43 protein-coding genes, 2 tRNA genes, 3 rRNA genes and 1 pseudogene (1 of these 49 only partly in view) are annotated in these 57,671 nt (G+C 41.2%); 21 read left to right on the top strand and 28 right to left on the bottom strand.

Going from position 1 to position 57,671, the window contains the following annotated elements; genetic code table 11:
- Window positions 1-39: 39 nt before the first annotated feature.
- The gene (locus ACSQ6I_RS11095) at window positions 40-3,159 is read left to right on the top strand and encodes a Calx-beta domain-containing protein (protein ID WP_438890401.1); all 3,120 of its coding nucleotides are present in this window, start codon (window positions 40-42) and stop codon (window positions 3,157-3,159) included.
- Between the two features lie 319 nt (window positions 3,160-3,478).
- Here the strand turns inward: ACSQ6I_RS11095 and ACSQ6I_RS11090 are convergent, their stop codons facing one another.
- The 5 genes from ACSQ6I_RS11090 to leuS all read right to left on the bottom strand — a co-directional run bounded on the left by ACSQ6I_RS11090 (window position 3,479) and on the right by leuS (window position 8,879).
- Window positions 3,479-3,688, bottom strand: coding sequence for an HNH endonuclease (locus ACSQ6I_RS11090; RefSeq protein WP_438890400.1), 210 nt, complete (start codon window positions 3,686-3,688; stop codon window positions 3,479-3,481).
- Window positions 3,685-4,047, bottom strand: coding sequence for a hypothetical protein (locus tag ACSQ6I_RS11085; protein WP_438890399.1), 363 nt, complete (start codon window positions 4,045-4,047; stop codon window positions 3,685-3,687). Before ACSQ6I_RS11085 ends, ACSQ6I_RS11090 begins: the two co-directional genes overlap by 4 nt.
- Window positions 4,048-4,183: 136 nt before the next feature.
- A complete protein-coding gene (locus tag ACSQ6I_RS11080) occupies window positions 4,184-5,470 on the bottom strand; it encodes a Swt1 family HEPN domain-containing protein (RefSeq protein WP_438890398.1) in 1,287 nt (428 codons plus the stop codon).
- 224 nt (window positions 5,471-5,694) lie between these two features.
- The gene (locus tag ACSQ6I_RS11075; RefSeq protein WP_438890397.1) at window positions 5,695-6,030 is read right to left on the bottom strand and encodes a hypothetical protein; all 336 of its coding nucleotides are present in this window, start codon (window positions 6,028-6,030) and stop codon (window positions 5,695-5,697) included.
- 269 nt (window positions 6,031-6,299) lie between these two features.
- Window positions 6,300-8,879 (bottom strand): leucine--tRNA ligase, encoded by a 2,580-nt coding sequence (gene leuS / locus ACSQ6I_RS11070; protein ID WP_438890396.1) that lies wholly within the window; start codon window positions 8,877-8,879, stop codon window positions 6,300-6,302.
- 75 nt (window positions 8,880-8,954) lie between these two features.
- Here leuS and ACSQ6I_RS11065 point away from each other — a divergent pair.
- Window positions 8,955-9,418, top strand: a pseudogene (locus ACSQ6I_RS11065) (gamma-glutamylcyclotransferase family protein).
- Here ACSQ6I_RS11065 and ACSQ6I_RS11060 read toward each other — a convergent pair.
- Window positions 9,419-10,054 (bottom strand): anti-sigma factor family protein, encoded by a 636-nt coding sequence (locus ACSQ6I_RS11060; protein ID WP_438890395.1) that lies wholly within the window; start codon window positions 10,052-10,054, stop codon window positions 9,419-9,421.
- 157 nt (window positions 10,055-10,211) lie between these two features.
- Window positions 10,212-10,868, bottom strand: a complete 657-nt coding sequence (locus tag ACSQ6I_RS11055) for a sigma-70 family RNA polymerase sigma factor (protein WP_438890394.1) — start codon at window positions 10,866-10,868, stop codon at window positions 10,212-10,214.
- A 497-nt stretch (window positions 10,869-11,365) separates the two neighbouring features.
- On the opposite strand from ACSQ6I_RS11055, the gene ACSQ6I_RS11050 reads away from it, so the two are divergent.
- Window positions 11,366-12,166, top strand: coding sequence for a L,D-transpeptidase (locus tag ACSQ6I_RS11050; protein WP_438890393.1), 801 nt, complete (start codon window positions 11,366-11,368; stop codon window positions 12,164-12,166).
- Between the two features lie 62 nt (window positions 12,167-12,228).
- On the opposite strand, the gene ACSQ6I_RS11045 is transcribed toward ACSQ6I_RS11050, so the two are convergent.
- Together ACSQ6I_RS11045 and ACSQ6I_RS11040 are read right to left on the bottom strand one after the other, a co-directional pair.
- The gene (locus tag ACSQ6I_RS11045) at window positions 12,229-12,765 is read right to left on the bottom strand and encodes a late competence development ComFB family protein (RefSeq protein ID WP_015215431.1); all 537 of its coding nucleotides are present in this window, start codon (window positions 12,763-12,765) and stop codon (window positions 12,229-12,231) included.
- A gap of 191 nt (window positions 12,766-12,956) precedes the next feature.
- Window positions 12,957-13,880 (bottom strand): M23 family metallopeptidase, encoded by a 924-nt coding sequence (locus ACSQ6I_RS11040; protein ID WP_438890392.1) that lies wholly within the window; start codon window positions 13,878-13,880, stop codon window positions 12,957-12,959.
- Between the two features lie 425 nt (window positions 13,881-14,305).
- On the opposite strand from ACSQ6I_RS11040, the gene ACSQ6I_RS11035 reads away from it, so the two are divergent.
- Window positions 14,306-15,505 (top strand): caspase family protein, encoded by a 1,200-nt coding sequence (locus ACSQ6I_RS11035; protein ID WP_438890391.1) that lies wholly within the window; start codon window positions 14,306-14,308, stop codon window positions 15,503-15,505.
- Here ACSQ6I_RS11035 and ACSQ6I_RS11030 read toward each other — a convergent pair.
- Both ACSQ6I_RS11030 and psaK read right to left on the bottom strand, forming a co-directional pair.
- Window positions 15,490-16,722 carry a site-2 protease family protein gene (locus ACSQ6I_RS11030; RefSeq protein WP_438890390.1) on the bottom strand — a complete coding sequence of 411 codons (1,233 nt, stop codon included), beginning with the start codon at window positions 16,720-16,722 and terminating at the stop codon, window positions 15,490-15,492. The genes ACSQ6I_RS11035 and ACSQ6I_RS11030 overlap by 16 nt on opposite strands.
- Window positions 16,723-17,106: 384 nt before the next feature.
- Window positions 17,107-17,361 (bottom strand): photosystem I reaction center subunit PsaK, encoded by a 255-nt coding sequence (gene psaK, locus ACSQ6I_RS11025; RefSeq protein WP_323313193.1) that lies wholly within the window; start codon window positions 17,359-17,361, stop codon window positions 17,107-17,109.
- Between the two features lie 128 nt (window positions 17,362-17,489).
- Here psaK and ACSQ6I_RS11020 point away from each other — a divergent pair, with 128 nt between their 5' ends.
- On the top strand, window positions 17,490-18,116 hold the full coding sequence (locus ACSQ6I_RS11020; protein ID WP_438890389.1) for a phosphoribosylanthranilate isomerase: 627 nt from the start codon (window positions 17,490-17,492) through the stop codon (window positions 18,114-18,116).
- Window positions 18,117-18,188: 72 nt separating this feature from the next.
- Here the strand turns inward: ACSQ6I_RS11020 and folE are convergent, their stop codons facing one another.
- The 5 genes from folE to ACSQ6I_RS10995 form a co-directional block, all read right to left on the bottom strand.
- Entirely contained in the window at window positions 18,189-18,896 is a 708-nt protein-coding gene (folE, locus tag ACSQ6I_RS11015; protein ID WP_438890476.1) for a GTP cyclohydrolase I FolE, read from the bottom strand.
- Between the two features lie 72 nt (window positions 18,897-18,968).
- A complete protein-coding gene (locus ACSQ6I_RS11010; protein WP_438890475.1) occupies window positions 18,969-19,694 on the bottom strand; it encodes an SDR family oxidoreductase in 726 nt (241 codons plus the stop codon).
- A gap of 347 nt (window positions 19,695-20,041) precedes the next feature.
- Window positions 20,042-21,022 (bottom strand): acetyl-CoA carboxylase carboxyltransferase subunit alpha, encoded by a 981-nt coding sequence (locus ACSQ6I_RS11005; RefSeq protein ID WP_438890388.1) that lies wholly within the window; start codon window positions 21,020-21,022, stop codon window positions 20,042-20,044.
- Between the two features lie 132 nt (window positions 21,023-21,154).
- Window positions 21,155-22,174, bottom strand: coding sequence for a long-chain acyl-[acyl-carrier-protein] reductase (locus tag ACSQ6I_RS11000; protein ID WP_438890387.1), 1,020 nt, complete (start codon window positions 22,172-22,174; stop codon window positions 21,155-21,157).
- Window positions 22,175-22,583: 409 nt separating this feature from the next.
- Window positions 22,584-23,282 carry an aldehyde oxygenase (deformylating) gene (locus ACSQ6I_RS10995; protein ID WP_438890386.1) on the bottom strand — a complete coding sequence of 233 codons (699 nt, stop codon included), beginning with the start codon at window positions 23,280-23,282 and terminating at the stop codon, window positions 22,584-22,586.
- Between the two features lie 178 nt (window positions 23,283-23,460).
- On the opposite strand from ACSQ6I_RS10995, the gene ACSQ6I_RS10990 reads away from it, so the two are divergent.
- The 4 genes from ACSQ6I_RS10990 to ACSQ6I_RS10975 all read left to right on the top strand — a co-directional run bounded on the left by ACSQ6I_RS10990 (window position 23,461) and on the right by ACSQ6I_RS10975 (window position 25,982).
- Window positions 23,461-24,288 carry a carbohydrate ABC transporter permease gene (locus ACSQ6I_RS10990; protein ID WP_438890385.1) on the top strand — a complete coding sequence of 276 codons (828 nt, stop codon included), beginning with the start codon at window positions 23,461-23,463 and terminating at the stop codon, window positions 24,286-24,288.
- A gap of 113 nt (window positions 24,289-24,401) precedes the next feature.
- A complete protein-coding gene (locus tag ACSQ6I_RS10985) occupies window positions 24,402-24,722 on the top strand; it encodes a hypothetical protein (protein ID WP_438890384.1) in 321 nt (106 codons plus the stop codon).
- Window positions 24,719-25,177, top strand: a complete 459-nt coding sequence (locus ACSQ6I_RS10980; protein ID WP_438890383.1) for a hypothetical protein — start codon at window positions 24,719-24,721, stop codon at window positions 25,175-25,177. The genes ACSQ6I_RS10985 and ACSQ6I_RS10980 overlap by 4 nt, the downstream gene beginning before the upstream one ends.
- 541 nt (window positions 25,178-25,718) lie before the next feature.
- Window positions 25,719-25,982, top strand: coding sequence for a transporter suffix domain-containing protein (locus tag ACSQ6I_RS10975; protein ID WP_438890382.1), 264 nt, complete (start codon window positions 25,719-25,721; stop codon window positions 25,980-25,982).
- A 26-nt stretch (window positions 25,983-26,008) separates the two neighbouring features.
- On the opposite strand, the gene ACSQ6I_RS10970 is transcribed toward ACSQ6I_RS10975, so the two are convergent.
- Complete coding sequence (locus ACSQ6I_RS10970; RefSeq protein ID WP_438890381.1) at window positions 26,009-30,235, bottom strand: chemotaxis protein CheB; 4,227 nt, start codon at window positions 30,233-30,235, stop codon at window positions 26,009-26,011.
- A gap of 692 nt (window positions 30,236-30,927) precedes the next feature.
- Between ACSQ6I_RS10970 and ACSQ6I_RS10965 the strand changes: the two genes are divergently transcribed.
- Complete coding sequence (locus ACSQ6I_RS10965) at window positions 30,928-31,221, top strand: 4a-hydroxytetrahydrobiopterin dehydratase (protein WP_438890380.1); 294 nt, start codon at window positions 30,928-30,930, stop codon at window positions 31,219-31,221.
- 83 nt (window positions 31,222-31,304) lie between these two features.
- On the opposite strand, the gene ACSQ6I_RS10960 is transcribed toward ACSQ6I_RS10965, so the two are convergent.
- Together ACSQ6I_RS10960 and ACSQ6I_RS10955 are read right to left on the bottom strand one after the other, a co-directional pair.
- A complete protein-coding gene (locus tag ACSQ6I_RS10960; protein ID WP_015215533.1) occupies window positions 31,305-32,318 on the bottom strand; it encodes a hypothetical protein in 1,014 nt (337 codons plus the stop codon).
- A gap of 202 nt (window positions 32,319-32,520) precedes the next feature.
- A complete protein-coding gene (locus tag ACSQ6I_RS10955; protein ID WP_438890379.1) occupies window positions 32,521-33,351 on the bottom strand; it encodes a FecR family protein in 831 nt (276 codons plus the stop codon).
- Window positions 33,352-33,691: 340 nt separating this feature from the next.
- Between ACSQ6I_RS10955 and ACSQ6I_RS10950 the strand changes: the two genes are divergently transcribed.
- Window positions 33,692-33,973, top strand: a complete 282-nt coding sequence (locus ACSQ6I_RS10950) for a WGxxGxxG family protein (protein ID WP_438890378.1) — start codon at window positions 33,692-33,694, stop codon at window positions 33,971-33,973.
- A 322-nt stretch (window positions 33,974-34,295) separates the two neighbouring features.
- On the opposite strand, the gene ACSQ6I_RS10945 is transcribed toward ACSQ6I_RS10950, so the two are convergent.
- Window positions 34,296-35,702, bottom strand: a complete 1,407-nt coding sequence (locus ACSQ6I_RS10945) for an IctB family putative bicarbonate transporter (protein ID WP_438890376.1) — start codon at window positions 35,700-35,702, stop codon at window positions 34,296-34,298.
- 115 nt (window positions 35,703-35,817) lie between these two features.
- Complete coding sequence (locus ACSQ6I_RS10940; protein ID WP_438890374.1) at window positions 35,818-37,365, bottom strand: GAF domain-containing sensor histidine kinase; 1,548 nt, start codon at window positions 37,363-37,365, stop codon at window positions 35,818-35,820.
- Window positions 37,366-37,677: 312 nt separating this feature from the next.
- On the opposite strand from ACSQ6I_RS10940, the gene ACSQ6I_RS10935 reads away from it, so the two are divergent.
- The 5 genes from ACSQ6I_RS10935 (at window position 37,678) to ACSQ6I_RS10915 (ending at window position 44,281) form a co-directional block, all read left to right on the top strand.
- Window positions 37,678-38,820, top strand: a complete 1,143-nt coding sequence (locus tag ACSQ6I_RS10935) for a DegT/DnrJ/EryC1/StrS family aminotransferase (protein WP_438890372.1) — start codon at window positions 37,678-37,680, stop codon at window positions 38,818-38,820.
- A gap of 128 nt (window positions 38,821-38,948) precedes the next feature.
- Complete coding sequence (gene crtB, locus ACSQ6I_RS10930) at window positions 38,949-39,842, top strand: cyanoexosortase B (RefSeq protein ID WP_438890370.1); 894 nt, start codon at window positions 38,949-38,951, stop codon at window positions 39,840-39,842.
- A gap of 69 nt (window positions 39,843-39,911) precedes the next feature.
- Complete coding sequence (locus ACSQ6I_RS10925) at window positions 39,912-40,634, top strand: cyanoexosortase B system-associated protein (RefSeq protein ID WP_438890368.1); 723 nt, start codon at window positions 39,912-39,914, stop codon at window positions 40,632-40,634.
- A gap of 27 nt (window positions 40,635-40,661) precedes the next feature.
- Window positions 40,662-42,032: a polysaccharide biosynthesis/export family protein gene (locus ACSQ6I_RS10920; RefSeq protein ID WP_438890367.1), complete on the top strand. Its 1,371-nt coding sequence runs from the start codon at window positions 40,662-40,664 to the stop codon at window positions 42,030-42,032.
- Between the two features lie 62 nt (window positions 42,033-42,094).
- On the top strand, window positions 42,095-44,281 hold the full coding sequence (locus ACSQ6I_RS10915; protein WP_438890365.1) for a GumC family protein: 2,187 nt from the start codon (window positions 42,095-42,097) through the stop codon (window positions 44,279-44,281).
- A gap of 537 nt (window positions 44,282-44,818) precedes the next feature.
- Here the strand turns inward: ACSQ6I_RS10915 and ACSQ6I_RS10910 are convergent.
- Window positions 44,819-45,535 carry a response regulator transcription factor gene (locus tag ACSQ6I_RS10910; RefSeq protein WP_438890363.1) on the bottom strand — a complete coding sequence of 239 codons (717 nt, stop codon included), beginning with the start codon at window positions 45,533-45,535 and terminating at the stop codon, window positions 44,819-44,821.
- 607 nt (window positions 45,536-46,142) lie between these two features.
- On the opposite strand from ACSQ6I_RS10910, the gene ACSQ6I_RS10905 reads away from it, so the two are divergent.
- Complete coding sequence (locus ACSQ6I_RS10905; protein WP_438890362.1) at window positions 46,143-46,769, top strand: CPP1-like family protein; 627 nt, start codon at window positions 46,143-46,145, stop codon at window positions 46,767-46,769.
- 272 nt (window positions 46,770-47,041) lie between these two features.
- Here ACSQ6I_RS10905 and menD read toward each other — a convergent pair whose 3' ends face one another.
- Entirely contained in the window at window positions 47,042-48,763 is a 1,722-nt protein-coding gene (gene menD, locus ACSQ6I_RS10900; protein WP_438890360.1) for a 2-succinyl-5-enolpyruvyl-6-hydroxy-3-cyclohexene-1-carboxylic-acid synthase, read from the bottom strand.
- Between the two features lie 107 nt (window positions 48,764-48,870).
- Between menD and folB the strand changes: the two genes are divergently transcribed.
- Window positions 48,871-49,266, top strand: a complete 396-nt coding sequence (gene folB / locus ACSQ6I_RS10895) for a dihydroneopterin aldolase (RefSeq protein ID WP_438890359.1) — start codon at window positions 48,871-48,873, stop codon at window positions 49,264-49,266.
- Between the two features lie 90 nt (window positions 49,267-49,356).
- Here folB and rrf read toward each other — a convergent pair.
- The 5 genes from rrf to ACSQ6I_RS10870 all read right to left on the bottom strand — a co-directional run bounded on the left by rrf (window position 49,357) and on the right by ACSQ6I_RS10870 (window position 54,410).
- A 5S ribosomal RNA gene (rrf, locus tag ACSQ6I_RS10890) occupies window positions 49,357-49,474 on the bottom strand.
- A 61-nt stretch (window positions 49,475-49,535) separates the two neighbouring features.
- Window positions 49,536-52,362 (bottom strand): 23S ribosomal RNA (locus ACSQ6I_RS10885).
- 210 nt (window positions 52,363-52,572) lie between these two features.
- Window positions 52,573-52,645: transfer RNA gene (locus ACSQ6I_RS10880), tRNA-Ala, on the bottom strand.
- A gap of 82 nt (window positions 52,646-52,727) precedes the next feature.
- A tRNA-Ile gene (locus ACSQ6I_RS10875) sits at window positions 52,728-52,801 on the bottom strand.
- A gap of 121 nt (window positions 52,802-52,922) precedes the next feature.
- Window positions 52,923-54,410, bottom strand: a 16S ribosomal RNA gene (locus tag ACSQ6I_RS10870).
- Together the 16S, 23S and 5S rRNA genes with 2 tRNA genes alongside form the textbook arrangement of a ribosomal RNA operon.
- Before the next feature lie 307 nt (window positions 54,411-54,717).
- Here ACSQ6I_RS10870 and glyQ point away from each other — a divergent pair.
- The 3 genes from glyQ to ACSQ6I_RS10855 form a co-directional block, all read left to right on the top strand.
- Entirely contained in the window at window positions 54,718-55,596 is an 879-nt protein-coding gene (gene glyQ, locus ACSQ6I_RS10865; protein WP_015215550.1) for a glycine--tRNA ligase subunit alpha, read from the top strand.
- Between the two features lie 267 nt (window positions 55,597-55,863).
- On the top strand, window positions 55,864-56,343 hold the full coding sequence (locus ACSQ6I_RS10860) for a DUF4079 domain-containing protein (RefSeq protein WP_438890357.1): 480 nt from the start codon (window positions 55,864-55,866) through the stop codon (window positions 56,341-56,343).
- Window positions 56,344-56,500: 157 nt separating this feature from the next.
- Window positions 56,501-57,671, top strand: the 5' portion of a protein-coding gene (locus tag ACSQ6I_RS10855; RefSeq protein ID WP_438890356.1) for a ComEC/Rec2 family competence protein. It continues 1,190 nt past the right edge of the window; 1,171 of the gene's 2,361 nt are visible here — the first part of the coding sequence; it begins with the start codon at window positions 56,501-56,503; the stop codon falls past the right edge of the window.

Raw genomic sequence — 57,671 nt, 5'->3', positions numbered from 1 at the left:
TGTACTTATTGAAATACCTACTTAGGTAAAAATGTAATCATGATTATTAACGGTACTGCCAATAACGATGAATTATATGCTCAACAGGGTGATGAAGTCTTTGGCTTTGAAGGTGAGGACACCCTATATGCTGAAGGTATTTTGGGCAATAATACACTTAATGGAGGAGAAGATAATGATTTTATTAGTGTAGTAGAGGGTAACAATAACACGCTTAATGGTGGTAATGGCAACGATCGCTTATTTGTAGTAGAAGGAAACAATAACACACTTAATGGTGATGCTGGAGATGATGAGCTTCATATCATAGAAGGCAGCTTTAATACCCTCAAAGGTGGGATTGGAAATGATTTTCTTCAGACATCTAGCCCAACCGGCAACAACACTCTAGAGGGTGGTGAAGGTCATGATATTCTGATTGGGACATTGGCGAGCGATCGCTTATTTGGCGATGCTGGAGATGATTCTCTATACGCCGGTAAACAAGGAACTCAAATGACTGGCGGTGCTGGATTAGACCGCTTTTATTTTGGTAATGGTTCAGTTCCTGATGTACCAGCAGAAGTATTAGATTTTACAACAAGTGTAGATAAAGTTGTCATTGCTGGCATCCCTCAAGTCCAGACTTTTGAAGACATCATCTTAGAGCAGGATGGGAATGACACAATTGTCAAAGCTCTGATCGATGGTTCTGAAAGAGAGTTTGGCATTTTAAGAAATGTCAATAAAGATACTCTCACATCAGATGACTTCGACTTTATAGTTAACGTTTTCTCAATTACTGAAACTTCAGCAGTTGAAGGTAATTCTATTACTTTCACCATCACTCGTACAAATGATATACTGACAGCCCAAAGTGTGACTGTATCTACATCCCTGACTACAGGGGATACAGCCAGCAATAGTGATTTCACTGCTAAAGCTGCAACTCTCTCCTTTGCTCAAGGAGAAACCACCAAAACCTTTACTGTTGACACAATTCAAGATGCCTTATTTGAGGGCGATGAAACTTTCACCGTCACTTTAAGTAATTCTACTAACGGTTCGGTTATTAGTTCTACCAATGCTACAGCCCAGGGAACTATTACCAATGATGATCCAGCCCCTATATTTGCGATCGCATCAGCTTCAGCATTAGAAGGAAATGCGATCTCCTTCACCATCACTCGCACAGGAGATGCCCAAGCTCATCAAAGTGTGACTGTATCGACATCTATAGCCACAGGAGATACAGCCAGCACTTCTGACTTCACCACTAATACTCAAACTCTAACTTTTGCTCAGGGTGAGACTCAGAAAACCTTTACCGTTCAAACCGATGAGGATGAATTGTTTGAGGGTGATGAAACCTTCACTGTCACCTTGAGTAATTCTACCAACGGTGCCGTTATTAGTTCTACCAATGGTACAGCCCAGGGAACTATTACCAATGATGATGCAGTAGCTGTATTTGCGATCGCATCAGCTTCAGCATTAGAAGGAAATGCGATCGCTTTCACCATCACTCGCACAGGAGATGCCCAAGTTTCCCAAAGCGTCACTGTATCCACATCTATAGCCACAGGAGATACAGCCAGTACTTCTGACTTCACCACTAATACTCAAACTCTAACTTTTGCTCAGGGTGAGACTCAGAAAACCTTTACCGTTCAAAGCAATGAGGATGAATTGTTTGAGGGTGATGAAACTTTCACTGTCACCTTGAGTAATTCTACTAACGGTTCCGTTATTAGTTCTACCAATGGTACAGCCCAAGGAACTATTACCAATGATGATGCAGTAGCTGTATTTGCGATCGCATCAGCTTCAGCATTAGAAGGAAATGCGATCGCTTTCACCATCACTCGCACAGGAGATGCCCAGGCTTCCCAAAACATAACTGTATCCACATCTATAGGCACAGGAGATACAGGCAGTACTAGTGATTTCACCGCTAAAACTGAAACTCTCACCTTTGCTGTTGGTGAAACTCAGAAAACCTTCACAGTAGCAACCACTGAAGATTTCCGAGTGGAAGAAAATGAAACGTTCACCGTGAACTTAAGTAATGCTACAAACAGTGCAACTATTAGTTCTACAAATGGTACAGCCGAAGGAACTATAAATGATGACGATATTTCCCTAGCCGTTATCACTAACAACAGCATCTTTAACATCAAAGGAACTGGTAATACAGTCAGACTCAAAGCCACTCTCATAGAACGCAATTCTAGTTTTGTTAATGAACTAGGTGTATTTATTGTTGACGATGCAGATGGTAGAATTAACGGTCTTGCACCAGGACAACAAGGTTACAACGAAGCAGCTTTAGAAAGAGCTAAAACCCAAGGTAAAAGTATTTTCTCTGCTATTACCAATATTCCCAATGGGTTTAATACCGTTGATTTAACACGCCTACTAGAATTTGATTCTGGTAATTACTTGAAATTCTTTTTAGTAAAAGACGGTACAATCGACTCCTTCAGAGCCGGAATCACTCAAACCACCAACATTTTATTTGCTGATTCCTCAACCCAAATCATTACACAAGAAGAAGACAGTTTCACTATTTCCTGGAAAGAAAGCACCACTATTACAGAATTCAACTCTCTAAAAGTTAAGATTGAATCTACTGATGACTCCTTAACTCTAGGTACAGCACTACAAGGGGAAAACCAAGCAGAACTAATTGATTTAACAGATATAACAGGTCTGGTAAAAGCAGATTTTTCTGTCTTTCGGGAAGCCGCATACAATAACGAAGTTTACTTTTATGAAATAGATAATGCTCAAGGAGAAATTAGCGGATTACAAGCAACTTCAGCTAATAGAGCAAATTACCTACAAGCAGCAATCAACAATCTGATTAAAGATGCAGAGACTGGTGAAACAATCAAATTCGCTGTTTCTAACCAAGGTCAATTTACAGACAGCGCCATGATTGCAGGTGGTTCAATACTAGCCCCCATGATCATTATCAATGGCACCCTATCCCAGCTAACTGATAACAACACCAGTAATGATCCTCAAGTTTACTTCCCCTATTTAGGAGTAAATTCCGATGGAGTAGACCACATTCGCTTGTTAGCAGATAACACCTTTGGTTTTGAAGATCTACCAAATGGAGGCGATTTTGATTACAATGATCTGATTATCAAGTTTGATTTCAACATCGTTTAGTAAGAATTTAATGAAGCAGCACTAATTTATCATTACTCATAAATTAGTGCTACTAAACTAGTATGACATTGCCATATACAGCAGGTTGAAGAACTACTCACTCACTTATAGTTTGTAGGTTGGGTTGACGACAGGAAACCCAACATCAACCAATCATAATAAATGCGTTGGGTTGCATTTCATTTAACCCAACCTACATAATTGTTTATTCTTATATTAATTCGTATAAACTCTTAAAGAAAAAAGGAATATGATTTTCAACAATACAATCTGTTTTGAATAAAACTTACCAATTTCTAAAGATAATTGTTCTCTAAATTTATTTTTGATGCCAGTTAGTGATTAAGAATAAAGTCAGAAACGCTAAACGACAAGCAAGGGCTAAATTAATTTCAACATTAACACCTCCACGAGAAGTAGGAAATATATGTTCAACTTCAAACGGAAAATTAAATACTAATTCAGGTGCATGACAATATTCACAGCGATGAAAGGCGCGATCTGCTACCAGATGATAAAATGGATTCATTGACTCAACTGTTGTGCTAAAGACGCAGTTCTGGCTGTAGCAGCATTGAGTTCAGCATTAACAATATTATCTAATTCAATTTGTATTTCTGAGGGAAGTGTTTGTCCTTGATCTCGTGCTGTTCTCCACATACTCATTAGTTCGGATAAACGTTGTTTTTGCTCATTAGTGAAAAATTGATCAGCATGAAAATTATCAATAATTAATAATGCCCGAAATTCAACCTCACCTAACTGTGTAGTCAAAGCATCTAAAGCTTGATCGGCAGTTTTACCAACAGACTGTTTATCTCCAGCAATAGCGCGATAAGACTTTTCTCCACTGGCATTTGATGTAGGTACAATAGCAACTGTAGTCATAATGCTAATTAAGGATATCTGTTATTTATCAATTAAACTATTAAGTAGGTTGGGTTGATGCAAGGAAACCCAACATTAATCAACAATAATACATAAGTTGGGTTGCATTTTATTTAACCCAACCTACAAACTAATGTTATTCTATTAACCTAATTGCAGTTGTGTTATTTTCACTGAAAGGATTGGGAACTGGATAAAATTCGATTTTTCCTTTATCTGCTAAAAGGTTAATTAGAGCCTGAGATGACTTAAATGAATATCCTTTTTGTTCCAAATAATTAATAAAAGACTTTAAACCAATGAACTCACTATATTTTGGTAATTTTGAACATTCTTTAATTTCGTTAATTAATTGGTCTTCGCTCAATGCAGAGTATGTTTTTTTCTTAACAATATTTTGAGGAATTATTAATTTTTCATCACCTTCTTCTACATCTTCACTAATTCTTACCTCTTGCTGTTCTGATTGTTCCTCTTCTTGTTCTTCTTGCTCAATTTCATTCCTGGCTTTAATCAAAGCTTCTTTATCTGCTATACTCAAAGTTAAAGCATCAATGGTACTTTCCGCATTATTGATTATTGTCATCAATTCATCACAAAGTTCCTTTGCTAAGTGAGAATCCTCCTTTACAAAATAATTATTATGAGCAACCTTGTTTCTAATAAATGTCAATTTCTCCCACTTCTTTTGAAAATCATTTTGTTCAAATGTATCTTTGAAATATTTTGCATAGTTTCCTTCTACAACTTCTTGTTTTAAACTTTCTAAATCTACTGCTGATTTAATTTTAGAAATTACATCTTCGATTTTTGTAAATATTGATGATTGGCTATAAATAATCTTACCTAATTGATCGAACTGTAATAAAGTAACATTAGCAATTATTTTTGATGTGCTAGTAAAAACAGTTTCATTTGTTCTTTTAGTTTTTGCTTTCTCTATATTGTCTTTAGAAACTACAATTGGCCACCAATCAGTACCAATTTTTGTGATAAAAAATTTTACAATATATTTTCTCAGTAATGTTTCAATCTTATTTATTAAAGGATATATATTAATAGCAATTTGATTAGAAACATCATCTATCAATATTTGTCTATAATTAAACCCTGAATTTTTGAGTTCATCAATAAGTTTAATCCTGAAAGGTTCAAGATGATCAAAATCACCTTCAACAATAATATAGTAAGCAGATGAAGAACGATCTCCTGTAACCATTTTACTCATATCAAAAGGCTGAATAGATAATTTTATATTTTGAGCATTATCGGAGAGTTCAAGAGAATCTTCGCAAATCACTGGTTCACTCTTCCATAAATTTTCAGTGATTAATAAATCCCACAGAAGATATTTGGGCTTAGTGTATTTGACTTTTTTTTGTTGGTCTTGGTTAATGCAAAGTAATTCAAATTTGAGTGGCATATTCCTAATTTTTGTTATAAAGAAAAATTTGATCAGCAATATATTATGAATGTAGCATAAGTTATTTTACCGAATATTTTCTTAATTATTAATTTTCACTTTGCTCTAACATACCTCCTAAAATATAAGGCTGGGTTGACGCAGCGAAACTCAACATCAACCAACAAATAATATATAAGTTGGGTTGTATTTTATTTAACCAAACCTACAAATTACAAACTGATTTAGACCAGTCCCTGATTGATAGCTGTTTTAGCCTTTATTCCATAATGTAAGGCTATGTCTACTGTAGTATCAAGTTCATCAGCAATGGCTTTTACGACCTCAGATGGTAATGAATCTTGATCAGCATACGGTCCAACTATTAATTGAATCGCAAGAGACGGTTTATAATAACCCTTTAGAATATAGGTTTTAGCCCATTCCTGAGACATTAAATCTGCAAACTCTTCTGGCGTAATTGGTTTTGGAATATCTCCAAGTGACGCTTTTAACTCTTGCTCTATCTGTTTGGCAAAGTTCGCTGACTCTTCATTGTTATATCTATCTGTATAAATCATTGAACGGGATTTAAGTGTTGGACACTTTAATTCAACACTTAGCCTTATAACACCTGAAGCTGTCCTAGATTCGAGTACATATCCTCAGGTATTGAATTTTTCTGGAGGAACTGCGGTTGGTAGGTACATTAATTAATACAGTAGTCTAACTTTACAGGCACATTGTACCATAAAGCATTTTAACAGTCTAAAAATAATTGGTGGGTTACACAATCGCTAACCCACCCTACACACTCTCTGCACCTCTGCGTCTTTGCGCGAAACAAAACCTAACCCAAAACGAAATTCACCAACTTACCAGGAACAACAATCACTTTCTTGATTTCCTTCCCTTCAATATAACGCTGTGCAACTTCCGACTCACGGGCATATTTTTCCAACCCAGTCTTATCTAACTGCGAAGGAACTTGAATAGAACCGCGAGTTTTACCCATAATTTGAATCACCAAAGTAATTTCATCAGCTATCAAAGCCGCAGGATCAAAACTTGGCCAAGTTTGGGTATGCACAGAATTTTTATTCCCCAACAAATGCCATAATTCATCACCAATATGCGGTGCAAAAGGCGCTAACATAATCACCAAAGTTAGAATCCCTTCTGCGTAAATTGGGGAATTATTACAATTAGCATCAGTCAACGCATTACTTAACTTCATCAATTCCGAAATTGCGGTATTGAATTGATATTCATCTTCCACATCTTCCGTAATTGCTTGAATTGCAATATGAATTGCCCGCCGCAAATCTTTTTCGATTTTACTTAATTTATCAAGTTCGGCTTTTTGCTTACAAACTCCCGCAGCAGCATAATCAGTAACCAACCGCCAAACCCGATTTAAAAAGCGGAATTGTCCCTCAACATCAGCTTCATCCCATTCCAAATCTTTTTCAGGAGGTGCTTTAAATAAAATGAACATCCGCGCCGTATCAATGCCATATTTATTAATCACATCTTCCGGTGCAACACCATTTCCTTTAGATTTGGACATGGTAGCATAGAGACGTTGTAAAGGCTCTCCTGTTTGCGGATCTACAGGATTATTAGCATCAACTAAATGAGAAGGAATCCATTTATCCTTACCACCTTTATTCGGGTTCATGTAAGTTAAACCCTGTACCATTCCCTGAGTTAATAGGCGTTGAAATGGTTCATCAAAGTTAAATAAACCTCTATCTCTTAATACCTTAGTGAAGAAACGCGAATACAACAAATGTAAAATTGCGTGTTCAATTCCCCCCACATATTGATCTACAGGCATCCAATCATTTACTTTATTGGAATCAAAAATCTTTTCTTCATTCTTCGCATCTGGATAACGTAAGAAATACCAAGAAGAATCAATAAAAGTATCCATTGTGTCGGTTTCCCGTTTTGCAGGAGTACCGCAAGTTGGACAAGGCACATTTACCCAACTTTCTAATTGTGCTAAAGGTGAACCACCACGGCCACTTAATTCAATATCTTCTGGTAATTGTACAGGTAAATCTTTATCAGGTACTGGCACAATCCCACAATTAGGACAGTGAATAACAGGAATAGGTGCGCCCCAATAACGTTGTCGAGAAATCAACCAATCTCTGAGGCGATATTGTATCCTTAATTTACCAAAATTTTGTTTTTCTGCAAATTCGATAATTGCTTTTTTAGCATCTACAGAATTCATGCCATTGAAGTCACCGGAATTAACTAAAATTCCCGCTTCTGTATAAGCTGTTTTTAAAGTTTCTTCTGCACCAACTTCCGGGACAATTACAACTTTGATAGCTAAATTCTGTTCTTTTGCAAATTTGAAATCTCGCACATCATGGGCAGGTACACCCATCACCGCACCTGTACCATATTCATAGAGAACATAATCAGCTATCCAAATGGGTACTTCTTCCCCAGTGAAGGGATTAATAACTTTCCCTCCTGTAGGAATACCGCGTTTTGGTTTATCTTCCGCAGTCCGTTCTAACTCGCTTTGGTTGGAAACTTCCTTAATAAAGGCTTCTACTGCTGCTTTTTGTTCTGACGTGGTGACAACTTGAGTTAAGGGATGTTCTGGGGCTAATACAACGTAGCTAACACCATAAACGGTATCAGGACGAGTGGTGTAAACGCCGATTTTTTCCTCTGAACCAACAATGGGAAATTCTAAATATGCACCTGTGGATTTGCCTATCCAGTTGGCCTGCATTAATTTAACTCGTTCTGGCCAACCTGTGAGTTTATCCAGGTCATTTAATAATTCTTCGGCGTAGTCAGTAATCTTAAAAAACCATTGACGCAATAATTTACGTTCTACTATTGCACCACTGCGCCAAGAACGTCCTTCGTTATCAACTTGTTCATTGGCTAATACGGTTTGGTCAATGGGGTCCCAGTTAACTGCTGCTTCTCTTTGATAAGCTAAACCAGCTTGTAAAAATTGCAGAAAAATCCACTGTGTCCATTTGTAATAATCTGGGGAACAGGTAGCAACTTCACATTCCCAATCTAAGGATAAACCCAGACGCTGTAATTGTTGCCGCATCTGGTCGATATTTTGATATGTCCATTTGGCAGGAGGTACGCCTCTATCAATAGCTGCGTTTTCTGCTGGTAATCCAAAAGCATCCCAACCCATTGGGTGCAGTACCCGATACCCTTGCATTCGCTTGAGGCGGGCAATTACATCTGTAATTGTATAGTTACGGACGTGACCCATGTGTAGACTACCGGATGGGTAAGGGAACATGGATAAAGCATAGAACTTTGGCTTGTTTTGATCTTGAGGTGTTTTATCTAAGCCAAGTTCTGACCATATTTGTTGCCATTTTTCCTCAATTGCGGCTGGGTTGTATGATGTTTTGGGGCGGGACTCCACTAAAATTTCTCCTAATTGGATTTGTATTCCATATTGTAGATGCTAGGCATAGACATCAGATGGTTAAAAACAGTAATGGCTAAATTAAATATAGATTTTTCTGTAAATTTTTCTGGAGGAGTGCGGGTTTTTGTGTACGGTACTCTCAAGCTGGGTGAAGCTAATTATCAAAAATACTGTGCTGGTAAAGTAGTAGAAGTCTAAAGAGCGATGCCTACGGCGAGTGCAGCTATCGCATCAGGTAAATTATTTACTTTGCCAATGGGTTATCTAGCGATGACTTTAGGAGATGGTAAAGTTTACGGTTATTTACTCTGTCTTGCCGATTCTGAGATTTTAATGGCACTGGATGATTTAGAAGATTACCAGTCCACAAGACCAATGTCAGAAAATCTCTATAATCGTCAATCTATAGAGATTTTTGAGCAAAACGGCTTTTCTTTAGGTTGGGCTTGGGTCTATTTGATGACACTAGAGAAAATTTGCCAGCTAGGCGGTATCCGCAACTTGATGGCAATTGGAGTCTGAAAGCCACTTGATTAGTTGATGTCTAATTCTGTGTCTTTTACCGGAGTCTGGGACTGATTAATTAGCTTTTTTGGGGAAGCTATTGCTGTTTTGGGAATTTCAATGACTGGGTTGTTTAAGGCTACCATCAGCGGTGAAGTAGGAACTGCTGGCTGTGTAGTTGCAGCTATTGGTTGTATTTGCTGTTGTGCCAGTTGCATTTTTGAGCCACTACCTGGAATTAACCCAGATATCGTCCCTATAACACAAGCAGCTGCGGCTGCACTACCTACCATCCAAATTAACTGAGAACGGCAGCGTAGGCGTTTCCAGACTTGCTGGAATGTTTCCTCTGCTGAATTTTGCTCTTCTGGCAATGGTATGGTCTTTAAGCCTTGTCTCAGTTTTAATAGTCGCTGATACAAGCATTTAACTGAGTTATCATTTGCCAGCCATTCTTCTACTTGCCTACGTTCAACTGCTGTAACTTCGCCATCAAGGTAAGCACTCAATAACTCGAAGCGGTCAGCTTCGCTGTGCCGTAGGCTATCTCTCTTCTGTATATCCATAGCACCCGTTGATTCATTGGTATGATTAGCCATTCCATCTGAGACATCCGAAGGAAGTTGTGAGTGGGAACGGTCGTAAAATTGAGAATCAGTATTCATTTTAACGTTTTTACCAATTCATACACGGGAAAACACAGCGAATAAATTTGGGAATTTAAGCAATTTTGCTCCTAAATGACAGAAAAAATGTGTATTTTTCTGAGATTCTTAATATTTCTTAAATTCTGCCTTTGAACTGAGGAAAGATATTGTAATTTTAGTTATCTAGATAAATTTGCAACTGGGTTTGCAATCTGGATCTAGCTCTAGCTATTCTCGACTTTACAGTTCCTAAGGAAACTCCGGTGATTTCGGCAATTTCTTCATATGCCATCCCTTCAATTTCTCTTAAGACAATAGTAGTACGGAACACCTCTGGCAAATCAGCGATCGCTTCTCGCAGTTGTTCGTAAAATTCTCTAGTTGTCAGTTCTTCCTCAGGGCCGGGTGTATCGCCAGCAATTTCCCAATCCATCTCACCGTCTTCTACCGAGCGGGGAGCATCTAGTGATAGGGGACTAACAAATCGCTTACGTTTACGCAACTCGTCATAAAACAAGTTGGTGGCAATCCGGCTTAACCAGCCTCGAAATTTGGCAGGTTCTTGTAATCGGTTAATATTCCGATACACACGAATCCAAACTTCTTGAGCTAAATCGGCTCTGTCAGACCAATCAGGAGCTAGATGGTATAACACCCTATCGACCTGAGTCTGATAGCGTCGTAACAGTTCTCCAAAGGCAGCGCGCTCTGGACGCAATCCTGCTTGACAGCGCAAAATGAGATCGTGATTTGAGAGTTTGTCAACTTGCACCGATGCTTCCGAATAAGTTGCATCAACAGTTGACCAGGATACAGTAATCGATTGACTCATAGATCGTACTGGCGTTAATTCATCCCCTTCTATTAGACTTGATCATTTGTCAGAAGTTCCTGAGGTAGGTGACGGATTTATGACCGGAACACGGAAATATAAGAAAAGATACCCTTTCTTGTAGAAGCCAACCTTATTATTTATGGAGGCAAACAGTCTTGCAGGAGGCAAAGAGACAGATTTCTTGTTTCATCAGCTTTTGCGGCTTTTAAAACTGAGTAGTTATTTCTGTCACCTTGCACTAGGGAGAGTCGCTAGAAGAAAAAAAAGGCTGGTTTCAAATTCTTTTGAGAATTAGCCATAATAGGGAAAATTGTGTTCAGATTTACAAATGACCACTAGGGCTTGACAAAAGTCAGTATTTACAAATCATGGAAGTATTGGCAAATGCATGAGAAAAATGAAAATTTTTGATAAGTTTTTTGCTAGTTGGCTGTTCACAACAGGCAATTAGTCATTCACGGTCAGCCAGGTATGTCAGGGATCAACAATAAGCGATGGCAATGGCAAGAAATGAATCTGTAGCGCGGATGGTGATGTTCCTCTGTTTTGGCACAGCAATCTTATCTTTGGCTGTCCATTGGCACATTATGAAAACGACAGGACAGTTAAATCAGTCTGCATCCACTACATTAAGGCAAAATTCTACCCCCCGCACCGACTCTAATAAAAATCGTTCTGAAGGCATTGGCATTGGGGAACCTGCTTTAGCTGAATCTGTAGCCCCTGCAAAGCCAAAGGCTAAATTGGGAAAAGGAAACAAAGATGTAGCTAATACTGCGGATACACCCAAAAAGACAAAGTTGGTAGTTCCAGTAAAAGGAGAAAATCAGAAAACAAATAACAGTCCCAAAGGCTTTTTCTTTCCGGGTGTGGCTCAAGCCAAATCTGTTCAAGGACTAGGATCTAGTCAGACACAAGTGGTAGTTAATTTAAGCGATCGCCGTGTCTATGTTTATCGCTATGATCAAGTAATAGCTAGTTACCCTATTGCTGTAGGTAAAAAAGGCTGGGAAACGCCCACAGGTGATTTTCAAGTCATGCACATGGAACACCATCCAATTTGGCGGCATCCCATTACTGGCAAAGTATTTGAACCAGGTACTGATAGTCCTTTGGGAGACAGATGGATTGGTTTTTGGTCAGATGGACGCAACGAAATTGGCTTTCATGGCACACCTAACACCGACTTAGTAGGAGCAGCAGTGTCTCATGGTTGCTTAAGAATGCGTAATTCTGATGTCAAAATGTTATATAGCCAGGTAAATCTAGGCACACCAGTATTGGTGCGTAACTGAAACGGCAACAGAGCAAAGTCATTAGTTTTTCTTCAAGAACTAATGACCAATGCCCAATGATGTTATTTTTGCTCAAAATTAGGCGCGTAAACTTGGAGTAAGGTACTGACTTGATGCAAAACTTCGTTTCCAGTGCTTTTGCTCAGGGCTTGACGTTCTGGAAAGAAATTTGGTTGATCTAAGTAACGATCTATTGCTTCCCCTACTTGCTGAGAAATAAATTCATAAAGTTCTGTCTTAGCGCGTTTACGCTGATACTTTGCACCTTCTTCTGTCGTCGCATACAGGGGTGGAAGACGGTTGAGGGCGTAAGCTGTGATATCCCCCACATCCAGAGAACTTTCACAACTGGCTTCAATTTCTGCTACTTTAGCGATCACCTCAGTCAGTACCAATTCTTCCATGACGTTAATAAATTGTTTGCGAGGTACTGCTACTACTTCACCAGTCAACAATGACCCCATGAGTCGATCCAGCGCCATGTACTCTTCAATTGAAAGATCCGAGGCGTTGTCACAAATTCGCCCTACTTCGGCTTCCATTGCTGGTGTTAGATAACCATCGAGCAGAGCTTGTTCTACAATTTTTTCAATACTCATAATTATCAATTATCACGATTAAATTTAAGCGATATAGCGATTCTTGGTTGAGTGAGATACAAGAACCCCACCCCCAAACCCCTCCCCGCTGTTTCGTAGAGGGGAATATGATGTATTTCATTCAAGTGCATACCACTATATTCATAATTCATAATTATGATTTTAATTACGAATTATGAATTACGAATTATCTAGTCAACCACCTTAGTTTTCCAGGATTGTGGATCAATGGATTGTCCATTAACGTATAAACCCCAGTGTAAGTGAGGCCCTGTCGAAGCACCTGTTGAACCTACACCACCAATAAGTTGTCCAGCTTTTACTAAATCACCTTCTTTGACATTAATGCGACTTAGGTGCATAAAAACGCTGGTTACTCCTTGACCGTGGTCAATGCCAACTATGTTACCATGAACTCGGAAACCTGCGGATACTGTACCTACTAAAGCAACCCGTCCAGCAGCAGGAGCAATTACAGCGGAACCAGATGCACCAGCGTAGTCTAAGCCACGATGGTAGTAATCATTTGCAAATTTACCATTATAGTAGCGACGTACACCATAAATTGTCGTCATCCTGCCTTTATTTGGTCTTAGGAAAACACCATTCCAGTATTTTTGAGGTGTTTGCAGGGCTTTGAAAGCGGCAACACGGTTGAGTTCAAGTTCTGTGGCTTGGACTCCAGCTTTTCCAGGGGGTAAGGTGATGCGTTGGATGGGGAATTTGCGATCGCCTACGTACACGGCTAAGTTCCTTTGTCGCTGACCTTCTCCCGCTATTGTGACTGTTCTAACTCCAGATTTTTCCAGTGGAGTGGTAGGAATGAAAGAACGGTACTTATTTGGAGAAATTTCAAAGGCTGGATATGTTTTCTCTCCCACTGTTACGGTAGGAATACCAGGCCTGTCTTGACTCTCTAAGTCAATTACTACCGATAAAGTATCTCCCAGTCGTGGTTTGTTAGGGATGATCTGTACTTCTAAAGCTTGTGCGGGTAAGGCTAAAGCCATAGGGACAGCCGCAACTATTCCCATTAAAATTTTATTGGCACGGTTAATGATGCTAACACTCTGCAACCAATTCTGCGGATTGATACGGTGAGTTTTGGTAGTCATAGAGTTATAAAAAATCTGTTGCTGCTGTTTTTCAACAGACTAACGTATTACCGCTAGTATTTCCGCAGCTTGATCAAAAAAAACTGCACATTGACAAATGGGGAAACATTTGCGAACTTTTTCGTCTCTAAAGAAGGTGCTATTCGTACCTTTTACTACGATGCTGCTCCTGGCTACCATAGGACTTATGCACAACACAACGAAAGTAGCGGTAATTCATGTAGCTTGCTTGCCCGTTGCGGTATTACCGCTACGGAAGAATCAGGTTTTCGGTCACATCTTGCGTAAGTCCTGTACCAGAAAAAACCATAATGTCAGGTTAATTAATTGGTAATGGGTGACAGGAGGCAGAAGCAAGATAAATTCTCTCCTCTTCATCCTCCCCACTGTCCTCAAAGTCCCCAGAAAACCTATTTTAGCTACTTATGTCTTCTATTTCTCGTCGCCATTTCTTATATTTCGCTGGTTCAGCCTTAGCTACTCTGGGATTAAACCAGCTATCATTTCTAGAGGAGGCGCAAAACTATGGCAAAGTCCTTGCTCAAAGTACTCCGCGCAAACTTGCTTTACTTGTTGGGATCAATCAATATTCATCCCAACCTTTAGAAGGGTGTCTTAATGATGTGGAGTTACAAAGCCATCTCCTCATCCATCGCTTCGGTTTTAATCCTCAAGACATTTTTATTTTGCCGGACGAAAAAGCGAATCGCCAAGGTATTTTAGAAGCGTTTGAAGAACATTTAATTAAGCAAGCCAAGCCTGGAGATGTGGTTGTTTATCACTATTCGGGACATGGTTCACGCATTTTTGACCCTAAACCCATTGCGGTAGATGCAAAAAACAAAGAGGGACTTAATGGTACTTTTGTCCCTGTAGATAGTTCTCTACCGGCTGGATATCCTCATACTGGGGGGACAGTTAAAGATATTATGGGACATACCCTATATTTATTGATGTCTGCATTGTCTACAGAAAACGTGACTGCGGTGTTAGATAGTTGTTTTTCTGGAGGTGCAACACGAGATGGACGTGTAAGATCCCGTGCTGGTGGCAAAAATGTGTTAGTTTCTGCTGATGAAAAAACTTACCAGGAAAAGTGGTTGTCACGGTTGAAGATGTCGCCAGAGGCATTTGTTAAGGGTTATCGTGCAGGGGTTGCTAAAGGTATGGTTTTAGCAGCTACTAATCCTCAACAATTGGCGCGAGAAGTGAATATTAATGGTTTTCGTGCTGGTATTTTTACTTATTTATTAACCCAATACCTTTGGCAGCAGGATAGTACTGTTGATAGTGCGATCGCTTCTATCCTGCCCCAAATTCCTAAGAAATTCAATCAAACTCCTGGTTATGAAATCAAACCCGGTAGTAATTACAAATCACAACCGCTGTTTTTTGTCAATAATCCTGCCCCAACTGGTAATGCAGTCGTTACAGCAGTTGCCGATAATCGGGTGAGTTTGTGGTTGGGTGGTGCAAATTTAGCTGCACTTGATGAAGGAACTGTGTTTAATGTGGTTAATGGCACAGGAAAGGTAACACTACTAAATCGGAAGGGTTTAGTCGGAGAAGCCACTGGTGTGGGAGTTGTGAAAACAGGAATGGTTTTGCGTCAGGTAACAGATTGAATCTGACTATCTTCATCTTTAATGCTTTCTAATGACTTAGCTATTACTCCCAGCTGTAAACCTGGTGGAAAGCTACTTTCTTCTTTAATGCGCTTGATTTCAGCTTCGGTGATTCGCAAATTTAACTTTTGTGCTAAACGCTTGACCGTATCTCCTCTGTCGATGATACCAGCTACAGCACCAGCGGGAGAGAGTACGGTAATTCGAGTTAACTGTTCACTTTCTAGCTTGTTAATTACTTCGGCTAAGGAAGTGGACTCGGTAACAGTGGGTATGGTTGTGAGAGGATGGACAATACTTTCCAAAGTGTGGGTTTCCCATTGACTTCTTTCGGTTGTCCGCAAATCTTCAACTGTCACCATACCCCGGTAACGTCCATCAGCAGCAGCAAAGTAAATTTGGGGGGAAGATGTTTCTAAAAGGTATAAATCAGCAAACTCTCGTATTGTTTGGTTGGCATCAACTACCCGAAAATCACGGGTCATAGCATCAGCTGCTACTAGTTTGAGTAGGGTTTCTTGTAATGTAGTTACACGGTCATAGCTGTTAGCATTGCGAATCGCAAACCAACCTAATAGCACAATCCACAAACCTGTTAATAACTCCCTGGTCAGGAAATCGATCACAAATCCGAGTGCGATCGCACTATAACCTAAAATCTGCCCAGCCCTGGCTGCCCAATGTACGGCTTGAAAGCGATCGCCTGTTATTTTCCATAGTGCTGCTTTTAACACCTGTCCTCCATCTAGAGGTAAACCAGGAATCAAGTTAAATAAAGCTACAACTAAGTTAATTCTCGCTAAATCTCCCCCCATTACATTCAAAACTGTGGTATCAGGAATGAGATTCGACCCTAGACGCAGTAGCAAAAATAGAACTATACTGACCGCAGGCCCAGCGATCGCTACTTGAAACGCTTTACCAGGCGTTTTCGATTCCTCTTCTATCGCTGCAATCCCACCAAAGAAAAACAGAGTAATTGAATTAACTTTAATCCCTTGCGACTGTGCTACCAAACTATGACCCAACTCATGTAATAGCACGGAAGTAAATAACAACAGTGCCATAACTAATCCAGCACTCCAACCTGTGATAGTCCCCCATCGTTGGTAAGCTACTCCAAAATTCAGGGTTGCTAAACCCAGAATCACAAACCAGAACGGGTCTAAAAATAGAGGAATACCAAATAAAGAGCCAATTTTCCAATTTGTTTGCATTATCTTTTTCCTAAAATTAATTATGGACAAAATTTATGTATAGTCAGGGTGTATTGCAATACACTCCTACAGCTTGGTAAGGATTCAGGATACAGAATGTTTGATATAGCAGGGAACTCTTAACAGAAGAGAAAAATATTCTTCTTCCTTCTTCCTTCTCCTGACTCCTGACTCCTGACTCCTGAATTCTTACCAGCTTGCTATCCCAGGTGCGAGCTACTCTAATTTCTAGAATAGACAATTTAATTAGAAATATTGAATTATTCAAAATAATAGGGGCGTATTACAGTACGCCCCTGTTTGGTATAAAAAAGCGGTAGGGAATTTGATTTTTACCTACCGCGCAATTTTTACCCTTGATGACAAGAGAATCTCAACCAGAACTTATAAACGGCCAATGTTAGTCAGTCCTAAAACAATGCCAATACCAATCACATGACCAAAAGCCATTGCACCAATGAAAGCTGGAACAGTGATGGGCAGTAAAGGCATTTGTGGCCCAACTTTAGGAGCTTTACTTGCCAAACTGAGTAAAAGTACTACTAGACTGCTGGCACTAATAATGATACCCACTGTAGGACTCCACACAGGTGTGGCGGGAACTGATGCAGCTGCTGCTAGTAAGATAGATGATATCAAGTTGTATTCTCCTACAATGAAAAAATGAATGTAAACCTACAAGATTATAAAATTCCGTAGGACAAAGCAAAACTTTTTTGCCTAATTTAGGTTACTTTTGTGATTATTTTTAATTTCTCTTTCTTTAAATGCGGGTTAAAATTTGCGGCATCACGCAACCAGAGCAGTCTCTAGCGATCGCTTCTCAGGGTGCAACAGCACTAGGCTTTATTTGCGTACCGACTTCACCGCGCTACGTTACCATAGAGCAAATTCAGATAGCGATCGCCCAACTCCCTAGAAATATTGACAGAATTGGTGTTTTTGCCAACACCAGCATTACCAACATCAGCCAAACAGTTTTGGCATCAGGTTTGACTGGTGTTCAGTTACACGGTGATGAATCTCCAGCATTTTGCCATCAATTACGTCAATCTCTACCCCAGGTAGAAATCATTAAAGCAATGAGAGTTCGCAGTCTAGAGCATCTACAAACAGCAGCTAACTACACCAAAGATGTAGATACCCTACTTCTTGATGCCTATCATCCTCAACAGTTAGGAGGTACAGGTAAAACCTTAGATTGGCAGATGCTACAGGAATTTAGCCCGGCTTGTCCTTGGTTTTTAGCCGGAGGACTTACACCAGATAATATTATGGACGCGTTAAGTCAGGTAAAACCCAATGGTATTGATTTATCAAGCGGTGTAGAAAGTTCACCAGGTAATAAAGACTTAGACAAAGTAGCTTTATTGTTTCAAAGATTAGGGAATTAGGTGACAGGTTACAAATAAGAAAGAGCGAATTTCCCTCCCCCTGCTCCCTGCCCCCCTGCCTCTTCCCAGTCCCTAAAAGAATGATGCTTGGTGACGAATTAAGTTGAAGAATTCTTCGCGGGTTTTTTGCTCTTCTTGGAATACACCCACCATAGAACTAGTCACTGTCCAAGAACCGGGCTTTTGCACACCTCTCATGACCATGCACATATGAGAGGCTTCCATAACAACTGCAACACCCTTAGGTTCGAGAATTGTCTGAACTGCTTCAGCGATTTGCCGAGTCAGTCTTTCCTGTACTTGCAAGCGGCGGGAATACATCTCTACAATCCGGGCTAGTTTACTCAATCCCACAACTTTTTGATTAGGGATATAAGCAACGTGCGCTCTACCCATAAATGGCAACATATGATGTTCACACAAACTAAAGAAATTAATATCTCTAACTAGCACCATCTCGTCATGACCTTCGTCAAAGATGGCACCATTTACGAGCTTTTCTAAAGATTGGTTGTAGCCACTGGTGAGAAACTGCATGGCTTCGGCTACGCGCTTGGGTGTTTTTAGGAGTCCTTCGCGTTCTGGATCTTCGCCAACTCCTACTAGTATTGCCCGCACGGCCTCCATCATTTGCTCGGTATGTTCCTCTGTAGGCGGATGCAAATCGGGTTGCCGTCCATCATGAGTATTACGGTCAGGTCGGGGATTAATGGCTTCTTCTAAGTCAGGAATCAAAGGAGATGTCGAGCGATTGGAACCGTTAGAACTAGCGATAGTCATGATTGAATTATGGTAATTGGTAATTGGTAATTGGTAATTGGGCATGAAAAAATAAATGACTCAATTACCGATTTAGAGAACACCCGCATTCGACATCAAAGTTAATTCTTCAATAACTGCTTGCTGTGGGAGTAAGACAGTGTGGAGAATTGTCTGAGCTACAATTTCCGGGGTTAACATTTTTGTACGGTCAAAGTCAGCATTAACTGTTGCTGTGTCCCAAATTTCAGTATTGACCGAACCTGGACAAATAGCAGTTACACGAATACCGTGGACTCGTTCTTCTTGAGCCAGGGTTTGAGAAAGGGCTAGTAAGCCAGCTTTGCTAACACAGTAGGCTCCCCAACCAGCAAAGGCTTGTTTGGCAGCAATGGAAGCGACATTGATAATTGTGCCTGTACCCCGTTGCCGCATTTCTGGCAAAATGCCCATCATGCACATAAAGGCGCTAGTGAGATTTAAGTTAATCACCTGTTGCCAGTCTTCTAAGGGGGTTTCGCTCAAATTGGCGGTGTATCCCATACCAGCATTGTTGACGAGAATATCTATGTCGCCAAACTCATGGGCGATCGCTTGGATTTTGGTTTTTACTTGGGAAACACAAGCTAAATCCATAGTGAAGGCTTTTGCTTCCACCCCGATTTCTATAGCTGTTTGTGCCACCGCTGCCAATTTATCCTCAGAACGGCTGACTAAGGCGACATCGATTCCCGCCTTTGCAAAGGCTAAAGCCGTTGCTTTCCCAATTCCACTGCTGGCTCCGGTAATCAGAGCGCGTCGTTTCTGCTCAAAACTCATGGTATCTCCCCATTTTCTGGCAGTGTTGTGAGACACCAGCCTCCCATAAATTAAATAAATCTAAAAATCCGATTGTTTTTTATGACAGGTGCTATAATGCATTGCCATTATGGGTATATTGCCTACAGCTAGTTTTCCCAGTTAGGACAACAAATATCTTCCTGGAAAATCAGGTTGTAAACTCAAAGCCAATTATTGAATACTAGGCAAATTCGCCCATCAAATGGGGTTCATTTGCTGAACACACAAACACAAATGCCTATAGCTGATAAGATTGTTAAAAATCTTTAAGCAGCCCTAGGCAATTATAGCACTGCTGTAGTGCTATGGTATTGTAGCTATTATTTTTAGTGAGCGAGTTCGGTAAAGACACCAATTTTGCGGAATTTCTCATAGCGGAGTTGGCGGCGTTCGCTCGCAGTTAAGCGATTGAGTTCATCCAAGTTATCCAACAAGGCTTGCTTGAGAGTTGTAGCTGCACTCAAGGGGTCAGAATGAGCGCCCCCGATGGGTTCAGATAATATTTGGTCGATAATGCCCAGGTTTTTCAGGTCATGGGAAATAATTTTTAAGGCCACAGCTGCTTGAGGGGCTTTGCTGGCATCTTTCCACAAAATAGCGGCACAGGCTTCTGGGGTAGCAACGGTGTAAACTGAGTGTTCAAACATCAATAAGCGATCGCCCACACCAATACCCAAAGCACCACCGGAACCACCTTCACCAATGACTGTACAGAGAATTGGCACATCAAAGCAAAACATTTGCCGTAAGTTGTAAGCGATCGCTTCTCCTTGTCCTTGATGTTCGGCTTCTATACCCGCCCAAGCTCCTGGAGTGTCGATAAATGTCACAATCGGCATACTAAACTTGTTGGCGTGTTCCATTAACCGCAAGGCTTTACGATAGCCCCCAGGTGCAGCCATACCAAAATTCCGGGCGACGTTATCTTTGGTATCCCGGCCTTTTTGATGCCCTAACATCACCACAGGTTGTCCACCCAGACGACCAACACCACCAACTAAAGCTGGATCATCACCTCCACAGCGATCGCCATGTAACTCCATCCATTCATCACTGATTGCCTGAATGTAATCTAGAGTACTGGGACGGCGAGGATGTCTAGCTACTTGCAGCCTCTGAGATGGGGTGAGACTGCTAAAAATTTCCTCACGCAATTGCATAGCCCTGGTTTCTAGTTGGCGAATTTGACCAGAAACATCAACGCCATTTTCTTCTGCAAGTTGCCGAATTTGGTTAATCCGGGTAGCCAGTTCTGCTAACGGCTTTTCAAAATCCAACAGTAGTGGTTTGCGCTCAGTAATTGCCATAGTTAGGGATTGGTAATTGGTAATTGGTAATTGGTAATTGGTAATGGGTAATTGAGGATTAAGAATTGGTAATTGGCAGGGATTATGGAAAAAGTCATTAATTGCTATTACCTATTACCCATCACCCATTACCTAAACTAACAATGGTCTAAAACCGTGTTTAATGGACACCCGACCAATTTGCTCCATTTTATCTACGGTAATCTGATTGCGACCCCAAGAAAAGTTTGTGTATAACTTCTCAAATTCCAGCAGCATTGATTCCGCAAAACAAGCAAACAACTGACGTGCTGGTACATCCATATTGACAATTTTCATAATTTTCCAGTCAATATCTAGGGAATGCTCGACAATTCCACCATTTAACACATACACACCAGGATGCTGAATTTTCATCCCTAAATTTTTCGGATAGCCACCATCAATTAGCAAACAAGGTTGCTTCAATACTGTGGGGTCAATTTCTACACCTTTAGGCATACTAGCAACCCAAACTACAATATCTGCTTGGGGTAGTGCCTCCTGTAAACCCATGATTTTACCCCGTCCCAGTTCTGCTTGTAGTTCTTGGAGACGTTCTTGGTTACGGGCTATGAGGAGTAATTCTTGGACATCTGTTTTTTTATCTAACCAGCGTGTGACTGCACTACCAATATCCCCTGTAGCCCCACACACAGCCACAGTTGCTTTCGACAATTCTATTCCTAATTGCTTAGAAGCTTCTTCCACCTGCCGACAGATAATGTAGGCTGTATGGGTATTTCCTGTTGTGAAGCGTTCAAATTCTAATTTGACGTTTCGGACTTGGCTAAACTGCTCTAAATTAAAGTTCTCAAAAATAATTGAAGAAAACCCACCTAAAGCCGTGATATCAATGCCATGCTTTTGAGCATGGGCCATGGCGTTGAGAATTTTGCGAGTTGCAGCTTTAATACGGCGATTTGCCAGCATTTCCGGCAAAAAGCAAGATTCTACATACCGGCCTTCAATTTTTTGTCCCGTGATACTGGTAACGGTAATGTGATCGACAATTTGCGGCGGGGCGCTACACCAAAAGTCTAGCCCTTGATCGGCATATTCTGGGTATCCCAATTCTTGAGCTACGGATTGAGCGTGTTCTAAACTAGTCAGATGTCCAATTAGACCAAACATGTAGTGATATATTAGGCGAGTGCTGTCAAAAGCGTGGAATTTGTGGGCAGTACCAATTTTGGATTTTAGATTTTGGACTTCGGCGTGACACTTCCCTGCGGGACGCTACGTGTTGGCGCAGCCTGTCCGTAGGACTTACGGCAAGATCAGTGCGGTGACGCTCAGTCGAACGATTTTGGATTCACAGTTTTGACTAAAAGACTGTTCCAGAAATCGCAAACAATACTAACTATGCCAAGTTGGGATAGGATTATGATGTCTAATCCTTAAAAATACTACATAAAGTGTGCAAATAATTCTTAATTTGTAATTACACTCCCGATTTGAGGTGTAGGTTGGGTTGGGAAAATAGATGCTACCTTAATTTTTTTCATCAGGGGTAACAGGTTAGTCACCCCTATGGGGATATTTAGACAGGTATGAGTCCGTAAGCTGAGAGACGCATAATATCACGCGTTGTGAAGCCGATGTTACTTAATGCTTCACCGTATTGAATCATGAAATCTTCTACTAAGGCTTCTTTTTCCATTGCCAAGACGTGGGCATCATCTGCTACTTGGTTGAGCATTTTCCAGACAAGGGGCAGATTTTGGCGGTTAGCTGTTTCTAATTCAGCTTTGGATTCTGCAAAGTTTTCTTTGAGCCAAACTTCGCCAAAATTAAGATGACTGTATTCTTCTTTAACGACACCTTCAGTAATTTTGCGGGCAAAATCATCAGCGACAGGAATGTAGATGTTGTATGCAGCGATCGCAAAACATTCGATAATTAAAGCTTGAATCAGCAAGCAAGTAACAACTTTACCTTCTGCCGCCGCAGTTTGAAAATTTTGGTGCAGTCCTGAGAAAAACTCCTGAGCAAATTGCATATCTGGTGTAACTTGCAAATTGCGTCCACAAGCCTCAAATCCTTTCTTGTGGCGGCTTTCCATCTTCGATAACCGAATTAGGTCTTCTTTGCTTTCTGGTAGCAGTTCAGCCAGTTGGATGTAATTATCATGGGCTTCTTGTTCCCCTTCAATCACAATTGCATTAATACGACTATATGCGTCTTTGTATTTTTCGCTTTGGAAATCAATTTTTTCAATTTGTTCAACAAGCTGCTGCATGGTATGTTTACTCCGTAACCCTGAATTATTTGATACTAAAATCTAACTTACCCCAGGAATTAAGGATGATAATCACTGTGGTTTAATTTAACTTAACAAGAAATTATGGTGATTAGATGAGTTTTTACTAGAGGTAATGCTCTAATACTAAAAAATGACTGTTTTAGAGGCATAACTGATGTCCAAGCCAAACTGGAATCTGAAAAATACAAATTTGTGGAGTCTGGTAGTGTTAGTGCTAGGAGCATTTATCGTTTTACTGCCTTTGATTGTGGTCTTTCTCACCTCCTTCTCACCTGCGGGTACAACTCCAGGAGTTTTGGGAAAAAATAACTGGACTTTAGCTAATTACCGCGAAGCTTGGGAACGAGGGAAGTTTTTACTAGCATTTGCTAATTCTACCTTGGTAGCGATCGCAGTTACGGCTTTTCAAATTATCACATCTGCTTTAGCAGGTTACGCCCTCGCCAGGCTGAAATTTCGGGGAAGACAAGCGCTATTGTTAGTGGTACTAGCAACTTTGGTAATTCCCTTTCAGTTATTAGTGATTCCCATCTTTTTAGTTTTGAAGTGGGGACACATGATCAATACCTACTGGGCTTTGATTTTACCAACTGCGGTAAACGGCTTTGGCATTTTTCTGTTACGTCAATATTTCCAGACAATTCCCGTAGAATTGGAAGAAGCAGCAGCCATTGATGGCGCGAACCGACTGCAAATTTTGTGGCGCATCATGTTACCTTTAGCACGTCCAGCGTTAGTAACGCTGTTTTTGTTCACCTTTATTGGGGAATGGAACGATTTATTTAAGCCTTTAGTATTTACTACACGCCCAGAATTAAGAACAGTGCAGTTAGCATTAGCAGAATTTCAAGAACAATTTACCAATAATTGGCCGTTGATGATGGCAGCAGTGACGATTTCTACTGTACCAGTCATGGTGTTATTTCTAATTGGACAAAGGCAGTTTATTCGCGGTATTGCGGCGACGGGGATTAAGAATTAGTTATTGGTTAATTGTTATTATTGATAATAAGGATAATGTTTTCAAAGTTTACAGCTTTGTTAAAATATATCCATTGTCATCAAATTCTTCATCAAATCAGACTAAAAACTTTTATGAAAGCAATCCAAGCCACAGGTAAAATTGATGCACAAGGTCAATTATCTTTAGATTATCCCATTGAAGGTAATTTACCTAGTTCAGTGCGAGTGATTATTGTATTTGCAGAAACAGACGCAGATACCATTGAATTTTCGACAAACATCAGTGAACATCAACAGCGTCATCTGATGTCAGCAAAACAATTAGAACAGGAATTAAAACAGGCGTTGACTGATGCTGGCTATGATTCCAGAGAAAAAATTATCGATCTTGTGCAAGAAGTTAAACGAGAAATAGTGGCAGAACGCCAACAGCAACAAGATTCAATAAAATGAAAACTATTCCTAAGCTAATTTTTTTAGATACTAATGTTTATCTAATTGGTGCAGTTGATTTAGAGAGTAATGAAGGGAAAATTCTGCAATGGTTAGGGTGGAAAACTCAAGGTAATGATGGAGTTGAAGTAGTTATTTCTGAGGAGTTAATTGACCAAATTTCCAGAGTTGCTAAACGGTTAAAAAATAAAGACTGGGCGGGTGAAATTATTGGACTAATTTGGCAGAATTTAAAAGTTCGTTATGTTCAAATAGATGATTCTGCCTTGGGTACAATGGAAGCAGAAGGAGTTATTCCCCGTGAAGATGTAGGGGTTTATTTGACTGCAAAAGCAGGAAATTCTCAATGTTTTGTTTCTGCTAATCATAAGTTAATTCGGATTTTAGCCCAGGAAACAGGAGAGTTTGAATGTTTAACTCCATCTGCATTTGTGAGCAAATATTTAATCAAATAAATTAATTTCTTGTTTCTCGTTCCCTGTCTCTGGCTGGGAATGAAGTCTGGAAGGCTCTGCCTGATAAAATGAAAATATCCGAAGGAGAGATAGATTTTAATTTCTTGAGGGTGCTTTCTTCTCCCTTAACAAAATCACTAACTACGCAAGTATCAAGTAGATATTCCATGATTAAAATTCTACTTCCTTTGGTGGTAATAGCTCATCTCGATATAACTCAAAAATGATACTTTCTTCTGTCCCTTGATATTGCAGAATTATTTCTGTCCGAGTGGTGAGCTTTGTAGCCATCCACCAATTCCCATTCCCTAAGTTGTCCGAAATTATAGGTAAATAATGTGTTCACTATCACTACCCAATTGTAACTCTATACATTTCACTACACAGAGATTTTATGCAAATAAAATAAACCATTCTTTGCGCTCTTTCCTTTGCGCCTCTGCGTCTTTGCGCGAAACAAAAAAAATCCACAATGTAGGATAAGCCACTCCAGTCAAACAGATAAAAACACTAAACTCAGATTCTGTTACAAACAGGAATTATGCAAAAGCTGGGTTTGGTTTTAATTATTGTTTCATTTTTTCCGTGGTTAGCGATCGCTATAATTATCCCATTTCTGCCAATTTCCGTAGCTCAAAAAGCCTTATTAATACCAGCATTATTGGTTTTAGCTGAAGTTATATTTTGGTTGGGTGTGCTATTGGTAGGTAAAGAAGTCGCCCAAAGGTATAAACGTTATTTGAGTTTTCGTTATCTAAAAATACTGCTCAGAAAATTCAGGCGCAGAAGAAGCAAGAGATACTAATAGACCTTGTACCTCTTACCTCTCCTTCACACACTGTTACCTCGTCCAGCTAGATTTGCAACCATGATTACCAGTTGATCTAGCTGAATGGGTTTAGCCATATGCATTTGAAAACCTGCCAAATAAGCTTCTTGGCATTCCTCATTACGAACATATCCAGTCAGCGCGGCTGCGGGAATTTGTCCTCCTGCTTCAGCACTAAGCGATCGCACCTGGCGGATTAAACTATAGCCATCCTGGTTGATCATCCCAATATCAGATAGCAGCACATCATATCTACCAGGATTAGTTGTGAGTATTGAGAGCGCGTCCTTAGCAGATGCGGCCATCGTCACCTCAGCCCCATATTTATTCAGCATCGTCATCAATAATTCACGCATATCCGCCTCATCATCCACAACGAGTATACGCAAACCTTCCAGTGACGGCAGACCATCAACAGATGATTCCAGACCTTCTGCTAATGGGAACTTCTCAGTATCACCAGGCAAATAGTTTTCCTGAATCGTGGCAGAAAGCGGTAGCCTAACGATTATGGTTGTCCCTAGCCCCTCACCCGGACTTTCTGCATAAACCGTACCACCATGAAGTTCGACCAAATAACGCACAATTGATAATCCCAACCCAATTCCATTATAGGCGCGAGTTTTGGTGCTATCAGCCTGACGAAAACGCTCAAAAACATAAGGAAGAAAGTCATTAGCGATACCAATACCCGTGTCACTAACTCGAATCTCGGCTTGGGAATCAACACGCTTCAGTGTGACTTCAATACGTCCCCCTTCAGGAGTAAATTTCACAGCATTAGAAAACAAATTCCAGAGTATCTGTTGCAAACGGTCTATATCACCCAGTACTTTGCCAATTCCAGGTTGTATCTGGGATGTAATCTGAATGTTTTTAGCCTCTGCGGACAACCGCACAACTTCAAGAGATGAACCAATCACAGGGACGAGATCAATGAGGCTATTGTTCAGACGGAGTTTACCAGTCGTAATGCGGGAGATGTCTAGAAGATCCTCAATTAGTTGGGTTTGTACCCTAGCGCAGCGCTCGATAACTTCAAGTCCTAGAGAAATTTTATCTGCCTCAAGATTTTGCATACGGAGTAACTGAGACCACCCCAAAATGGCATTCAGCGGGTTGCGAAGTTCATGGGAGAGAATAGATAAAAACTCATCTTTGGCGCGGTTAGATATCTCTGCTTGCAAGCGGGCTGACTGCTCCTGAAACAATAACTGAGCGCGTTCTGCGGCAAACTGTTTCTGTTGAGTAATATCCTGAATTGCCAGCAGAATCATCTGTTCATTGTCTTGTTGAATAATTTTACAGCCATTGAGCAGCATAATTCTGTACCCAATTTTCTCAAAGACGCTCTCTACCTCAAAGTCGTGAAGCCGAGTATTTTTGAGGAAAATTTCTTCTAGAAGCATGATCAGATTGGGAATGTTCCACTGACCGTTTCCTAGCTCGAATATCAGTTGCTGCTCTGTTTTTGCTGAGGAAATTTGGAACGTTTGATAAAAAGCCTGATTGGCTGTCACAACTCGTAAACTAGAATCAATCACCACTAAAGGCTGTGGCACAGTTTCCACAATTGCTTCAGCATAATTACGGGACTGCTCTAGCTGCTGGGCGCTGCGTTTGATAACATCAATATCCATCAATACCATCACCACGCCATCAATTTGATTACTTGTAGTCCTGTAAGGTCTAATTCGCAGATTATACCAATGCCCTTGCTGGTCTTGCACTTCTAGTTCTTTGACATTCAGGGTGTCAATCACTTCTAGGAGCAAGGACTCTAAATTAGGAACATTTATCGTGGAGCGAATATCACTAAATGGTCGCCCCACATCTGTAGGAATCAAATTGAGGAGTTGCTGTGCTGTGGGAGTGAAGCGCCGAATTCGCAAATCATTTGCCAAGATTAAAATCGGAATATTCACACTACTAAGCAAATTCAACAGATCGTTGTTGACCTGGTGTAATTCTAGATTCCGACTGTGTAGTTCTTCGTTGGTTGTTTTTAGTTCTTCATTGGTTGCTTGAACCTCTTCTTTTGCTGTTTGTAACTCTTCATTAGTGCTTTGTAGTTCTTCGTTGCTCGACAGAATTTCTTCATTTGCCACTTTTAAGTCTTGAGTCGTGGCTTCTTGCTCCAAAATCATCGACTCTAAATACTCTTGAGTCAGCGCCAACTCCTGTTTAGCAGCTACCAGTTCCTGTTTGAATCGAAATATTTCAGGAACTATGTTTGCCTGTTCTTGATTTTCAGGTGTTAGAACAGTTTGCTCTGGTAATGAAAGTACATCTTCAAATAAGACAAGAAAGTAGCGACTTTCTACGACGAAGGGAGTTTTGACCGGAATCACCTCAACATTAACTTTTCTGGGCGATTCACTGCCATCAATCTGTAAATTTTCCTTTCTTACGGAAACATTCAGCCTTTTGGACTGATGAATTGCGGTTCGCAACTCTTCTAGTAAGCCCTTTCGAGCCATTTTCAGCAAATTGAAGCTGGGCTGACCTGGAGCAGGTCTTAAATAACAACTGGTATCTCCCCGAAATTGGAGAATGTCCATATTGTCGCTGATCAAAACACCAACTGGAGCATAACGATTTAAAACAAGTTGGTCAGCTTCTTTGTGTAAATCATCAATATCCCAAGACTTCTCACTCATTTTCTTGTCAAGGTTTACTCTCGCTACGGGATAGTGTCCGCTGGAAAAGTTAAAATTCAGATTAGTAGCTACTAACTTTTTAGAATAAATTTTGTGCTTTCTATCTACTAAAGCAAATAAGTCTGAGAATTCTCCCGCACTCTCTGAGTTACCTAACATCAAAAACCCTGTGGGCTTGAGACTGTAATGGAAAATTGTCATCAACTGCTTTTGTAAACCAGAATCTAAATAAATCAGCAGATTTCGACAAGTAATCAGATCCAGATTAGAAAATGGTGGATCACTGATCAAGTTTTGTCTAGCAAAAATACACTGTTCACGAATTGATTTGCTGATTTGATATCCACCCTCTACTTCGATAAAAAAGCGTCTGAGCCTTTCTGGTGAAATATCCGTTATTTCGTTCTGCTTATAAATACCTGACCTGGCTTTTTCAATTCCTATTTCATTAATATCTGTAGCAAAAATTTGGATAGCAGGTTTGGAAATGACATCTTCCAAAAACTCTAATAAGCAAATGGCAATGGAGTAAACTTCCTGACCAGTAGCACATCCTGTCACCCAAATCCGAATTGGCAACTGCGATGACTTACCCTTAACAATACTCGGAAATACTCTCTCCTTTAAGGCTTGGTAAGCATTACTGTCACGAAAAAAACTGGTGACATTGATGAGAATCTCGTGGTATAAAGCCTGTACTTCAGCCGGATGGTTTTGGAGATACTCGACGTAATCCTCCAGCCGTTCCAGATTGTACAGCATCATCCGTCGATCAAGTCGCCGTTTTAAGGTAGTTTGCTTGTAGCGGCTAAAGTCAACTCCGGTTGCAGTTTGCAGTAACGTAAAGATTGTCAGCAGGGCATCCTGACTTTCGATAAGTGGCTGGACTATTGGTGAAAGAACCGACCGGGTAAAGTTGGGATGAAGAGCAATTTTTGCCAGTTCTTTGGCGATTTCTTGTGGTGACAAGATAAAGTCTACATGACCTGTGGCAATGGCAATACTGGGCATTTCCCGAAATTGAGCCGATGTTTCAGACTGAGCAAAGGTAATACCGCCAGCTGCCTTAATTGCCTGTGTTCCCATTGTGCCGTCTGCATCACTTCCAGAGAGGATAACACTAATTGCTTTGTTTCCCTGCTCTGCTGCCAATGAATTTAAAAAGGCATCACCTGGCCTATATCTCCCTTCAACTTTCTCACGGGGTACGAGTTTTAATATCCCTTGCTCCAGGGTCATTTTCGCATTCGGGGGGATAATATAGACTTGGTTCGGTTCTATGGTTATGCCAGAGTGGGCTTCGTGAACAGGCATCTGAGTTGTCTTAGCTAGAATCTCAGTCAGTAAGCTCTGATGATTGGGGTCTAAGTGCTGAATCAGTACAAATGCCATTCCTGTATCAATTGGTAAATGCTCTAGCAGCTGGGTGAATGCTTCTAATCCCCCCGCAGAGGCTATAATCCCGACAATTGGAAATATTTTATGGCTTTGAGTCTGCTGTTTTTCTTCCCCTATTTCAACATCTGTGGTATTTGACTGAGTTGGTTCAGAAGACTGTTTATCGTTCATATAAAATTAGTTCTTTGTGTGATTCACCCGGCAAATAATTTTGGATTTTGGACTTCTTTGTGACACTTCCTGACGGGATGCTACCGATTCGCATAGCGTCTTGAAGAGAACAACAAGTCTTCGTACAAATCAGTCAAACGATTTTAGGTTTGTTTTTGTGTTTAAATCAGCCGGATTTTCTACTTTCGTGGAGCGTGTCGTATACAGACGCTGCGCGTAGACTTCGGCGTAAGCTCAGTCGAACGCTTGCTTTACCGGAGGGGTACAGACTTTTTTAGATTAAAAATTATGTCAATTATTTGACAGACTAGCGTGTGGTACTAGTTGATAAATTATGGAAATACAGTATAAAAGCGTATTCATCTGCTCAACAAAGGCAGATAGCTATAAGGCTGGTCTTGTCTATTATCTTAGTTTGTTATTTTCAATCTGTGACAGAAGCTATCACAAATTGAGTCAAAGGCGTATCCAGCAACAGGTAGATCAATAAGTTGAATTTTATGGAGAGCAATTATCGCACACTAATCTATTCTATGTGTTTTCTCTGTGATTTATAAATAGCAAGTAGTAAAAATGTTACCTGTATCTGAGTGTATATATATCTGTTAACAAACCCCAGTTTAGTAAACTTGTTACTATGAAGTGATATCTACATAAAATATCTACATAAATTAGTAGGAGTGCAGTCACCGATGACAGGACATAAGCTCAGTGAAATAGAACTACAACAAGCCCTGAGTAGTTTACCTGGATGGCAAATTAAAGAAGGTAAGTTGTATAAAGAATACAAATTTAACTCTTTCCCGACTGCGTTAGGTTGGATGGTGACTGTGGGTGTTCACGCAGAAACAATGGGACATCACCCCGAATGGTTAAATGTTTACAACACCGTCCGGGTGAATCTTGTTACCCATGACATCGGTAATGCTATCAGTAATTTAGATGTGGAATTGGCGAAGATAATGGAAGAATTCTATAATTCGTAATTCGTAATTGGGAATAGGAGTTAATTATTCTCCTCAACTTCCCAATCACCAATGACAAATGACAAATGACAAATGACAAATGACTAATTTGTCTCTTGAATCTGTAACCTAATGGTGTGTTCAGTCGCACCACTGAGTTGCAGTTCCATGATTTCACCACCAAGGGGTTCTATGCAAGTGAGGAGCGATCGCAGATTGGGTGTACTCGCTCCAGTATCAACATACAATCTATCTGCTAAATTACTAATTTTTTTCCAAGTCATATATAACTTGGCTATACCTTGTTCCATCTGGGATGCTTGATTTACCAAGTCAGCAGCGATACTCAAACAGCCGATTCTTTGCGCTTCTTCTAAAGCTGTTTCAATATCCACATTTTCTTCTGTCAACGCTTGGACTTGTGCCGCAGATTTGAGATATTTTCCTAATTGACGGGCTTCTGTGGTTGCCTGTTTGAGAGTATCAACATCAGGACTGGCAGCTATATCCCTTTGTAATGCCTTTTGGTGTGATTCTGGCAGTTTTTCCATTTCCTTGACCAAAGGGGCAATATAGCGCGGTGGCAAGGTGTTATCTGCGGCTTTTTCCCTAACTTCCTCTGGTAACAAATCTGAGGACATAGCTGTCCATTCGTCGGTGAGTTGACGGACTTCTCTGCGGGTGATGCGATCGCCTTTTTGGGCGGCTTCACTCACCATCTGTTGCACTTCTGGAGCGGCTTTGGCTGTTTCTACAAACGCCCGTTTACTAAAGTTATTGACACTACTGGGGTCAAGTTTGCCATCTTCAATTAAGGTATCGGCACTATTTGCGAGTTGAATCCAACTGTAAGCTTGAGTTTTACTAATTTCCCGTTCTTTGAGCCATTTGAGAAAACCTGCACCGCGTCCGTCTCCGTTTTTCTTCTCTCGGTCACGGACTGAGCGTAAAATGCGACCACGCCAAATTTCTGTTTGTAAATCAAAGCGATCGCATACTTGCCAAGCTACATCTAGCTGCTGTAAAAAATCAGACTCCAGAATCTGTTCGTCTTCTGGATCTGGTAGTTCAAAATCTAAATCTACTGGCTGTTGCAGTGCAGCAGCAAGGTCATTCATAGAATCGGTATCTTGCACGATGGATAGCGGGTTGGTGTATGCGATTAGCTGATTGTGACAAACAATAAGCAGTTAAATATTATAGTTGATAAATTTAAAATTACGTGAATTGGAAAAAAACTCTAGACAAATGCAGATTTTTAATTGACCTGTGGGGTTACACAGCGATTGCATCTCTCTTTTTTAGCTTAATTCAGTAGCTTTAAGGAACAATTAATTCATAATCTTGTTTTTTGCTTAAAGGTGTTGTTACTGTCATCGCAACACGCCGATTAGCTGGCATAGGGATGGTAATGTCAAATTTTCCACTCCGATCAGTAATCAGCGGTTGATTTAGCAACATGACCAAGTTAACTGGATCAACTTTAGCAACAATACGGACTTGTTGATTTCTTCTTTCTTCCAGTACTTGCACATCTAATCTTGTATTATTTCGTAATGGCGTAGGTACTGAAGGTGGTTCTCCTGGAATAACTAGAGTCTGAAAGCCTTTATTTACATATACTCTTTGACCTTGAGCCGTTGTTGCTACACTGCCGGTGAGAGTTGCTACCCCTGTTTTCCCAGTCGGTTGAACACTCACACCAAAGTCTGTCCCTCGCACGCCTGTAATCCCTGCGGGAGTCTGTATTTGCAAGGTGGAATCTTGATGTGTAAAGGTACGTATTTTCAGCCGTACCTGTCCACCTGTCACCTGTAAATTGGTAATGCGTCCACCCTGACTAGTTGTTTGCAGTTTTTGAATTTCGAGTTTTGTATTTTCTGCAACCTGAATAAAACCAATGCCAGTATCTAGGGACAGCATACTACTCGAACGCTGGCCTGTGCTGATGCTATCTCCTACATTTTGTAGTTTTATGCCTATGCGAGCTAATTGGGAAATCTGTCTATTTTGGTAGGTGACATTTCCAGAAGTACTGCGAACTTCTAAGTAGCGGTTGATTTTCAGTTGTAATTTTTTCTGAGCTAATACTTGGGTAATTGTTAATAGTCCCACAAATAATATGCTGAATAGCAGCCAGAGTTTTTTCATCACCTAATTTCACCAGCAGTAAACCACCCGTGTATTTAATTTACGCGATCGCTAAAGCATTAAACCATTTATAATCAGCCACGTGGCGCTATCGGGTTTTTCAGCCTATTTTTTTGATAAATCAAACCGCGTCTACTTGGAAACCCATAGTTTTTTCTGAATCGGGTTTTATTTTCAAATCCTATAAAAACTCCAGTTCTCAACTTGGGCGAGGTTTGTTAAATATATCCTCAGCCTGATTTAGGAATAAATCGAGTTTATAGCCGCAGATTGATTTAGCCCATTTTGGGAATAGATACAGTGGTGAATATCTGAAGTAGGATATAAGGCACTATTTACCATGACGAATAATTTAACCAAAACAGTAGGCGTTGGGGTTCTGACTTTGACTATGGGAATTTTACCCTTAAGTTTCCCCGCCCAAGCCCAAGTCACTCAACCTAGAACTGACACTGCTGCACCGAATAGGGTTGTGTATGATGATCGCACCAATACTGATTGGGGTTGGCTAGGATTAATTGGTCTTTTAGGTTTAGCTGGGTTAGCGGGTAAAAAGCGTGACGAAGAACCAACTCGTTATCGTGACCCTAATGCACCAGGGGCCAGCAGCTACAGGGACTAGTATCAATTTGGAATTTTGGATTGGGGATACTAAAAGTGAGTTGGTTGTGGCAATTTTTCATCACAGTGTCACCTATACCTATTAAGTAGGTTGGCGTTAAAAATTGTCGTTGGGATAAGGCAGGGGGCAGGGAGCAGGGAGCAGGGGGAAAAAGGGTTTTAGCCTTGTTGACTTTTCTTTACACAGTTTGGTTTTATTCTGCCCACCTACTTAGCTATAAAAAAATAGTCAGTTGTCAGTGGAAATAATGCTGACAACTAGACTTATTTGCAAATGAATATCAAATCCTTATACAGGACTGATATCTAATTTCTGGATAATTCTACTGAAGAATTCGAGATTGATTTGTTGGTTGATCTAAAGGTTGCCAATAGCTGGCAATTAAGGCTACCATTAGCCACCAAACAGTATTAACTGCTGGACGATACCAGACAGTATCGACAGTTCCGTGAGCGAGCATACCCAGTAAAGTTGCGATCGCCCCAATAATCCAAAATCCTTCTACATTTCTAGATTGCCGTAACCGTTGCAGTTGTACAAATGCCGTATTAAAAGTAACAATTACTAACCAGAGAAAACTAGCTAAACCCAAAAAGCCAGTTTCTACAACCGTTTCTAAAAAAATTGAATAGGCACTCAAAGCCGTATATCGGGGTTGTTGGTAGAGAGGGTAAACCTTGTTAAAAGAATGGTGTCCAGGGCCAATACCAATAATTGGGCGATCGCCTATCATCCTAAAAACAGCATCCCAGACATTACGGCGGAAATTATTACTACTGTCTTGACGATCTGCAAAAATACTCACAACCCGCAAACGCACAGGCTCGACAAATATCACAGCCAGCACCAATACCCCAATTAAACCTCCCACAATAACTGGTAATGACCAAGTGCGCCAAAATGGCGGCATTTCCACACTCCACCAATAAACCAACAATGCCATCGCCGTCAAAAGTGCTACTACTAAAGCTATCCAGCCTCCACGACTATAGGTAAGAACCAAACAGGAAGTGTTGACAACAAACATTGTTGCAGCTAAAGCTTTCTTCAGCCAACCATGCCAAGCAAAAATCGCCACTAAGCTCAAAATTACGGCTGGTATCAGGTATCCTGCCAGTAAATTGGGATTACCCAAATAACTATAAACCCTAGTCGTCTTAGATAAAGCAGACTCTGGATCAACCCAAGTTGCTAGTGCTTTAGCACCAAAAAACCATTGTCGAATCCCATAGACACTGACAATTAGGGATATATGTAAATAAACAGTGATCAACCAAGACCGAAGGCGGGGAAATCTCAGCACCCTAGCGCAGACAGTAAAGAGTAATAAATAGAGTGTTAATGTTGCCAAGTCATTCAACGCTGCTTTTTTGACTGGGGATAAAGCTGTAGCGATCGCGGCTATTCCCCAATACAGCAATACCAACAGATGAATAGGAGTGACAGAAGCAGCATTTACAGAAGTAGTTTCATCAGATAAAGTCAGCAACAGCCAAAATCCTATACAAGCCACCATTAATACCAGCATTAAACTACTGGAGACAAAAGGCGCAAAACCATAGACCAGACTGAGAAGAGCCGCCGCTATTGTATCTCCCCACTGCATCAAAAGACTGGTTTGCCGCCAAGGACGTAAAATCCCGACCATAAACCGATGCAAATAACTCGTAGACAGATATTCCTTCAGCGGTAAAGAGGATAAAGTAAATTTTTGCCAGACTAAATTCATAAACAACGTTGTCACCAATTAGCACTTATATGCAGAACTTGGCTTTCATGATAATGCCGGTCGTTATCCAAAGATCACAACTGAGATTAGCAATTGAAAAAATTGCGCCTTATGATTAGGTTTCATTATTAATTAATTGTCGGGTTTTCGCCGTTTGCAGTGGCAAAGAAATCACATAGCGGTATCCTGATTCTAGTGAACCTTGTATTGAAATGTTTCCTCCATGAAGTTCTGCTAGTTGACAGCTAAGTAACAAACCTATTTTTTCACGAGATAGATGACCAAATAAATTGTCTAAATCCTGATCTGAACTATTAACCAGTATTCCTAGTTGCTCATCAATCAGATTTTGTGACTTATTCAATATTTTTGGCAAATTCCCCTGATTTTCCCCATGAATATTATACTTTTCCTCTCTACCGACTATTTCTAGTATTGACAAGGAATCAGTGTGTACGTAAGGATCAATCTCAGTTATTCCATCTCCTAAGTAGGGATGAGAAACCCAAACGGTAATAGAGAGTGTATCTTCTTTGCCAGAAATATGAACACGAATAATGCTACCTGTCGCAGAAAGTTGAATCACGCTAAATAGCAGGTGATACAAAATTTGCCGCACCTTATCTTTATCTAAAGGCCAAATGCGATTGCGTCCTGGCTCCATAGACAAACGAATATCTTGATCACGACGGACAGCTACTTCTGCTAGTGTATGTATGGCTTGTTGACACAGCATTTCAATATCTACAGAAACTAAGTTCAGCGCATCCGAAGCATCACTTATTGTTCCTAGTTCGGTAATCTCATTCACCAAAGAAAGCAAATACTTGCCACTGTGTTGAATAATCTCTAGATATTCTCGCTGTTTAGTTGTCAAAGGCCCATAAATTTCCCGGCCGAGAACACTAGCCATACCCAGTACAGATGTTAAAGGTGTACGCAACTCTTGGGTTAATTGGCCTAAGAGTTCCAGTTTCAGTTGCTGAGTAGAACTAGAGACTGTTTCTAGAATTGGTGGGGAAATTTTGAGGTCAATTATCTGTTCTTCTGAAAATGGCAAACTAGGAATGCTTCTAATAGTGCTTTTTTGTGATTTCCCTTGTAACAAACGGTTGCGCTCAAATTCACTCATACTCCAACGAGCGATGATTTGCAAAAACTCAATGTCTCGCTCTGTAAAATTACGTGGTTTGCGATCCATCACGGCTAATGCACCTAAGCAATATCCAGAAGCATCAATTAATGGCGCTCCTAAGTAGGAACGGATGCCATACTTCTGCACTAAATTGCTGGTAAATATTTCTGTATCTATGTTGTTTTTAGTATCATTAATGACTACTGTTTGTAAGCTTTCTACCACTTGTGTGCAGAAGGACTCTCGACGTAATAATTGACGGTTTTTTGCCAAATCATTCATGAGTCCTAATCTTGACAAACCCACCGATGACTTGAACCAGTGGATTTCTTGATCTATAAATCCCAAAATAGAAATTTCGGCTTCCAAAAAATGGGCAGCAGTTTGAGTGGCTTCTTCAAATACCGGGATGGTTTCTAATTGTCGTAAACCTAATGCTGTCAGGACTTTTAGGCGTTTTTGTTCTTGGACTTCTAAAGAATTCCAACCATCATCAGGGACAAATAATTTATTTTCAGGTTCTATCATTACCAGTACTACCTTGATACCTTCTAGATACTGTCAGTTTTATAACCACATGACAGTGGTTATTATTTGCTATTTCTCAGCATTCCCCAATTTCACCTCCAATCAATAGGTTAGGCAAAAAATTTTTTACTTACTTCCAGGAGTCGGGGAAAGAATCTCTAGAATTGGTAGATACTAGTGCCAAAAATATTACTTAAGTATAGAATTTTCACTAAGGGGAATATAACGCTATATGTGAAATTGAAAATGTAATACATTTTTTGAGATAGTATGTTGCTACTGCATTTTTGATACTACTAGGCCAAAAATAGAATGACTATTAAAGTTCCTTTTGTAGACCTAAATTTACAACATCAGCCGATTCAAACTCAGTTGCAACAGGCGATTCAGGATGTATTGGCAAAGGGAGATTTTATTTTAGGACAGGCTGTATCCGATTTTGAGGAAGCGTTTGCAGCGGCATCTGGTACGGAGTATGGAATTGGTGTGGCATCTGGAACTGATGCGATCGCTCTTGGCCTGCAAGCTTGTCACATCGGTGCTGGTGATGAAGTCATTTTACCAGCTAATACTTTTATCGCCACACTAATCGGTGTGGTTAGTGCTGGTGCTACACCAATTTTAGTAGATTGTGACCCCCAAACAGCTTTAATTGACTTGGAAGCAGCCGCTAAAGCTATTACACCCCAAACCAAAGCCATTATTCCCGTACATCTATATGGTCAAATGGTATCACCAAGCCAATTATTAGACTTTGCCGATACTCATAAAGTGTTAATTTTTGAAGATGCAGCCCAAGCCCACTTGGCAGAAAGAGAAGGATATAAAGCAGGTTCGGTGGGTATGGCCGCAGCCTTTAGTTTCTATCCCAGCAAGAATTTAGGGGCCTTTGGGGATGGGGGAATGGTAGTGACACGAGATGCAGACGTAGCGGCAAAAATGCGTCGGTTGCGAAATTATGGCTCATCTCAAAAGTATGTGCATCTTGAACCAGGTACTAATAGCCGCTTAGATACCCTGCAAGCAGCAATATTAAACCAAAAATTACCTCATTTATCTGGGTGGAATAGCGATCGCTTTACCATTGCCAAACAGTATAATATAGAACTAGAACCATTAGACTCTGCTGGTGTTATCCCTATGGTTAACCAAAGTGGCACAGGACATATTTATCATCTCTATGTCATCAAGATTGATGATTCTTGTCCCCTAAAACGTCAGCAACTACAAGACCAACTGACAGCAGTCGGAATTCAAACTGGTATTCATTACCCAATTCCCTGTCATCTTCAACCTGCATTTACTCAACTAGGTTATCAACAAGGAGACTTTCCCCAATCAGAAAAATTATCTAAACAAATATTATCTTTGCCCATGTACCCCGGTTTAAACAATAGCCAAATTAAAGAAGTCGTAAATGCTATTTTTTCAAGCTTGAATATCGCCAAAAAATGAGCTTAATTTTAATTTTCTTTTTCACCAATAGCCAGTATTAACGGCAAATTTCAATTGTAAATTTCGTTTCAGAACATGAAAATAATCCTGATTATCCTTAAATCCTGATTTAATTGTGCATTAAAATTATGGAACTCCAACAACAAATCAAAATCCGTAGTACAGCCCAGTTGTTAAACTTAGGCATTTTACTAATTTTCCTCCTGCTTTATGCTCCAATATTGCTACATTGGTTAGATGGTTGGTTACACAAAAGTATAAGTATCGAACATGAATATTTCAGCCACGGTATTATCGGTTTACCATTTGCTGGTTATATCGCTTGGACAAATCGGAAAAAGTGGCAACGGTTGCCCGATTCGTCCCATCCTGTTAGCATCGGCTTATTAATAATAGGCGTAATTTTTTATCTCAGTGGTGTATCCGAATGGGTTAACCTGTCCTTACCTACCATACTAGCCGGACTATGCTTATGGTTCAAGGGCATACCAGGCTTACGATTACAAGGTTTTCCCTTATTGTTAGTGTTTTTAGCTACCCCGACAGCATTACCTTACATAATAGCCCCCTATACCTTTCCTCTACAAAGCTTTATCGCTGGTACAGCAGCCTTTATCCTCAATCAATTTGGCATGAACGTCATAGTAGATGGAATCAACCTCTACGTAAATGGACGAATTGTGGAGGTAGCTCCCTATTGTGCAGGGTTGAAAATGTTATTTACCACTCTCTACGTCAGCTTAATATTACTTTATTGGACAGATACCATATCTTCACGGCGCATAACAGCCTGGTTTTTATCTATTGCTGTTGTCATTAGTGTGACAGCCAATATTATTCGTAATACCTTATTGACTTTCTTTCACGGTACTGGCAACGAAGGAGGCTTTTCATGGCTGCATGATAGTTGGGGTGGTGATCTCTACTCTGCTTGTATGCTGTTATTACTAGTGCCTTTACTCAATTGGATGAATAGTTATTTTTCAGAAAAACCAGCAATTGAGTTAGATGAAACAGCATAAAAAGCATAAAAGAAATATTTACCCATTTTATCTAGTACAATCCTGTCTAAGTGTTGGAAATTTTACTCGATGATTTCCTTATCCAAATTTTTCAAAAAACAGCAATGGAATCAGGTCGCAGTGCTGATTTTACTGTTACTGCTGTTAGGAGTGGGAGCAGTTCCTGGATATCTAACAGGAAAGTGGCAATGGAAGCAACCACCATCAGTTACTCAACTCAAGCAGTTGAAAAACATCCGTAAAGTAGGATTAAGTATTCCTGGGTGGCAAACTATTCAACAGTCAGAAACGAACGTTGGCAACAAGAAATGGTTCTTGCAGATACTCAAGCAAAAAGACCCGTCAGTTGAGGCTATACTACTTTTGCTACCCCAAAATGGCCCAAGAGATCAACCAGAGGTAGAGTGGACAGACGTTAGTGGTTGGGGCAAGTCAAGTTGGGGAAAGTGGGATATAGCTCAATATCGGGCTGCTGAATTTACTGTTAAACAGCCATCTAGTCCAGAAGCAAATGCCACTATCAAAGTTAAGGCTAGGTTCTTTCGGGCAACAACACAAAAATCAACTTTTGCTGTCTTACAATGGTACGCAATGCCAAATGGTGGAACTTCATCACCAGTAAACTGGTTTGTTGCAGACCAAATGGCACAATGGCAACAAAAGCGTGTTCCTTGGGTGGCTGTGAGTATTCTGATACCAATAGAGCCTTTTGGACAAGTGGAAACATCTTGGAAGAAACTTCAGTCTCTCGGTGAAACAGTGCAAGCCGCATTGATGTCTGTAGCTCTGTAAAGTATTTTATTTAAACTAACTGTATCAATGTTTATAGCGCCCAGTTCTCATATACGTGCATTCAGCGCCCTGTTTTTGATTACTCTTCAGGTGGGTGTTAGCTTGACAACATCTATTAGACCTGTTGTGGCTCAAAATTTACCATCTTTAGAACAATCACCAGAACAAGTTCCCCTGCCTCCAGCAAGTTTTGAGGAGATGTCTCCCAGTGCAAATGATGAAATTTCACCCCAATTCAACCGTTATCTCTTAGGTATAGGAGATACGATCAGTGTGATAGTTCAGCGTCCCCCTGGTCTATACCGCTTAGGAATTGGAGATTCTATTGGTGTTACGGTGCAGCGATTTCCAGATTTAAGTTTTCAAGCAGCAATTAATCCAGAAGGCAATATTGTCGTACCACTACTGGGAGTACTTTCTTTACAAGGTTTAACTTTGCAGCAAGCAGAGGCAAAAATTCGCACTGGCTTAAATCGTTATGTTATTGACCCAATTATATCTTTATCACTAACTGGGCAACGTCCAGATTTGAGTTTCCAAGCTGCAATTAGTCAAGACGGCAATATTGTCATCCCACAAGTAGGGAAAGTTTCTATACTAGGCTTGAGTGTGGAAGAAGCCCAAGAAAAAATTCGTTTGGCTTTAACCAGTATTACTACAGATCCTGTGGTGGTAACGTTGGCACAGATGCGCCCAGTCCAAGTTACTATTACGGGGGAAGTATTTCGTCCTGGAATTTATTCTGCTAGTTCGGGAATGCCCCGAATTACTGATATTTTACCCTTAGCAGGGGGGTCAACTTTGAACGCAGACCTCCGACAAGTGCAAATACGTCGTCAGCTAACTGATGGTTCTATAATTTCACAAAATCTTAACTTGTATGCTGCTTTGCAAAATGGTGGTTCACCCCCTAATTTACGCTTGCAAGATGGGGATGCAATCATTGTACCGCGCCGTGAAATTGGTACTGATGACGGTTATGATCGCAAACTGGTGGCACGTTCAACTTTAGCTATTCCTCAGATTAAAGTCCGAGTTTTAAACTATGCCGCAGGAGGAATCGCAACTCAATCGTTGCCTAATGGGAGTACATTTATAGATGCTTTGGGGGGTATTCGTCTCGACACTGCTAATCTTCGGGATATTGCTCTGGTTCGCTTTGATCCTGAACAGGGTAAAGCTGTTACTCAAAGACTTGATGCTAGAAAGGTACTAGCAGGTGATAATTCTCAGAATGTGGCGCTTCAAGACAATGATGTGATAGTCGTTGGTAGAAATCTGGTCGGGAAAATTACTAATTTATTGAATACCATCACGCAACCGTTTTTTAATGTGCAATCATTTCTGAACTTTTTCCAGAACTTTGGTAGCGGATTATTCGGTGGTGATTCAAATTAAAAATTTATTTAGAAGTCAGAGTTTATCACTCATAAGTAATAACTAATGATTAATTAAATGCTATGACACCACCAATTATTAAGCGCTATCTTATTGCTTTTGAAAAATACAAGTGGGTTGGACTAGCTAGTTTTGGTCTAGTGGTAATAGGTTCAACAGTAGTTGCTATACAACCAGACCCACCAGTCACTTATATGGCCGAATCTGCGTTGACATATAATACACCAACCGTTTCTTTTTCAAAAACTGGTAGTGAAATTCAAGCACAGGGGAAAGAACTAACACCAGAAGTTTTACTATCAGATCCAGTTATTGAGACGGTGGCAGCAAAAGTCAAGACTAACCCAAAAACTATTGCTAAAAATGTAGCAATTAAATTTCCGAGTAGAAATAAAGCAGGAGAATTAGAATCTACATCAATCATCATGAAGTATGTAGATAGCGATGCCAACAGAGCCAAAGATGTATTGCAAGAATTGATGAAAGGAATAGTTCAGTTAAGTAGTGAGATTAATACTGGACGATTAAAGGCGATTATTCAAAAAATTAATGAGCGTTTGCCAGAATTTAAGCAAGAACTCCAAGCTGCTGAGAATAAACTAGAAGAATATGATCGACGGGAAAGAACAGCCATTTTGGCAGCAGAAAATGGTAGTTTGCTGAATGGGATTAGTGCTAGTCAAAATCAACAAAGAGCAATTCAACTAACTATTTCTGGAATTGATGCTCAACTTCGTTCTTTGGAAGATAAGCTGGGGTTAACCGTTGGACAGGCTTATGTTTCTTCTGCTTTGAGTGCTGATCCAATTATTGCTAATTTGCGATCGCAAATTTATCAAACTGAGTCACAAATCGCTGTTCTCCGCAAGGATTTACGACCTGAACACCCGACAATGATTCAGTTAAAGCGTCAAAAAGAAGCTTCTGAAGAATTACTGCAACAACGTGCTGCGGAGGTATTAGGTGGTGGTGGTCTTGCAGCTCCACTTCGGGGGAATGTGACAGGTATTCGCACCCAAAGTAGCTTAGATCCCACGCGTCAGGCATTAGCTAACCAAATGGTAGCTTTACAAACCCAACGAGAGACGCTCGAACAACAACTAAAACAGCAAATTCAACAAGAGGCACAATTACGTCGAGAATATTCTCTCATACCTAATAAGCAATTAGAGCGATCGCGCTTGGAGCAGTCTGTTGGTCTGAAAAAAGCTATTTATGACCAAATGCAAGCCAAGCTGACTGATGCTCAAGCCGCAGAAGCAGAAACTGTCAGTAGTTTCACTATTGCTAGACCACCCATAGCTACTAATGTTGCCGTTCCCCCCAAGAGTATACCTACAACCTTAGCTATCGGTAGTTTCTTGGGTGCTGTAATTGGTGGTGGGGTAATATTTTTGTTGGGTTCACTGGAAGGAACTTTCAAGACCAAAGAAGATATCCGCGAAAGCCTCAAGGAACGGGAAGTTTTGCTATTGGGAGAACTACCTTTGATGCCAGTTGATGATTTGGCTCCAGAAGCTTTACCAGTAATACTTTCCCCAGATTCTCCCTATTTAGAGTTTTATGAAAAGTTTCGCAGTAATTTGCGCCGGATTGGCGGCAACGACGTTAAAGTGATATTGATTACTAGCGTCAGCAGCCAAGAAGGTAAGACCGTAAGTGCTTACAACTTAGGTATAGCTTCCGCACTTGCTGGTAAAAGAACATTGATTATTGAAACAGATTTGCGATCGCCCTCCCAGGCTTCATCCCTAAAAATAGCTCCTGATTCCTATGCCACTGTTGAACCCTTGCTTTATTATTCCAGCTTGAGTGACTGTATTCGCTTAGTTCCTGATGTAGAAAATTTATACATTATTCCCAGCGTCGGACCTGTTCGTCAATCTGCCGCTATCATAGAATCAAGCGAAATGCGCCGTCTGATAGAAGATGCGCGAGAACGTTACGATCTAGTAATCTTAGACACAAATCCTCTCAGCATTTCTAACGATCCGTTGTTAATTCAACCCTATAGTGATGGTATCGTGCTAGTAGCCCGACCTAACTATACACAAGAAAATATGCTCGGAGAAGCCATTGATCAACTGGTAGAAGCTGAGTTAGGACTGTTAGGAGCTATTATTAATGCTGCTGATATCATAGTTTCCATACCTGAACCAGTGGTAGAATTTTCCTTTCCTGAACCTGAATTAGAACTAGAAGTAAGAGAGCAATCAGGAGACATATCCACTATTTTTGGTAAACGTTAATATACCAAACACAGTTAAAACATGGACTTTTGGAGGATTACGAAAAACCTAGATACGTAGGGGTTTAGCACTGCTAAACCCCTATCTATAGAATCAAATAATTAAACCGTTTTGAGTATAATATTAGGGTCAGTTTTTCAGAGGGGATTGACAGTCGGGTTAAAAACCACCCTCTGCTTCCTAGTGCGACCTAAGAAAGCAAAAGTAAAAGTTCAGTCGTCTAAGAATATACCGCAGATGCAATCACGCCTGCGAAATGTTGCGATTAAGAGTATTCCAAGTGAAAAAATGCTCAATTGTCATTGGTTTATTCCGCTTTCCTTTACTCGAATCGACAACTTCTGGATAATTTATTTCTTAGAACACTCTTAATGTCAGATTACGCTAAAGAAATTTACCATTAGCCATGCCAGAGCCAAATACAATCATGAAAAAAATTGATATCGCAGGCAGGATAACGGTAATTACCCTTTCAGATGGATAGTATTGTACTTTTTAGCTGATTTTCAAAGAGTCAAGATTTGCAAAACTCTAAATTTAGGATTGGACTTCTTGTTGCGAATGAGTAGGACATTCAAACTTGTACCCTACACCACGCACAGTCTGAATTAATGCAGGCTGACTAGCATCAGTTTCAATCTTCTTGCGAATTTGACCGATATGGACATCCACAACTCGCTGGTCTCCCACATATTCATAGTCCCAGACCTCTTGGATAAGTTCTGCTCGCCGCCAAACTCGACCTGGATGACTGGCTAAAAAATGCAACAAGTCAAATTCTAAAGCAGTTAAAGGTACTGTTTCGTGGTTAAGTGTCACTTCCCTCCGTACAGGATCAATCATCAGCTTTTCAAAAATGAGGCGTTTTTGTTCTGCGGTAGTCACAATTCGCTGCCGCCTCAAAATAGCTGCTACTCTTACTTCTAGCTCTCCCAGACCAAATGGCTTGGTGAGATAGTCATCAGCACCTTTAGAGAAACCGCGAATTTTGTCAGCTTCATCTGTTCGGCTAGTTAGCATGAGTACAAAAACACCGTTACGACTTTGCATCTCTTGACAGAGATTAAAACCGATTACATCTGGTAGATTTACATCTAGAATTACCAAGTCTGGGTTAAATTGCTCAAATAGAGCTAGGGCTGCCTTACCATCTTCGGCAGCTTCTACTTGATAGTTCTGTTTAATCAAAAAGCGTTGGATTAAGTTCCGAACCGCAGGGTCGTCATCAACTACAAGAATCTTGGCAGGAGCCATGATCATCACTTTACACAAAAATTCATAGGATTAACAAGGGGGATTGTGTAAAAACACAGTTTACACTTTGGACTTAATTAGGAATCTACAGGGTCTAGGTATGAGTATCCTGATTATTCACAGTAAACTGTAGTCATAATTATGAACGATGTAGGCACCAATCTTCCAGTAATCAGGTCTGCAATTCAGTATATACACTAAATGGTTGTTTCGATCCTATTTGTAGCGTTTTGTCTCAATAGAACACGGTGTTACCAGTAGGATAGAAATTTGAAACATCCTATCGAATTAAGATTTAGTTATGTAACTCAGACTTCTCTAGCTTGCTTACAGCAAGGTGGGTACTCATGCAGGTGATATTTTTCTTTTAATACCTATGGATAAGAAAAGCCATAACTACTCAGCCATCTGATGATATACACAGTGTTATAACAATATGTTAAAATAGCTATAGTTAAAATTCCTGGGTCAAACAAACTAACCCGTGCTAATATCCTGTTAAAGAATGGGAATAAGTTGGGACAACTGTTTGGAACAACATAGACCCACGTTAGTGTTCTAGTAAACAAAAAACTGCTGCTTACCAAGGCTGAAGTAACAAATTGCCATGAGCGATCAAAATCCCTACGAAAAACTTGGGGTATCGGAAGATGCTAGCTTCGATGAAATTCAGGACGCTCGCAATCGCCTGTTGGAGCAACATGGTGGTGATGGCAGGGGTCTAGAACTAATTGAATCAGCTTATGATGCGATTTTAATGGAGCGCCTACGGATGCGTCAAGAAGGTAAAATTAAAGTACCTGAGCGTATCCGCTTTCCAGAGATGCGATCGCAATCTCCTCAGAAAGAAAGTCCTACCCCTCGTGAGCAGTCACCTGCATGGCTGCAAAGAATGTTCGATCAACCAAGCCTACCGGATGTGCTATTACCAGGAGCTTGGTATCTAAGTTTAAGTGCTATTAGTTTGTTTTACCCTGCTGCTAGAGATCAGGTTCTACAGCTGGCATTAGTAGTTGGAGTAGGAGTTAGTATTTATTTTATCAATCGTAAGGAAAACAAATTTGGCAGAGCTGTATTATTCACACTAGGAAGTCTAATTATTGGTTTAATAGCAGGGGGACTAATAGCTACCTGGATATTACAGCAAATACCATTTATCAACGTGACATCAAATCAGTTTTCTACTGTTTTGACATTTATATTGATGTGGCTAATTAGCAGCTTTCTGCGTTAGTAATTAAAGTCTGAGACTTTATATCTAGTTCACCGAACTCACATTTTTCAGGTAAAATTCTTGCTCCTGTATGTGAGAAAGTTAACATTCATATAGACTGGTTGTTGCTCGTTAGCAATGCCATAGATATTGTTGAGATTATTCATATAGATTTATTCTTATCAAGAAAATAGACTTAGATGAAGAATAAAACAATGTTGAATAAATTAACAACCCATAGATAAAGCTTAGTAAATAAAGATGAATATCTCATCAATTAGCTTTCAAAATAATTATGACAATCTCGCTAAATTGTCTTTCCTCCATTGAGCATCCAATTTCCTATTTGTCCTTACCTCTAAAACCCTTATTCCTATTTCTGGTAACATCTGTAACCTTTCCTGCAATTGTTTCCATGAACTAATAAACTCATGTTGTACACCATAAGTAGCGCACAACAGAGAAAAATCAATATCCTGTGGTGTAGCAAAAAATTTCTCAAAAAGTGGATCAAATTTAGCAATTGGCAACAGTTCAAAAATTCCTCCCCCATTATTATTAATTAAGATAATTGTCAAGTGTCCCAGAAATTTCTTACTAATTAAAAAACCATTCGTATCATGTAGTAGGGCTAAGTCTCCTGTCAACATTACGCTGCTTTGTTGAATATGTGCTACTCCTAAAGCAGTGGAAAGAGTACCATCAATCCCATTTGCACCTCGGTTAAAATAAGGCTTTATCCTTAAATTATTCGGTTTCCAAAAAAATTCTACATCTCTTACTGGCATACTATTAGAAATAAAGAAAGGTGTCCCTGGTGGAAGATATTGACAAATTAACCAAGCGATTTTACTTTCAATTAATTCATCTATATTTTTAAAAGTTTGGTCAATATTGTTTCTGACTTTGATCTCAGCTTGACACCATTCTTCTAAATATTTATTCTCCCCACATTTTCTCATTTCCTCATCTTTTAATCTCCCAATATCTTCTATAGATATCCTTAAGTGTGTCGTTTTTCCATGTAAAGGATCTAAATTTTGAGAACAACTGTCAATTACCCAACGTTGAGGTTTAGTAGAAATCAACCAATTACGTAATTCCTTACTAGTCGGCATTTCTCCTATTTGAATTACAATTTTTGGTATTAATACTTCGGCAAGTTGCTGACTACGTAAAATAATGTCGTAGGTAGAAATTAAATAAGGATTGAAGTCTGCATAATTTCTGACTGGGGAGAGTCCCTCCGCTAAAACAGGCCAGTTGAGTGTTTGGGAAAGGTGTGCGATCGCTCTACAATATTCTTGAGGTTGCTTAGGTTGGGCTACACCAGCAATAATAATACCCCTTTGACATTGTTGCCATTCTTGGGGAATGGGGAATGGGGAATGGGGAATAGGAAATGGGGCAACTATCCCAGCAAAAAATTCTTCTAAATCTAATGTAAAATTTGTACCATCCGCAACAGGTGCGAGGGGGTCTCGGAAGGATATGTTTAAATGTACCACTCCTCCTGTAGGAATTTGGCAACGTTCCCAAGCATGAATTACTGTTTGCCTGAGATAACTTAACATTTCCCTATCTGCATTAGGTAAAGCTAACTCTGTTTGCCAGTTGGGATAATTACCATATAATTTTACCTGGTCGATAGTTTGTCCAGAATGACACTCCCTTAATTCTGGTGGTCTATCAGTGGTTAATACCAGTAAAGGAACACGACTTTCTTTAGCTTCAATTACAGCAGGATAAAAATTCGCTCCTGCTGTTCCAGATGTACAAACTAATACAACAGGTTTTGCGGTTGCTTTTGCTCGTCCCAGCGCAAAAAAAGCCGCAGAACGTTCGTCTAAAATCGGAATAGCTTCAATATCCGGTGCTTGTTTGGCAAAAGCCACAGTTAATGGTGTCGAACGAGAACCCGGACAAATGACAGCACAACTTAAACCCAAGCGTTTGAGGGTTTCCGTTAATACATAAGACCAAAGTTGATTCAGATTCTCAAAATTAAGCTGCATTCAATTAATATAGAGCGATACAAAAATTTAAAATTTTAGATTTTCTACAACAGGGGATTAAACTTAAAATCTAAAGTAGCAAATTCACTCTCAAACCTCAAATTTTTATGGACTGCATTCAATTAACAGGGATTCGCTGCTACGGCTATACTGGATTTTTAGCAGAAGAACAGGTATTAGGACAATGGTTTGAGGTGGATGTTAAGTTGTGGTTAGATATTACTAAAGCTGCTCAAAGTGATGCCATAGAAGATACGATAGATTATCGTCGCACTATTAGCTTAATTCAAAATTTGGTCAAGACATCTAAGTTTGCACTTTTAGAAAAGCTAGCAGGAGCTATAGCTAATAGTATTTTAGAAGATAGCTATTGTGCGAAAACCAGTGAGGAAAGCGTTGTTATCACCCAAGTACAAGTTATTCTCACTAAAATCGCCGCACCAATTCCCGACTTTAACGGCAAGATTAGCATTGAAATAACCAGAACTAAATCTAATATCTAAAATTATTGGTAAGTTATTAAACCGCGATTTTCTAATAACAAGATGAAAAAACAAAAGCCCCCTGTGGAGGGGGCTTATTGTGAGTAATAGACCTGGCATCGAGCTATTTTGGCGTGGGGCAACCCCCAAACTATCGTCGCCGCAGCAGCGTTTCACATCTGAGTTCGGGAAGGGGTCAGAGTGGTTCCACCGCGCAATAGACACCAGGAAAAGTTGTTGGGTAACAAAACCCTGAAGACTGCAAGTAACGCGAAAAATGTAATGATTAAGAGGTCAAGCCCTCGGTCTATTAGTACTCCTCAGCTACATACATTACTGTACTTCCACTTAGAGCCTATGAACGGGTGTTCTGCCCGTGACCTTACCTACTATTAGTAGTGAGAGCACTCATCTTGAGGTGGGCTTCCCACTTAGATGCTTTCAGCGGTTATCCGCTCCGCACTTGGCTACCCAGCGTTTACCGTTGGTACGATAACTGGTACACCAGCGGTGCGTCCTTCCCGGTCCTCTCGTACTAAGGAAGGCTCCTCTCAATGCTCTTGCGCCTGCACCGGATATGGACCGAACTGTCTCACGACGTTCTGAACCCAGCTCACGTACCGCTTTAATGGGCGAACAGCCCAACCCTTGGGACGTACTTCCGCCCCAGGTTGCGATGAGCCGACATCGAGGTGCCAAACCTCCCCGTCGATGTGGACTCTTGGGGGAGATCAGCCTGTTATCCCTAGAGTAACTTTTATCCGTTGAGCGACGGCCATTCCACTCTGCGCCGTCGGATCACTAAGGCCTACTTTCGTACCTGCTCGACTTGTCGGTCTTGCAGTCAAGCTCCCTTTATGCCTTTACACTCGTCGCACGGTTTCCAAGCGTGCTGAGGGAACCTTTGCGCGCCTCCGTTACCTTTTAGGAGGCGACCGCCCCAGTCAAACTGCCCACCTGAAACTGTTCCCTGACCGGCTAACGGTCATGGGTTAGAATTCTAGCTTCGCCAGAGTGGTATCTCACCGTTAGCTCCATATTCCCCACAAGGAATACTTCATCGCTTCCCACCTATCCTGCGCAAGCGAAGCCCGAACACAATTCCAGGCTACAGTAAAGCTTCATAGGGTCTTTCTGTCCAGGTGCAGGCAGTCCGTATCTTCACAGACATTCCTATTTCGCCGAGTCTCTCTCTGAGACACCATCCAGATCGTTACGCCTTTCGTGCGGGTCGGAACTTACCCGACAAGGAATTTCGCTACCTTAGGACCGTTATAGTTACGGCCGCCGTTCACCGGGGCTTCGGTCGCTAGCTTCACTTTCGCTGACCAACTTCCTTAACCTTCCGGCACTGGGCAGGCGTCAGCCCCCATACGTCCTCTTACGAGTTTGCGGAGACCTGTGTTTTTGGTAAACAGTCGCCTGGATCTCTTCACTGCGACCCACGTCTGAGGTGGGCACCCCTTCTTCCGAAGTTACGGGGCCATTTTGCCGAGTTCCTTAGAGAGAGTTATCTCGCGCCCCTTGGTATACTCAACCTCCCTACCTGTGTCGGTTTCGGGTACGGGTACGATGTCTTCATCACATGACCAGCTTTTCTTGGCACTATCATTAACCATGCGGAGTTCGTAAACTCCTCCCAAACCAATCAGGGTATGGCTATCTTTCATGCGTCCCTCGTCATGCTCCCACATCATAGTCAGGGATTGTTGACCCTGTGTCCATCGACTACGCCGTTCGGCCTCGCCTTAGGTCCCGACTAACCCAGAGTGGACGAACCTGGCTCTGGAACCCTTAGGGTTTCGGGGTGTATGATTCTCACATACATTTGCGCTACTCAAGCCGACATTCTCACTTCCGTTTCGTCCACAGCTGCTTGCCGCTACTGCTTCTACCTACGACGGAACGCTCCCCTACCACTTAGATATTCTCTAAGTCCACAGCTTCGGTACATCGCTTAGCCCCGTTCATTTTCGGCGCAGGAGCGCTTGACTAGTGAGCTATTACGCACTCTTTCAAGGTTGGCTGCTTCTAGGCAAACCTCCTAGTTGTCTATGCACTCCCACCTCCTTTATCACTTAGCGATGATTTGGGGACCTTAGCTGGTGGTCTGGGCTGTTTCCCTCTTGACAATGAAGCTTATCCCCCACTGTCTCACTGGCAATGTGTGCTCTGGGTATTCAGAGTTTGTCTCGATTTGGTACCGGTCTCCCAGCCCGCACCGAAACAGTGCTTTACCCCCCAGATATAATCATTACCGCTGCGCCTAAACACATTTCGGGGAGAACCAGCTAGCTCCTGGTTCGATTGGCATTTCACCCCTAACCACAGCTCATCCGCTGATTTTTCAACATCAGTCGGTTCGGACCTCCACTTGGTGTTACCCAAGCTTCATCCTGGCCATGGTTAGATCACCAGGGTTCGGGTCTATAAACACTGATTATCGCCCTCTTCAGACTCGGTTTCCCTTTGGCTCCAGCATTCTCGCTTTAACCTACCAGTGCCTATAAGTCGCCGGCTCATTCTTCAACAGGCACGCGGTCATCCGTTTAATCGGACTCCCACTGCTTGTAAGCTAATGGTTTCATGTTCTATTTCACTCCCCTTCCGGGGTTCTTTTCACCTTTCCCTCGCGGTACTGGTTCACTATCGGTCACACAGTAGTATTTAGCCTTACGAGGTGGTCCTCGCTGATTCACATGGGATTCCTCGTGCCCCATGCTACTCGGGATTCAGCTACTATCCTTTGACTTTCGACTACAGGACTTTCACCCCCTCTGGTGCAGTATTTAGCTGCTTCGTCTAGCCTCCAGATTCGATATCGCTGTCCCACTACCCCAAAAGGTAAACCCTTTGGTTTAGGCTCTTCCCCTTTCGCTCACCACTACTTAGGGAATCTCTATTTGATTTCTCTTCCTCCAGCTACTAAGATGTTTCAATTCGCTGGGTTGGCTCTTTCCTGCCTATATATTCAGCAGGTAGTACATAGGGTTGCCCCATTCGGATATCTCCGGCTCATAGTTTGCTTCCAACTCCCCGGAGCATTTCGTCGGTAACCACGTCCTTCTTCGCCTCTGTGTGCCTAGGTATCCACCATTAGCCCTTATTAGCTTGACCACTTCAATACATTTGTTCGACTCGCAAACTTTTCTGCTTTCCTGATTCTTTCCTACTCTGTTTTGAGTTTTTCACTCATTACTCGGTACTCTTTACTCAGTACTCAGTTTCGTCTGCCTGCTAATTCGCGTTACTATGCAGTTTTCAAGGTTCTGGCTGGTTTTAATCCAGCAGTCTGACTCTTCGTCAGTTGCTGACTCTTTTCCAATGTGGAGGTTAGCGGACTCGAACCGCTGACATCCTGCTTGCAAAGCAGGCGCTCTACCAACTGAGCTAAACCCCCAAAAACAATTCAAAATTCAAAATTCAAAATTTGAAAATAATTACTTTCAAACTTTGATTTCTAACTTTTGATTTGCTTCAGGTGGGCCATCCTGGACTCGAACCAGGGACCTCACCCTTATCAGGGGTGCGCTCTAACCACCTGAGCTAATAGCCCTTAATGAACCAAATCATAGTCTGAAAGCCATACTTCAAGATTTGTGACCGACCTAGGATAGACCAATTAAGAATCTAATTACTGATTGTGTTCGATATCTCAATGGATTAGGTCTCCCTAAAAAGGAGGTGATCCAGCCACACCTTCCGGTACGGCTACCTTGTTACGACTTCACCCCAGTCACCAGTCCTACCTTAGGCATCCCCCTCCTTACGGTTGGGGTAATGACTTCGGGCGTGACCAACTTCCATGGTGTGACGGGCGGTGTGTACAAGGCCCGGGAACGAATTCACTGCAGTATGCTGACCTGCAATTACTAGCGATTCCTCCTTCACGCAGGCGAGTTGCAGCCTGCGATCTGAACTGAGCTACGGTTTATGAGATTAGCATCACATCGCTGTGTAGCTGCCCTTTGTCCGTAGCATTGTAGTACGTGTGTAGCCCAAGACGTAAGGGGCATGCTGACTTGACGTCATCCTCACCTTCCTCCGGTTTGTCACCGGCAGTCTCTCTAGAGTGCCCAACTTAATGCTGGCAACTAAAAACGAGGGTTGCGCTCGTTGCGGGACTTAACCCAACATCTCACGACACGAGCTGACGACAGCCATGCACCACCTGTGTTCGCGCTCCCGAAGGCACTCTCTCCTTTCAGAAAGATTCGCGACATGTCAAGTCTTGGTAAGGTTCTTCGCGTTGCATCGAATTAAACCACATACTCCACCGCTTGTGCGGCCCCCGTCAATTCCTTTGAGTTTCACACTTGCGTGCGTACTCCCCAGGCGGGATACTTAACGCGTTAGCTACGGCACGGCTCGGGTCGATACAAGCCACGCCTAGTATCCATCGTTTACGGCTAGGACTACTGGGGTATCTAATCCCATTCGCTCCCCTAGCTTTCGTCCCTCAGTGTCAGTTACGGCCTAGCAGAGCGCTTTCGCCACCGGTGTTCTTCCTGATATCTACGCATTTCACCGCTACACCAGGAATTCCCTCTGCCCCGAACGTACTCTAGCCGTGTAGTTTCCACTGCTTTTATCATGTTGAGCATGACTCTTTAACAGCAGACTTACATGGCCACCTGCGGACGCTTTACGCCCAATCATTCCGGATAACGCTTGCATCCTCCGTATTACCGCGGCTGCTGGCACGGAGTTAGCCGATGCTTATTCCTCAGGTACCGTCATTTTTTTCTTCCCTGAGAAAAGAGGTTTACGACCCAAGAGCCTTCCTCCCTCACGCGGTATTGCTCCGTCAGGCTTTCGCCCATTGCGGAAAATTCCCCACTGCTGCCTCCCGTAGGAGTCTGGGCCGTGTCTCAGTCCCAGTGTGGCTGATCATCCTCTCAGACCAGCTACTGATCGTCGCCTTGGTAGGCTCTTACCCCACCAACTAGCTAATCAGACGCGAGCTCATCTCCAGGCAATTAATCTTTCACCTCTCGGCATATCCGGTATTAGCAGTCGTTTCCAACTGTTGTCCCCGACCTGAAGCCAGATTCTCACGCGTTACTCACCCGTCCGCCACTAAATCCCTAAGGATTCCGTTCGACTTGCATGTGTTAAGCATACCGCCAGCGTTCATCCTGAGCCAGGATCAAACTCTCCATTTTGGTTCGTTCTTCTTAAGCTCTTTTGACCGTTTTTACAACCACGGTCAGGTTATTTTCTTTACTGACACAATCTCTTGTTGTATACTGGCTTTCAAACTATAATATTTTCAAGGTTCGGTGTCCCTCCGAGTCCCGCTCTCTCGCGGCTCTCTCTTTGGCACTTATTCAATATATCGAACCTTCTTTAGTTTGTCAACTACTTTGGCAAAAAAAATCTTGCCTTTTTTTTTAATGCCTCAAAGCTGCTCATAATGCTGGGTTTAGGCAACAATGGTTGAGGCATTGTTGACTCAAGGAAGAGTAGATAGTGAATTTTCAGTCAGTAATAGCGATATTGCATCAGTTTTGGAGCGAGCGTGGCTGCTTGATTGCCCAACCTTATGACATGGAGAAGGGAGCCGGCACGAAAAACCCCCATACTTTTTTAAGAGCGTTGGGTCCAGAACCTTGGTCTGTGGCTTATGTTGAACCTTGTCGTCGTCCTACAGATGGACGCTATGGCGAAAACCCGAATCGGTTTCAACATTATTATCAGTATCAAGTTTTGATTAAACCTTCACCAGATAATATCCAAGATATTTATCTTGATTCTTTAAGGGCGTTAGGTATTCGTCCAGAAGATCATGATGTTCGTTTTGTGGAAGATAACTGGGAAGATGCGACGGTGGGGGCTTGGGGTACTGGTTGGGAAGTGTGGTTAGATGGGATGGAAATTACTCAATTTACTTATTTCCAACAGTGTGGGGGGATTGATTGCCGTCCGGTGTCGATTGAGATTACCTATGGGTTAGAGCGACTGGTGATGTATCTCCAGCAAGTAGAGGCCATTACTAAGATCCAATGGACGGACAATATAACCTATGGCGATGTTCATCTTCAGGGTGAGATTGAGCAGTGTACTTACAACTTTGAGGCATCTAATCCTGAGATGTTGCTAACATTGTTTAATATATATGAGCAGGAAGCCAGCCAGTTAACAGAACGAGGACTGGTTTTACCCAGCTTGGACTATGTGATTAAGTGTTCCCATACTTTTAATTTGCTGGATGCACGGGGTGTGATTTCGGTGACGGAACGGACTCGATACATTACCAGGATTCGACATTTGGCAAGAAAAGTTGCTCATTTATATGTTGAGCAAAGAGAAAAATTGGGTTTCCCGTTGCTTAAAAATGCCGTAAGTTGAAAAGCGGGGACTGGTACTGACAATAAATTAGACTTGATTGGATTTCTTTAACCCACCTATACTGGTTACGTTGTACACACATCTTTCAAGAAGTTCGGATTTGTAGAAAGTGATTTTCCGTTAGTAATTCTCGATAAAGTTTGTTTATTGAGAATATATGGGAAATAGCAAAACCTTATCAAGTAAGGAATCTAGGACTTGTGTGTACACCGTAGCCTCTATTGGGGGGATGTATGAGTTTACGGTATAAACAGTGGTGTGTGTCAGATGGTAAATATAAGTGAAGTTTTAGAACCTATTGCAGCTTGGTTTCGTTCTTTGGGTGTGCCTGAAGCGGTTGTGCATTGGGGACATCCGGTGATGATGGGGATTGTGGTTTTTGTGGTGGGTAGTTTTGTAGGAGTGGCAGGTTGGCGGGGAAAACTGCTGCAAGATAAAGATGCTGCTGTTAAAAGTCGAAATGCCCATCGTCAATTAGCACCTTGGTTATTTTTATTCTTGGCAGGTGGTTACATTGGTGGGGTGTTGTCTTTGGTGATGCAGCATCAGCCACTTTTTGAAAGTCCTCATTTTTGGACTGGTTCGATTGTGCTGTTATTGCTCTTGGTTAATGGTGCAATTTCTCTAAGCGGATTTTTGGGAAATAAAGTAGCATTACGTGCGGTTCATGCTTATCTAGGAAGTACAGCACTTTTGATTTTGTTTGTTCATGCTGTATTAGGCTTTAATTTGGGTATATCTTTGTGAGGCTGGTATTGCTAAAGCAAACAGCTATGAATTTTCCGTTGTTTGAAAGTTAACTGGCGTAACTAGGGTGGGCAAGACTTCACAGGCTCAGTCCGAGGATGCCCACCCCACAAGAGTTTAATAAAATTTAGGTATGTGCTTTGGCAATTAAAGTTTTATGATGCAGAGTAGTAGCGTAATCATTTGTCTTGCCTATATTCTAGGGTTGCTGATGACGGCAGTTCCTTGGGGTGGTGTAGGAATTTTAGTTCTGGGGATATTAGCCGCAGTTCTATTTCGGGCAAGTTATATGAATCTACGAAAATTTGTTCAGAAACGAGAAAAATCTTTAACTAAAACTAAAGGATCTGCTAATACTCTACAAACTACTCCTCATCCTAGAGTGTGGCTAATAGCTGGTTTAGTGGGGTTGTTAGCTACTCTGTATTTTCAGTTGCGAATGCCACAACCAGGGGAAAAAGATATTAGTCAGTTTATTTCTGGGGAAAATAATAGTAATCAAGAACAACTTGTAATTGTGCGAGGGGAAGTTGCGAGTAATCCCCGTTTAACGCGGAGTCAGAGAGGACAATTTTGGTTGGAAGCGACACAGCTAGATGAGGTTAAAAATGATAAAGGCCCGGCTAGTGTACCAAAAGGGGTAACGGGTAAGTTATATGTGACTGTGCCTATACTCCAAGCTACTGGTTTATATCCTAGTCAACAAATTGCTGTGACGGGGATGTTGTACAAGCCAAAAGCGGCTTCAAACCCTGGTGCTTTTGATTTTCAGAAATATTTAAAGCAGGAAGGTACATTTGCTGGTTTGATTGGAAAACAGATAAATTTGATTGATGAAAACCGAAAATGGGGATGGTGGCAGGTTAGGGAAAAAATTGTACGATCGCAAGTACGTTGGTTAGGGGTTCCTGAAGGGCCGCTTGTGAGTGCTATGGTTTTGGGTAGTAAAACTGTTGATTTACCATACGATATCCGCGATTTATTTGTGAAGGTGGGATTAGCCCATGCTTTAGCAGCTTCTGGTTTTCAAACTTCCCTGATTTTGGGTGTAATTTTACAGCTAACTAGACGTACAAAAAAGGTAACGCAGATTATCTTTGGTTCCTTGGGTTTAATTACTTTCCTTTGTTTAGCGGGGTTTCAGGCTGCGGTACTCAGAGCGGTAATTATGGGTTTTGCAGCCTTAGTTGGTTTGGCGTTGGAAAGGAAAGTTCAACAACTAGGATCTTTGCTGCTGGCAGCTACACTGTTATTATTATTTAATCCGCTTTGGATTTGGGATTTAGGTTTTCAACTCAGCTTTTTGGCAACTTTAGGGTTAGTTGTCA

It is taken from the genome of Anabaena sp. WFMT (assembly GCF_051781005.1).
Taxonomy (GTDB): Bacteria; Cyanobacteriota; Cyanobacteriia; order Cyanobacteriales; family Nostocaceae; genus Anabaena.
The sequence above is the reverse complement of the archived record's forward strand: the minus strand, read 5'-3'. Positions and strand labels throughout refer to the sequence as shown.

Bases quoted from the DNA above. Each gene is read 5' to 3' on its own strand.
- ACSQ6I_RS11005 (WP_438890388.1), bottom strand. From the start codon at position 21,022: ATGGCAATTACTGAGCGCAAACCACTACTGTTGGATTTTGAAAAGCCG.
- ACSQ6I_RS10910 (WP_438890363.1), bottom strand. From the start codon at position 45,535: ATGGCTCCTGCCAAGATTCTTGTAGTTGATGACGACCCTGCGGTTCGG.
- ACSQ6I_RS11035 (WP_438890391.1), top strand. From the start codon at position 14,306: ATGTCTTCTATTTCTCGTCGCCATTTCTTATATTTCGCTGGTTCAGCC.
- ACSQ6I_RS10925 (WP_438890368.1), top strand. From the start codon at position 39,912: ATGATTTCCTTATCCAAATTTTTCAAAAAACAGCAATGGAATCAGGTC.
- ACSQ6I_RS10915 (WP_438890365.1), top strand. From the start codon at position 42,095: ATGACACCACCAATTATTAAGCGCTATCTTATTGCTTTTGAAAAATAC.
- ACSQ6I_RS11075 (WP_438890397.1), bottom strand. From the start codon at position 6,030: ATGATTTATACAGATAGATATAACAATGAAGAGTCAGCGAACTTTGCC.
- crtB (WP_438890370.1), top strand. From the start codon at position 38,949: ATGGAACTCCAACAACAAATCAAAATCCGTAGTACAGCCCAGTTGTTA.
- ACSQ6I_RS11045 (WP_015215431.1), bottom strand. From the start codon at position 12,765: ATGAGTATTGAAAAAATTGTAGAACAAGCTCTGCTCGATGGTTATCTA.
- ACSQ6I_RS11040 (WP_438890392.1), bottom strand. From the start codon at position 13,880: ATGACTACCAAAACTCACCGTATCAATCCGCAGAATTGGTTGCAGAGT.
- menD (WP_438890360.1), bottom strand. From the start codon at position 48,763: ATGCAGCTTAATTTTGAGAATCTGAATCAACTTTGGTCTTATGTATTA.
- ACSQ6I_RS11010 (WP_438890475.1), bottom strand. From the start codon at position 19,694: ATGAGTTTTGAGCAGAAACGACGCGCTCTGATTACCGGAGCCAGCAGT.
- ACSQ6I_RS10920 (WP_438890367.1), top strand. From the start codon at position 40,662: ATGTTTATAGCGCCCAGTTCTCATATACGTGCATTCAGCGCCCTGTTT.
- ACSQ6I_RS10860 (WP_438890357.1), top strand. From the start codon at position 55,864: ATGGTAAATATAAGTGAAGTTTTAGAACCTATTGCAGCTTGGTTTCGT.
- ACSQ6I_RS10985 (WP_438890384.1), top strand. From the start codon at position 24,402: ATGAAAGCAATCCAAGCCACAGGTAAAATTGATGCACAAGGTCAATTA.
- ACSQ6I_RS11095 (WP_438890401.1), top strand. From the start codon at position 40: ATGATTATTAACGGTACTGCCAATAACGATGAATTATATGCTCAACAG.
- ACSQ6I_RS10940 (WP_438890374.1), bottom strand. From the start codon at position 37,365: ATGATAGAACCTGAAAATAAATTATTTGTCCCTGATGATGGTTGGAAT.
- ACSQ6I_RS11080 (WP_438890398.1), bottom strand. From the start codon at position 5,470: ATGCCACTCAAATTTGAATTACTTTGCATTAACCAAGACCAACAAAAA.
- ACSQ6I_RS10970 (WP_438890381.1), bottom strand. From the start codon at position 30,235: ATGAACGATAAACAGTCTTCTGAACCAACTCAGTCAAATACCACAGAT.
- ACSQ6I_RS10975 (WP_438890382.1), top strand. From the start codon at position 25,719: ATGCAAAAGCTGGGTTTGGTTTTAATTATTGTTTCATTTTTTCCGTGG.
- ACSQ6I_RS10995 (WP_438890386.1), bottom strand. From the start codon at position 23,282: ATGCAGCAGCTTGTTGAACAAATTGAAAAAATTGATTTCCAAAGCGAA.
- ACSQ6I_RS11060 (WP_438890395.1), bottom strand. From the start codon at position 10,054: ATGAATACTGATTCTCAATTTTACGACCGTTCCCACTCACAACTTCCT.
- ACSQ6I_RS11030 (WP_438890390.1), bottom strand. From the start codon at position 16,722: ATGCAAACAAATTGGAAAATTGGCTCTTTATTTGGTATTCCTCTATTT.
- ACSQ6I_RS10960 (WP_015215533.1), bottom strand. From the start codon at position 32,318: ATGAATGACCTTGCTGCTGCACTGCAACAGCCAGTAGATTTAGATTTT.
- folE (WP_438890476.1), bottom strand. From the start codon at position 18,896: ATGACTATCGCTAGTTCTAACGGTTCCAATCGCTCGACATCTCCTTTG.
- ACSQ6I_RS10950 (WP_438890378.1), top strand. From the start codon at position 33,692: ATGACGAATAATTTAACCAAAACAGTAGGCGTTGGGGTTCTGACTTTG.
- ACSQ6I_RS11000 (WP_438890387.1), bottom strand. From the start codon at position 22,174: ATGTTTGGTCTAATTGGACATCTGACTAGTTTAGAACACGCTCAATCC.
- ACSQ6I_RS10935 (WP_438890372.1), top strand. From the start codon at position 37,678: ATGACTATTAAAGTTCCTTTTGTAGACCTAAATTTACAACATCAGCCG.
- ACSQ6I_RS10965 (WP_438890380.1), top strand. From the start codon at position 30,928: ATGACAGGACATAAGCTCAGTGAAATAGAACTACAACAAGCCCTGAGT.
- folB (WP_438890359.1), top strand. From the start codon at position 48,871: ATGGACTGCATTCAATTAACAGGGATTCGCTGCTACGGCTATACTGGA.
- ACSQ6I_RS11050 (WP_438890393.1), top strand. From the start codon at position 11,366: ATGGCAATGGCAAGAAATGAATCTGTAGCGCGGATGGTGATGTTCCTC.
- ACSQ6I_RS10990 (WP_438890385.1), top strand. From the start codon at position 23,461: ATGTCCAAGCCAAACTGGAATCTGAAAAATACAAATTTGTGGAGTCTG.
- ACSQ6I_RS10980 (WP_438890383.1), top strand. From the start codon at position 24,719: ATGAAAACTATTCCTAAGCTAATTTTTTTAGATACTAATGTTTATCTA.
- ACSQ6I_RS10905 (WP_438890362.1), top strand. From the start codon at position 46,143: ATGAGCGATCAAAATCCCTACGAAAAACTTGGGGTATCGGAAGATGCT.
- ACSQ6I_RS11090 (WP_438890400.1), bottom strand. From the start codon at position 3,688: ATGAATCCATTTTATCATCTGGTAGCAGATCGCGCCTTTCATCGCTGT.
- ACSQ6I_RS10945 (WP_438890376.1), bottom strand. From the start codon at position 35,702: ATGAATTTAGTCTGGCAAAAATTTACTTTATCCTCTTTACCGCTGAAG.
- ACSQ6I_RS10955 (WP_438890379.1), bottom strand. From the start codon at position 33,351: ATGAAAAAACTCTGGCTGCTATTCAGCATATTATTTGTGGGACTATTA.
- ACSQ6I_RS11055 (WP_438890394.1), bottom strand. From the start codon at position 10,868: ATGAGTCAATCGATTACTGTATCCTGGTCAACTGTTGATGCAACTTAT.
- ACSQ6I_RS11085 (WP_438890399.1), bottom strand. From the start codon at position 4,047: ATGACTACAGTTGCTATTGTACCTACATCAAATGCCAGTGGAGAAAAG.
- ACSQ6I_RS11020 (WP_438890389.1), top strand. From the start codon at position 17,490: ATGCGGGTTAAAATTTGCGGCATCACGCAACCAGAGCAGTCTCTAGCG.